Genomic DNA, 57,671 nt, shown 5'->3' with positions numbered 1-57,671 from the left:
ACCGGAAGTAAAGAAAGCACCGGTGTCCACTGAGGAGATGGATGGAAACGGCATCAATACCTGGGCTGGAAGAAAAAGCGAGTCTTACCAGATCTAAGCTAAAAAGAATTTAAGGATTTTGAGCCAAAAGGAGTGCCAGAATCGGTAGAGTGTACCGGGTTGGCACTCCTTTTTATGCTACTATGCATTCAAAAATCATATATCCGGAAAACATTTCAAAGCCAACTTATACTGCTTCTAAAAATTAAGAAAATCTTACAATTTCACGCAAAGACCCCAAATTTTGCGAAGTTTTTTCGGTAAGGTTGACACATATGGTCTTTTTTCATTATAATAGATACGATTGTAAAAACGTGAAAAAGATGGAAAACAGTCGAGCGGCTGTCTGGAAATGCGGCGGCAGACAGAATAAGAATTCCGTTGCGGGGGATGAATTGCAGAAAACGCAGCAGAATGAGGAGATAGACGGATGAAAAAATGGAAGTTATTGGGGAAACGGGCGGCGGCGTTTCTGCTGGGCGCTGTGATGGCGGTCAACCCAGGGCTGGCAGGTACTGCAGCAGAGTCTTTGCTGGGGATCGTCAGCTATGCGGAAGAGAGAACCGCGTCAGTCAATGCGACAAACCTGAATGTCCGGAGTGGTCCGGGCACTTCGTATCAGGCACTAGCGAAGCTGTCCAAGGGCGCACCAGTTACAGTACTTGGTGAGCAGACGGGAACGGATGGCGTCGTATGGTATCAGATACGATATAGCGGAAGCGGCGGTGAGCAGACGGGGTATGTTTCGAGCAAATACATAAAGTTTCCGACTGCGATCAAATCGGATTCGGATTTTGAAAGCTATCTGACAAAGCAGGGATTTCCGGAGAGCTATAAACAGGGGCTCCGGGAATTGCATGCACAATATCCGAATTGGACGTTCACGGCGTTCCAGACAAATCTGGATTGGAACACAGCGTTGAAAAATGAAAGCGTGATCGGGCGGAACCTGGTTGCGAGCAGCAGCATTTCGTCCTGGAAATCGACCGAGACAGGTGCGTATGACTGGGGAACCGGAACCTGGCCGGGCTTTGACGGAAGCTCCTGGGTACAGGCGTCTTCGGATATTATCGCCTATTATATGGATCCGCGGAATTTCTTAAATGATAAATATATTTACCAGTTCATGAAACAGTCGTTTGACAGTTCGCTTCACACGAAGACGGGGCTGCAGAACATGGTGAGCGGAACATTCCTTTCCGGCACGGTGTCGGGCGGATCGTCGGTATCGGCCGGTACGGGAAGTGGTTCAGGAAGCTCTTCTTCCGGTTCAGCGACGGGACCGGGAAGTTCGTCAGGTTCGAGCGGAAGCAGCGCCGGTCTGTCGTCTCCGATTGCTTCGATCAGCGATCATAAGACGGAGCGGGTGGCAGCGACCAATGGACCGGGCATGGCGGGAGATGGATTTTCTTCCAACAATGCAGACGGAGAGACGGCGCCGGTCAGCAGCGGCACATCGAATAAGTCATCGGGGACAACCAGCAGCACGGCTGGAACCACCAGTGGCAGTACAAGCGCACCGGGAAGCAGCACAACTGGAACAACTTCTGGTTCAACCAGCAGCGGAAGAACAAGTGCACCGGGAAGTGGCACTTCCAGCAGTTCGGGAACTTCCACGGGAGTGGCGCAGCAGTCTGCAATCGGTACTTCCTATGTAGATATCATCATGAATGCGGCATCCGAATCGGGAGTCAATCCATATATTCTGGCGTCGATGATTCTGCAGGAACAGGGCAGCCAGGGAACCGGACGCAGTATTTCCGGAACTGTGTCCGGCTATCAGGGATATTATAACTTCTTTAATATAGAGGCATATCAGTCCGGCTCGATGAGTGCGGTAGAACGCGGACTCTGGTGGGCATCCCAGTCGGGAAGCTATCTGCGCCCGTGGAACAGCATCGAGAAATCGATCCGCGGCGGTTCGGTTTATTATGGCGAGAATTATGTGAAAAAAGGGCAGGATACGCTGTACTTAAAGAAATTTAATGTGCAGGGCAGCAACCTTTATAAACACCAGTACATGACGAACGTGCAGGCGGCAGCTGCCGAAGGACTGACGCTTTCGAAGATCACGGCATTGGCAAATACAACACTTGAGTTCTCGATTCCGGTGTATAAAAACATGCCGGCGGGCGCCTGCGTCAAACCGACGCTGGACGGCAGCCCGAACAACAAGCTGTCGGCGCTGGGTGTCGATGGATTTGCACTGACACCGACCTTTAACCGAGATACAGAGTCCTACGATCTGATCGTGGATCCATCGGTGGCAAGCGTGACGGTAGCAGCGAGCGCGATTGATTCCAAGGCAACGATTGCCGGAACGGGAACGGTCGATCTGCAGAGCGGTGTCAATGAGATCACCGTGACGGTCAAAGCGGCAAATGGAAATCTGCGAAATTACGTCCTTCACGTAGTGCGCCAGTCGGGCGGTCCGACCTACTCAAGCTCGATTGGAAGCGGCGTTTCCTCTGGAAGCAGCTCTAGCGGTCCGGCGACGGGACCGGGCATGTCTTCAGGAAGCAGTTCAGGAAATTCTTCCTCCGGCGGTTCGGATGTGCAGATTGTCGGTCCGACCTCTTCGGGAAGCAGTTCAGGAAGCTCTCCTTCCGGGCAGTCCGCACCGGGATCGAATGTGAATGGATTTGGGAGCGGCAGTTCCGGAACCCTGATTGCGCCAAATGGGGAGTCTGTCGGGAGCGCCGGCAGTCCGCAGGGGAGTCAGTCGCCGACCAGCGCGGCGGCACCATCCCAGTCCACATCGGGAACGCATGCGGCATCGTCGGTGCGCGGGGATGTCAACGGCGACGGTAAGCTGAACATCATGGATATCCTGCTGGCACAGCGGTCGATACTGGGACTTGGAAAGTTAAGAGCGGAAGAAATCGCGCGCGCCGACCTCAATGGAAATGGAAAAGTAGATATTTTGGATGTTCTTTTGATGCAGAAGAAGATTTTGGGACTGTAGGGATATTTCACGTACCTGCGGCTGGTCTTGAGAGATGGCAGCGGGTACGTGAAAATTTGTAAAGAAAGGGAACGGTGCAGATATGGGACCGTTACCAATAAAGAATATAGGACAGGGCAGTTGAATGAAAAGGTTTAAAAATATCATATTAGGTATACTTGCGGCAGGTATGCTGACGGTGGCGGCGCCGGTTGGCGGGATCAGCGCCTATGCATCCAGCGCAAAAATTTCATTTTCCGATCCGAGTGCGACGGTGGGGCAGGAGTTCAGCGTCAATGTGAAGATCTCCTCTCAGGATGGAAATCTAGGGGCATCCGACGTGGTACTTTCCTATGATCCGTCGGTCATTGAGTTTGTGAGCGGAAATAACGCAAGCGGCGGTGCAGGTTCCGTCCGCCTGGTTGGAACGATGGATTCCAATTCGACGAAGGCATTTTCCTATACGCTGAAATTCAAGGCAGTGCAGGCGGGAAATACTTCGATCTCTGTGGGAAGTTATGAAGTCTATGACTCAGATGCACAGGCAGTCACAGTTTCTAAAACGGGGACGGCGAGCGTCAAAGTAAAAGCACCGGCAACCTCCTCGGCGGAAGCGGCGCTTTCGTCCTTGAAGATTTCTCCAGGAACACTTTCTCCTGCATTTTCGCCAAATGTGACTTCCTATACAGCGCAGGTAGGAGCCAGCGTCGATAAGCTGGCGGTCAGCGCGAGTGCGAAGGACAGCAAGGCGAAAGTCCTTGTCAGCGGTGATTCCAGCTTAAAGGTAGGTGCTAATACCGTTGTCTGCAAGGTGACGGCGGAGGATGGACAGACAACTAAGAGCTACACGATCACAGTCAATAAGCTGGATACGGTCGATGTGCCGTCAGAGGCGGAGACAGGGGCTGAAACAGAGGCAGTTGGGACAAGGCCGGTTGTGACAAACGGGCTGGATGTGGAAATAGACGGCGTTTCCTATACGGTGGCGACGGAATTTGATGCCTCCCTGCTTCCGGAAGGATATACGCAGTCTACCTGTACTTATGGCGGTTCAGAGGTCCAGTGTGGAAATGGCAATGACCTGACGCTTCTGTATTTGCAGGGTGCCGATGGAAATGGTGCGTTTTATATTTATATACCGGAATCCGGTGTGTTATCGCCGTATGTGACGATCGATGTGACAGCAAAGTCGATTCTGGTGCTTCCACCGGATGAGTCGGTTCAGATTCCGGATGGATTTATGGAGACGACCATTCAGTTAAACGGCACGTATAAAGTGCAGGGCTGGGTGTGGAAGAGCGATGAACAGCAGAAGTATTGTGTCGTATATGGTATGAATGAGAGCGGCGAGAAGTCGCTGTACCGGTATGATATTGCAGAAAAGACCTTCCAACGGTATTTTGAAGACCCGTCTCTGGCAACTAAATACGATGATGCACAAGTGGAAGAGATTGTAGATAAGTACAACGCACTTTGCAGGGATTATAATATCCGCTTTATCATGCTTGCGGTTCTGGGCGTGGCATGTGTAATCTTGTTCTTTATCGTGATCAATCTTCTGCTCAAGCGAAAAGAGTGGAGAGGGGAAGCGCAGGCAGCCGGAGGCAGACAGAGGTCCAAGCGCCGTCCGCCATCGCCGAATGCACGACCGGCGGCAGACGCACGGGTGAAACGAGGCACTGGGCGCGACAAGAGAGAAGATGGGGAAATGATGCCGGCAAGACCGGTAGCGCGGAGTGAGAAGGAGCGCATGGCAGCGGATGACAGACGCCGCCCGTCCGCAGAGCGGATGGAGGAAGGGCGTCGGAGTGCGCGCCGAACCCAGGAGACGCTGGAGACAAGACCGGTTCGCCGGGAGCGGGAAGAGGAGCGCGAGATGCAGCCGGTCCGCCGGACAAGGGAAGATGAGCGCGCGTCCCAGCCGGTTCGCCGAGAGCGGAGTATGGAGGCAGCATCGGCAGACCGCGCAAAACGGATGCCGGAGGAAAGACGTCGCCGGGAAGCAGGAAGCGAAAATCGTTCCGAACGCGTTCGTAGAGAAATGCCAGAAGAAAGCAGTCCGGCTTGTGTCCGCAGAGAGGCATCAGAAGAAGAACGTCTGCAGCGCACCCGCAGAGATGCGGCAGAGGAAAGCCATTCAGAGCGTCCGCGCAGAACTTCGGCAGACGGAAGCCGCGCAGAGCGGGAACGCCAGGCAGTGGCAGAAAGCCGACGCACAGAACGGGAACGTGCCGTTTCAGCAAAAGAAAGCCGCCTGCAGCGCGATTGCACGCCTGCATCGGCGCATCGTGCGGCGAAAGAGTCTGCAGCATCGGGAGAACGCCGGAATGCGCGCCCGGCGATTTATGTGCGCCCGGCATCCCGCTCGGAGCTTTACTACACGCTGGAACGGGAGGAATACGGTGATCGCCCAACGAGATATGAGTCGGAATCAGAGCGATCCAGACGCGCCCGCGAGGCAAAAGCCCGGTTAGAGCGGGATCGGCGTGATGAGGATGGATTTGAGTATATCGACGATCCGCAGTAAATAAAAGAGGAAAAGATGGATATCTGTCCAGAAGATTTCTGGCGGGTATCTGTCTTTTCTTTTATATCGATTTTTTTGTAACAAGTTCACGTTACTGTTCACGCATACGTGCCCAGTAACGGAATTTGCCGTGGCTTCGCATTTAAATACGGCAAATTCCTGCTGCTACCACGTTTTCTTACGGCACTTTCAGTTCCAAAAGTGCCTATCCGTGATCAGTAACAAGTTCACACAATTAACACAGTTTTACAGTTGACGAAAACATCTGTTTGTTATACAATCTATATAACAAATGATAAAACAGGCGGCTGACTGTATTTAGAAACGGGGTCTGTCGTCAGAATGAAAGATGGTGGAGTATGATTGTAGAGATTGATTTTAACAGTGAGGAAGCGCTTTATATTCAGCTCATAAACCAGATCATCATCGGGATTGCGACCGACCAGATCCGGGAGGGCGATACGCTGCCATCCGTGCGCCAGTTAGCGGATAACATCGGAATTAACATGCACACGGTCAATAAGGCATATTCTGTACTGAAACAGGAAGGCTTTCTGCGTGTGGACCGCCGCCGCGGGGCAGTGATTGCACTTGACACGGATAAGATGCGGACGATCTCGGAGATGCGCCGGGATCTCAGTGTGATTCTGGCAAGAGGTGTCTGTAAAAATGTGAGCCGCGAGGAGGTTCACAATCTGGTGGATTCCATTTATGACGCATTTACAGCGGAATAGCAGGTTCCGGCTGCGGGCGATGGTTTTTGTGTATTGGAACCGTTGCGGGATGTGTATGTTGGGAGGATAAATTATGCTGTGTGAGAAATGTGGGATTCGCGAAGCGAATATTAAATATACAGAAGTGTTTAACGGCGTCAAGACAGAGCATAATCTCTGCGCCCAGTGCGCGAAAGAGATGGATCTGGGACCGTACTCGGCACTGATTGAGGGAGAATTTCCGCTTGGAAAACTGCTTTCGAGCCTTTTGGGACTGACGGATGCGTCTGCCAGCCAGACACCGAAAGAGGATGTGGTATGCCCGACCTGCGGCACGACGTATGAAGAATTTGTCAAGAACAGCCGTTTCGGATGCGCGGACTGTTATCATGTGTTTGATCCGTTGCTTGGAGAGAAAATTAAGAAATTGCAGGAAAATTCGAGCCATACCGGCAAACATCCGAAGATCCAGCCGCGCAGTCAGGCGGCTGCAGAGGTGACGAAGAAAGGAGAACTGGAATTCAGCCCGGAAGAGCAGATTAAGCAGCTGAAACGCAGGCTGGAAGCGGCGTTGCAGGAAGAAGACTATGAGACGGCTGCTGCCTGCCGGGATAAGATACACAGTCTGGAAGGAGAGATGAGACATGACGAAATGGTTTGAGGAAGTGGCGAATGATGCGTCCAATATCGTTTCCAGCCGGGTGCGTCTGTCTCGGAACTGGGAAGAATATAAATTTCCGAGCCGTCTGGAGCCGGATGAGGCGCGGACGATGATTGCCCGTTTAAAACAGAATTTCCGCGATCTGGGTGACCGGGACGGTCAGTTTTATGAATATGAAGATCTGGAATTGATGGAGAAGCTTGACCGCACCGCATTGCGGGAACGGCGGCTTTTAAATCGCACGCTGGCGGAGAAGACGACGCCGGGCGGGATCCTCTGTTCGGAGGATGAGCGGGTCAGCATGGTATTAAATGCGGACGATCATATCCGTTTACAGGTGCTGGCATCGGGACTCGATCTGCAAGAATGTTATGCAAAAGCGGATGCGCTGGATGATTATATCAACGAGAAGATTCCGTATGCATTTAATGAGAAATATGGATATCTGACGTCCTATCCGACGAATGTCGGAACAGCAATGAAGGCGTCTGTGGTCGTGCATCTGCCGTCTCTGACGATGAATAAGAAATTTCAGGAACTTCTGGGCGATATGGGACGTTTCGGCACGACCGTGCGCGGCGTTTATGGCAGAGGCAATGAAAACTATGGCGATCTGTACGAGGTAGTCAATCAGAAGACACTCGGCATCACCGAACAAGAGATTCTGGAGCTGGTAGCCAACGTGGCGGGGCAGCTTTCGGCGCAGGAAAATCAGTTCCGCGAGGTTTCTCTGTCGAGGCACCGCCTGGAGCGGGAGGATGAGGCGTACAAGTCCTACGGCGTTCTGAAATATGCGCGCCGGATGACGCTCAAGGAAGCGATGACATTTCTATCTCATGTCTGGGCGGGCATCGCGGACGGGCTGTTAAAACCGGCAGAATTTGTGAGCATTTACCGCCTGATGATCGGCATCCAGCCGGCAAACTTACAGAAACGTTCGAGCAAGCCGTTGGGACGTGAGGAATTGGAGGCAGAGCGGGCGCGGTATCTGCGGGAGGAACTGCCGAAGCTGGTGTAAAGTAAAAAGAAACAGGAGGAACAGTAAAATGATCGATCGTTTTACTCAGAAAGCCAGAGAAGCGATCCGTCTGGCAGTCGAGACAGCGCAGGAGCTGGAACACGGCTATGTGGGGACGGAGCATCTGCTTTTAGGACTGATAAAAGAGGAAACTGGCGTGGCGGCAGCGGTTCTGGCAGAACATGATGTGACAGAAGAGCGTGTCATGGAACTGATGGAACGTCTGATAAGCCCGGCAGTGGCGACTCAGGTAGAGGGACAGATTGAGTATACGCCGGGGGCGCGCGCCGTGCTGCAGGCGAGTTATGATGAGGCGGTTTTTTTCAAAGCGCCTCTGATTGGAACGGAGCACATCCTGATTGCTATCATCAAGGATGGAAAATCAACTGCGTGCCGTTTACTCAATACAATGAATGTTAATATTCAGAAATTATATGTGGATCTGATGGGGGCTATGGGCGATGATGCGCCGTCCGAGGCAGCGGAAGATGCGGCAGCAGGACGGGTGCGCCCGGAGAAAGGCAATACACCGAATCTGGACAATTTCAGCCGGGATCTGACCCAGATGGCGCGGGACGGAAAGCTCGATCCAGTCATCGGCAGGGAACGGGAAATGAAACGTGTTATTCAGATTTTAAGCCGCCGGACGAAAAATAATCCGTGCCTGATCGGGGAACCAGGCGTCGGAAAGACGGCGGTTGTGGAAGGTCTGGCACAGTTCATTGTTTCCGGCAATGTACCGGAGACGATCGCGAAAAAGCGGGTTGTCAGCCTCGATTTGTCCGGCATGGTCGCAGGATCCAAGTACCGCGGTGAGTTCGAAGAGCGGATTAAGAAGGTACTTGCCGAGGTGCGGGAGAGTGGAAATGTGCTCTTGTTTATTGACGAGATTCACACGATCATCGGCGCAGGCGGCGCGGAGGGCGCGATCGATGCCTCCAATATCCTGAAACCGTCGCTGGCGAGGGGCGAGATTCAGCTCATTGGTGCGACGACGCTGGAAGAATACCGCAAATACATCGAAAAAGATGCGGCCTTGGAACGCCGGTTTCAGCCGGTTATGGTGGATGAGCCGACGGAGGCGGAATCCATCGAGATTTTGAAGGGGCTTCGCAGCCGCTATGAGGAACATCACAAGGTGACGATCCAGGATGAGGCACTGGTGGCAGCGGTGCGCCTGTCTGCCCGCTATATCAATGACCGTTTTCTGCCGGACAAGGCGATCGATCTGATCGATGAAGCATCCTCGAAGCTGCGTCTGACTGTATATACGGAGCCGGAGGAAATCAAAAAGCTCGAAGCGGAGATCAAAAAACTCGAAGGTCAGAAGGAAGAGGCGATCAAGGCTGAAGCCTATGAGAAAGCCGGTGAAATCAAGAAGAAGCAGCAGAAAAAGCAGGAAAAGATTGAAAAGATTCGTGAAAAATGGGAAAAAGAGAAAAATTCACGCAAGTTAGTGGTCGGTGAAAATGAGATTGCGGACATTGTTTCTGACTGGACGAAGATCCCGGTTCGCAAGCTGGCAGAAGAAGAGTCAGAGCGGCTGTTGAAACTGGAGTCCATTCTGCATGAGCGTGTGGTCGGACAGGAGGAAGCTGTATCCGCCGTGGCGCGTGCGATCCGCCGTGGTCGTGTGGGACTCAAGGATCCGAAGCGGCCGATCGGTTCGTTTCTGTTCCTGGGGCCGACGGGTGTCGGAAAAACAGAGCTTTCCAAGGCACTCTCGGAGGCGATGTTTGGCACGGAAAATGCGATGATCCGCGTTGATATGTCGGAGTACATGGAGAAACACAGCGTTTCCAAGATGATCGGTTCGCCGCCAGGATATGTTGGCTACGAGGAGGGCGGACAGCTCAGCGAGAAGGTGCGTCGCAATCCATATTCGGTTATTCTCTTTGATGAGATTGAAAAAGCGCATCCGGATGTATTTAACATTCTGCTGCAGATCCTCGATGACGGGCACATTACGGACGCACAGGGACGGAAGGTGGATTTCAAGAACACGATTCTGATTATGACCTCCAATGCGGGCGCTGAAAATATTATTTCCCCGAAGCGGCTTGGATTCTCGTCGGAGAGCGGTGAGAAAGCGGATTATGCGTTTATGAAAGAACGCGTGATGGAGGAAGTGCGCCGGATGTTTAAGCCAGAGTTTTTAAACCGAATCGATGAGATTTTAGTATTCCATCCTCTGACGAAGGAGAATATCAAGACGATCGCGGGCATTCTGCTGCGCGGCATCAAGAAAAGGACGGAGGATCAGCTTGGAATGACGCTCACGATCACAGATGATGCGATCGATTTCCTGGCAGACAAGGGATATGATTCCAAATATGGTGCAAGACCGTTGCGCCGGACGATCCAGACGCAGATCGAGGATCAGCTTTCTGAGAAGATCCTGGAAGGCACGATCCGGAAAAAAACAGAGGTTCGGATTGAAAAAGATGGCGACCAGCTGAAATTTGAGACGGTCTAAAGGGCTGGAAGCGAAAAGACTGGTAAACCCGGTCGAAGTGTGTTAAAATGATACTATTGAGTAACTGTGTAAGTGCGGAGCAGTTGCGATATTGATTAAAAGGATACTAGGAGGATAAAGCATTATGCCAGTAGTTAGCGAGTTAATCCGCATCGAGGATGACGGAACCATCAGTTTTGGCAATTATATGTTAGCAGCAAAGTCCAAGCTGCAGGATTTTGAATTTCAGGGCGATCTTTATAAGGTAAAAACATTCGGCGAGATTACCAAGCTGGAGCGCAACGGAATGTTCGTATATGAGTCGGTACCGGGCACGGCAGTCAATCATTTCCAGGCGGGAGATACTTCCGTACAGTTTTCGGTTGAGGGCGAGAAGGATGCTCAGATTACCATTCAGTTAGAGGATGAGCGTGAGTATGAGGTATATGTAGACGGCGTATCGGTCGGCGGCATGAAGACCAACGTCAGTGGCAAACTGGTACTGAGCGTGGAGCTGAACCCGGGCAAGGCAACCGCAATCCGGATTGAAGCCAGATAAAGAAAAGAAAAACAAAACGTTACGTACAAGTTACAATGCATGAGATGAAAGCTGCTGCATGGCAGGAATGGCGGGCGTGTGCGCCGGAAGCCGGTTTCCGCCATGCAGCGGCTTTTTGTGTAATAAGAAATATGAGAAGAAGTGTTTGGAAAGGAATCAGCATGGCAAAGGCAAAATCAACGGGATTTTTCTGCAGGGAATGCGGTTATGAATCTTCCAAATGGATGGGGCAGTGCCCGGCGTGCAAGGCGTGGAATACGATGGTGGAGGCGCCGTCCGCACCGGCATCATCCGGTACGGCAGCAGGGCGGTATGCGGCAGCGGCTTCTCTGACAGCGGCACCGGGGAAACGGGTTGGCGCGCAGGCAAAGCCGGTTAGCTTAGATGAAATTGAGCTTTCCGATACGGATCGGACGAGAACCGGATTTGCAGAACTTGACCGGGTGCTTGGAAGCGGCGTGGTGCGTGGCTCCCTGGTGCTGGTCGGCGGAGATCCGGGAATCGGAAAATCAACCCTGCTTCTGCAGGTCTGCCGGAACCTGGCGGGACAGGAACAGAAGGTTTTATACGTTTCCGGTGAGGAGTCATTAAAACAGATCAAACTGCGGGCAAGCCGGATCGGGACAGTGCGCGGACCACTTTCCTTCTTGAGTGAGACGAACCTGGATACGATCGCGGAGGTGATCCGGGAGGTACGTCCGGATGTGGTCGTGATCGATTCGATCCAGACCATGTTTATCGAAGCGGCGGGTTCCGCACCGGGCAGTGTCAGCCAGGTAAGAGAGTGCACCGGCGTCCTGATGCAGCTCGCAAAAGGATTGGGCGTGACAGTCTTTATCGTCGGTCATGTGACGAAAGAGGGCGTTGTGGCGGGACCGCGTATGCTGGAACATATGGTCGATACAGTGCTATATTTTGAGGGCGATCGCCATGCGTCCTACCGGATTCTGCGGGGAGTGAAGAACCGCTTCGGTTCGACCAATGAGATCGGCGTGTTTGAGATGCGGGAGGAAGGACTGGCGGAGGTGCCGAATCCATCCGAATTTATGCTGGAAGGGCGCCCGGCGGAGGCATCCGGTGCGGTGACTGCCTGCTCGATGGAGGGAACCCGCCCGATTCTTCTGGAAGTGCAGGCGCTGGTGTCAAAGACGAATTTCGGACTGCCGCGGCGGACGGCAGCGGGCGTCGATTACAACCGTGTGAACCTGCTCATGGCAGTGTTGGAAAAACGATGCCGTTATGCCCTGTCCGGGTACGATGCGTATGTCAACATTGCGGGCGGCATGAAGATGAACGAGCCGGCGCTTGACCTTGCGATCGTGATGGCGCTGATTTCCAGCTATAAAGACCGTCCGCTGGATGAGAAAACGATCGTATTTGGCGAGGTCGGACTCTCCGGAGAGGTGCGCGCCGTCTCGATGGCAGAGCAGAGAGTCCATGAGGCAGTCAAGATGGGATTTACAAGATGTATTCTTCCGATGGTCAATGTCAGTAAATTGAAACCAAGGTCGGATATCCGGCTGGAAGGGGTGGCAAATGTGCGGGAGGCGATTGGGCTGCTGTAGGTTGCTTGGATTTTGGGAAAATTTAAGAAAAATAATATTAGCGTAATGTGAGTAACAGCAAATTTGTCTCAGTGGGAGTTAGGTCTCCGACTGAGATAAACGCTCCGCGAGGATGCGCAGTGATTCTGATAGGAATATGTCAGCTTCTCTGACCAGAATCACGCGTCAAGTCTCGCGGACGTTTGACTTAAATGTTTAAAAAAACAAAAAACGCCAATGACTCATCTCTGAATCACTGACGCCTTTAGAAGCAGGGGAAGAGGGATTCGAACCCCCATTAACGGTTTTGGAGACCGTTGCTCTGCCATTGAACTATTCCCCTTCGCTGCTGACTCAGTTATGATATCATAGCCATAACGAAAAGTCAACAATTTTTTTATAATTTTTCATTTTTTTTGATTTAATATATTTTTTTCCATTTATTAAGTATCATTCATCATTTTATATGGAAACTAGAGATCAGGATAAATTGGTAAAAGAGAATTTGTGTGCTCATGCTGGGTGGAAAATCACAATGAATATTTAGTTCAACTGCCCAAAAACAATCCGTTAAACCATTTGATGTATATAAATAATGACAATATATCATGAAATGAATACGACGATAGTTCTAGACGTCGGAATATTTTACTAAGAAACACTCTGCTTTTTTGGTAAAAATCATGTATTAAAAATATGCGGTATAAAAGAAATCAAATTGACATTCGACAAAAATCATGCTATAAACACTGAATAAATCTTTATGGTTTTAAATGTGCCTAAAAAACGGAGGGAAAAATTCTGTTGGTACATTCAGGAAAAAGGAGTTGTTTATTATGAAACAGAGAAAAATTATGCTGAAAACGATAGAAGATGCAAAGAAATTTGTCAATGCTTCTATGAAATGCGATTTTGATATTGATGTTTTTTATAACCGTGTTGTCATTGACGCCAAGTCGATTCTGGGAGTTATGAGTTTGGATCTGACACAGATTCTGACCGTTGAGTACACGGGCGAGGATGCAGAGTATGAGGCGTTCCTTGACACGATGGAAGCGGACAATGTGACAGCGGCATAAAAGGGCTGGAAGGCTGGTTCAAGTGGAACATAGATATCATAGATATTTTGGAAGGATATGTATGGCTCGAATCGGCATGATGAAAGAAAAGTTGATAGTACGAAAATAAAGAAAGACTGCGGGTGCCGGAGAGAAGATGGTGTCTGCAGTCTTTTTGATAGACATATATATGTACTCTCGGAGTCTTTCTGCACGTGCTTTTGTGGCTGATTTTCCGCCAGCCGCACCCGAATTTCATCAACGTACGCACCGCGTACGCCTCAGAAATTTGGGCACAACTGACAAAAAATCATTTCACAAAATCAAGCACAGAAAGATTCCGAGAGTACATGTACGGGGAAGGGAGGAACTACACATGGAGCTGACCGGCAGGCAGATACGGATCTCCGTCCGCAATCTGGTTGAGTTCGTTCTGCGTTCGGGGGATATTGATAACCGGTGCACGGAGGGTGCACAGAAAGAGGCGATGTTAGCTGGAGGACGGATGCACCGGAAGATACAGCGGCGGATGGGATCAGGGTATCAGGCGGAGGTGTCGCTGCGCCATTCGGTGGAGGAGGACGGATTCCAGATCGTGGTCGAGGGGCGTGCGGATGGAATCATCCGGGATGGAAAAGATGTCACGATCGATGAGATCAAGTGTGTTTACCAGGATGTAAACTGTCTGGAAGAAGCGGTTGGCGTGCATATGGCGCAGGCGCGCTGTTATGGCTATATCTATGGATTACAGGAAGCGCTGGACGAAGTGACACTGCAGCTCACCTACTGTAATCTGGAGACGGAGGAGATCCGCCGCTTTCAGGAGATCCAGACGATGAACGAACTTTCTGAATGGTTTGCTGGTCTGATCCATGAATATGTCAAATGGGCGCGTTACCTCTATCACAACGGGCTGCGACGTGATGAATCAATCAAAGCGCTCGAATTTCCCTATCCGTACCGGGCGGGACAGCGGGATCTGGCGGTGGCGGTTTACCGGACGCTGGAGCGCGGGCGCAGGCTGTTTGTCCAGGCCCCGACCGGGATTGGAAAGACACTTTCGACGGTATTTCCGGCGCTTAAAGCGATCGGGGAAGGGCATGGGCAGAAACTCTTTTACCTGACGGCGAAGACGATCACGCGGACGGTGGCGGAAGAGGCGCTGGCGATTTTGCGGGAACGCGGGCTGTATTTTCGTTCGGTCACGATCACGGCAAAGGAAAAGTTGTGTATTTTGGAAAAACCGGTGTGTAATCCGGAAATGTGCCCGCGTGCGAAAGGGCATTTTGACCGTGTCAACGATGCGGTGTATGAAATTTTGCATCAGGAATTTGGAATCACGCGTTCGGTAATTTTAGAGTATGCGGAAAAGTTTCAGGTCTGCCCGTTTGAGTTCTGCCTCGATATTTCTTCGTTTGTGGATGGGATCATCTGCGATTATAATTATGTCTTTGACCCGGATGTGCGCTTGAAGCGTTATTTTGCGGATGGGGCGGAGGGAGACTATTTCTTCCTGATGGATGAAGCTCACAATCTGGTATCGCGCGCGCGGGAAATGTATAGTGCTTCTATTATAAAGGAAGAAGTGCTTTTGACGAAAAAGGTACTGGGACATCGTGCGCCGGCGCTGGGGCGGCAGCTTACAAGGTTAAATAAGGCGCTTCTGGAGATGAAGCGGGAGTGCAGCGGCTACCAGGTGCTCAAGGATGCCGGACATCTGGTTTCAGTGTTAAACGGTGTTTTTGGAGAAATGGAAAAGTATCTGGAAAAGCCGGGCGGGGAAGATGGGCGGGACACGATTCTGGATTTTTATTTTTCGGTGCGACATTTTTTAAATATGTATGAGCGGGTCGATGAGCATTACAGGATTTATACGGAACTTCTGCCGTCCGGCGAATTTGTCATCCGGCTTTATTGTGTCAATCCGATTGAAAATCTGGCGCAGTGCCTGTCGCAGGGGAAAGCGGCGGTCTTTTTCTCGGCAACGCTTCTGCCGCTCCGGTATTACCGGATGCTTCTGTCGGATCAGGAGGAGGACTATACGGTCTATGTGCCGTCCCCGTTTCCGCAGGAGCGGCGTCTTCTGCTGGCGGCGACGGATGTGACGAGCCGGTATACGCGGCGCAATGAGACGGAATATCGGCGGGTGCTGCACTACATCCAGACGATGGCAAGTGTGAAAAAGGGCAATTATATTGTGTTTTTTCCGTCGTATCAGTATATGAACCGGGTACGTGAGGTGTGTGAAGAAGAATATGCGTATCAGAATGTTGAATTGGAAGATAATGAAAAAATGAAAAATCATTCCGGGAAAAACGGAAAAAGCATGGAAATCCTGATCCAGGATTCTCACATGACCGAGGAGGAACGAGAAGCATTTTTACAGAAATTTTCTCCCGAACAAACAGCTGAACGTGATACCTCCTTGGTGGCGTTCTGCGTGATGGGCGGTCTGTTTTCGGAGGGAATCGACTTGACAGGCGACCGGCTGATCGGCGTGATCGTGGTCGGAACCGGGCTCCCGATGGTATGCACGGAGCAGAAAATTTTGCAGGGATATTTTGAAGAAGCGGGAAATGATGGATTTGCATATGCCTACCAGTATCCGGGCATGAATAAGGTACTCCAGGCGGCAGGGCGGGTCATCCGGACCGCGTCCGATCAGGGCGTCATCCTTTTACTGGATGACCGGTTCTGGCGTCGGGAGTACCGGGAATTATTTCCAAGGGAATGGAGCGATGTCAAACGGGTCAGTCTTTCGTCTCTGGAGCAGGAGCTTCAGGCGTTTTGGAGCCGTTTTCCAGAAGTTCAATAAATTCACGCGATGCCTGTGAGATCGGCATTGTCTCATTGTGGACGACGACGAGCTGGCGCGGCGGCAGGGCTTCAGTCAGGGTCAGGGCATAAAGTTCTTTTTCGCCAGCCGGGAGACAGAAATCCGGGACAAATGCGATGCCGAGACCGATGCGCGCCAGATCGATGAGCAGATCGTTGCTGCTTAATTCAATCTCCGGTACGAGGTCGAGCTGGTGCTTCTGGAACATGTTGTGCAGAAATTCGCTGGTGGTACTCTTGCGATCCAGCATGAGGATTGGGAGCGCCTGCAGCTCGTGCAGTGTAACCGGGCGGTCTTTCATCGGAAAATAGGTCTCATTGGCGACGAATATATCGTTGAATTCGCGCAGCACATGGATATTCTGCGTTCCACCGAGCCCGGAGTTTGGATAGTTCGTCAGAATAAAATCGACCTGACCGTTGTCCAGAAGCCGCGCACATTCGATGGAGGTACGGTTGGTAACCTTGATGTGGATATTCGGGTAGCGCTTGTGAAATTCGCTTAAAAATGGCACCAGATAATAGCGGCAGATCGTATCGCTTGCGCCAATGCGGAGCTGACCGCCGTTTAAGCTGTTAGAGTCGAGCAGCTGGTTTTCGCCCTGACGGATCAGGTTCATCGCCGGTTCCACGTGCTTGAGTAGGATCTCGCCTTCCGGGGTAAGCTGTACTTTTTTTGTGCTGCGGATGAAAAGAGTCTGGTTCAGTTTCTTCTCCAGTACCTTGATCGACTGGCTGACCGCCGACTGGGAGATGAAAAGCTGCTTAGATGCCTCGGAGAAACTTAACGTCGAGGCTACGTGGTAAAATACTTTATATAATTCATAGTTGATATCCATTTATTAGTCCTCCTTATAGAACTGTATTCAGTGTAACATGATTGAAGGACGGAGTCAATAATGATTGTATCTGTGTCTTGTTTGTGATAAAATGACGGAATCATCTTAGAAGTATGTATTTTTTAGGAGGGAATATCACATGGAATCTAATACATTTTATGATATTTACTTAGAGGAACTGAAAAATCTCCCGCAGGGCACGCCGGAGGAGGAAGCGGCGCTTCTGAAAAAACTGACGGAGGGGGACAAGACAGCGGCTTCCCGTCTGACGGAGTTAAAACTGGCGAAGGCGGTTCAGATCGCGGAGGAGTACCACGATCGGGGACTTCCGGCGGGCGATCTGGTGCAGGAGGCAAATATGGCGCTGTTTCTGTTCGCAAGCGAGTACGAAAACGGTGATTTCGACGCGCAGATGGAGAAAAAGGTGCGCGCGGCGATCGAGGATGCGCTGCAGATTCAGAACCGCGAGACGAAGATCGAGGAGGAGATGGCGGTGCGCGTTAATGTCCTCAAGGATATTTCTGCGAGCATGGCGCGGGAGCTGGGACGTGAGGCGACCCTTGCGGAATTGGCGGAGCGCATGAAGATGAGCGAGGATGAGATCCGTGACATCATGAAGCTGACGATGGACGCGATGAAGGTCAGCGGTCAGGCCGCAGAGATGGCTCAGAAAGAGATAGATGAACAGGAGTAATAGAAAATGCTGTTTTATTTGGTACGCCACGGTCAGACCGACTGGAACCGGGCGGGAAAGATACAGGGAACGACGGATATTCCGCTGAACGAAACAGGACGGCAGCAGGCGGAGCAGCTTGCCACTGTCCTGAAAGAAAGGAGCGGCTATCCGGCAAAAACGCGGATCGATGCGGTCTATGCCAGCCCGCTTGCGCGTGCATTCCAGACGGCGGAGATCCTGGCAAAGGAAGGAAAATTACCGCTCCGCCGCCTGACGGGGCTGCGGGAGCGCGATTTTGGATGCTGGGAAGGCAAAAGCTGGCAGCAGGTGGAAGCAGAGTACCCGGATGAATTTCATCTGTGGAGGGAACAGCCGATGGTCGGCATCCCGTCCGGCGGAGAATCAAGAAAATCCTGCGAGGCGCGGAGTGAACGGGCAATCCGACAGATTTTGGAGGAGACAGCCGGGGATGCGGTGATCGTGGCGCACGGTGGGATCCTCGTCTTTTTGATGAATTATCTGCTCCGTTTCCATCGGGAGCCGCAGGAGATCATTGTGGCGAATGCCAGTCTGTCGGTTGTTTCGTATGACCGTTCGACGGGGATGGGAAAGCTGCTTGCACTGAATGAGACAGGGGCGTTGGAACAGAAAAAATCGTTTTAAAGAATGATTTCAAAATAAAGAAAGCAGGAATGAAATAAGGCAAGAGATACAATAAGAGTTACTGTTCACGGGTAGGCACTTTTGGAACCGAAAGTGCCGTAAGAAAACGTGGTGGTAGCAGGAATTTGCCGTATTTAAATGCGAAGCCACGGCAAATTCCGTTACTGGGCACGTATGCGTGAACAGTAACCAATAAGATGTGTTAATAAAAAATATTAAATATATTAATTTTACTAATCTATAAAAATTGTGTATGATAAAGGCAGATGCTAGAAGAAGGCATTTGCCTTTTATGCTAAAAAATGAATGTATTTTACAGAACATGAAACATTAAAATACGAAAAAACAGGAGGAAAACATGAGCGTAAGACGTATTTTCGTTGAGAAAAAACCGGAATTTGCCGTATTGGCTCACGATCTGAAAGAGGAGATCGCAAGCTATCTGGGGATCGACACGATCACCGATGTCCGCGTACTGATCCGCTATGATATTGAGGATGTATCGGAGGATGCATATCAGAAAGCGCTGATTACTATCTTCTCTGAGCCGCCGGTTGATTTTGTCTATGAGGAGGCATTCCCGTCCAAGGAAGGCGATACGATCTTTTCCGTTGAGTTCCTGCCGGGACAGTTCGATCAGAGAGCCGATTCCGCAGAACAGTGTGTGAAACTTCTGAATGAAGAGGAAAATCCGGTGATCCGTTCCGCGACAACTTATGTTATTTCCGGAACACTGACCGCGGAGCAGATCGAGGGCATCAAGTCCCTGTGCATTAACCCGGTGGATTCCCGTGAGAATAACAACGCAAAGCCGGAAACGCTGGTAACGGTATTTGAGCAGCCGGAGGATGTCAAGATTTTCGATGGTTTCTGCGGTTATGGCGAGGCAGAGTTAAAAGAACTCTACGATTCCCTGAACCTTGCGATGACGTTCAAGGATTTCGAGCATATCCACAACTACTTTAAGAACGAAGAGAAGAGAGATCCGTCTGTGACCGAGATCCGCGTGCTGGATACCTATTGGTCCGATCACTGCCGTCATACGACCTTCCAGACTGAGTTAAAGGACGTTACCTTTACAAAGGGCGATTACAATGAGCCGATGGAAGCTTCCTACAAACAGTATCTGGCAGATCGCGAGGTTCTCTACAAAGATCGCGATGACAAGTTTGTCTGCCTGATGGATCTGGCTGTTCTCGCTATGAAGAAGCTTCGCCGTGAAGGCAAGCTGGAGGATCTGGAGGAGTCTGAGGAGATTAATGCGTGCAGTATCGTAGTTCCGGTTACCATCGACGGCAAGGAAGAAGAGTGGCTGGTAAACTTTAAGAATGAGACCCACAACCATCCGACCGAGATTGAGCCGTTTGGCGGCGCTGCCACCTGCTTAGGCGGTGCTATCCGTGACCCGCTTTCCGGACGTACCTATGTATATCAGGCTATGCGTGTGACCGGTGCGGCTGATCCGACCCGTCCGATGTCGGAGACACTGCACGGCAAACTTCCGCAGAAGCGCATCGTAAAGGATGCAGCACATGGCTACAGCTCCTACGGTAACCAGATCGGTCTTGCTACCGGCTATGTAAAAGAGATTTATCATCCAAATTATGTGGCAAAGCGTATGGAGATCGGTGCTGTTATGGCAGCAGCTCCGCGCAAAAACGTCATCCGTGAGACTTCCGATCCGGGCGATGTAATCATCCTGATGGGTGGACGTACCGGCCGTGATGGTATCGGCGGCGCAACCGGTTCTTCCAAGGTACATACAGAGGAGTCCATCGAGGTCTGCGGCGCAGAGGTTCAGAAGGGCAATGCACCGACCGAGCGTAAATTACAGAGACTGTTCCGCCGCCCAGAGGTCAGCCGTCTGATCAAGAAGTGTAACGACTTTGGCGCCGGTGGCGTGTCGGTAGCGATCGGTGAGTTAGCTGACGGACTTCAGATTGACCTTGACAAGGTTCCGAAGAAATATGCAGGTCTGGACGGAACGGAGATTGCGATTTCCGAGTCACAGGAGCGTATGGCTCTGGTGGTAGACCCGAAAGATGTTGATAAGATGCTTGCTTATGCAGCAGAAGAGAACCTGGAGGCAGTTCCGGTTGCCGTTGTTACCGAGTCCCCGCGCCTGGTTCTGAACTGGAGAGGCAAGACGATCGTAGATTTAAGCCGTGCATTCCTGGATACCAACGGTGCTCATCAGGAGACAACCGTTACCGTTGAGGTTCCGACCAGGGAAGGCAATGTATTTGATAAACAGGAGGTAAAGGATGTCAAAGAAAAATGGCTGTCCATGCTTTCTTCCTTAAATGTATGCTCCCAGAAGGGTCTGGTTGAGATGTTCGACAGCACCGTGGGCGCAAGCAGTGTATTCCTGCCATACGGCGGTGTCCACCAGATGACCGAGACACAGGCGATGGTGGCAAAACTGCCGATGAGCAAGGGCAAATGCGATACCGTTACCATGATGAGCTACGGCTATGATCCGTACCTGTCCAGCTGGAGCCCGTACCACGGCGCTACTTACGCAGTGCTGGATTCTGTTGCCAAGATCGTGGCAAACGGCGGTGATTTCCACAAGATCCGCTTTACCTTCCAGGAGTACTTCAAACGTATGACGGAAGATCCGAAGAGATGGGGCACACCGTTCTCCGCTCTGCTCGGTGCTTACAGTGCACAGCTCGGATTCGGACTTCCGTCCATCGGCGGCAAGGACAGTATGTCCGGCAGCTTCTATGATGAAGAGCACGGCGAAATCGATGTACCGCCGACACTGGTTTCCTTTGCAGTTGATATTTCCGATACCAAACACGTGGTATCTCCGGAATTTAAGAAAGCGGGCAGCAAGATTGTTCTCTTTACCATCGAGAAAGATGCACATGACCTGCCGGTTTACAGCCAGATCATGGATGGTTACGAGAAAATCTACCGCGATATGGAGTCTGGAAAGATTATTTCCGCATATGCGGTTGAGGGTGCTGGTGTGGCAGAGGCTGTCAGCAAGATGGCATTTGGTAACCGCCTGGGCGTAAAGATTGAGCACAATGTAGATCCGAGAGACTTCTTCGCCGCTGGCTGGGGCAATATCGTCTGCGAGGTTCCGGATGGCAAGGTAGGCGAGCTGTCCATCCCGTACACCGTGATCGGTGAGGTAACTGACAAGGGAACCTTCGAGTATGGCAGTACCGTGATCTCTATGGAAGAGGCTCTGAAAGCATGGACCGGAACCCTGGAGAAAGTGTTCCCGACCGCTTCCGGCGCACCGATGAAGGCAGCAGAAGAGACACTTTACAATACCGATAAGGTATATGTATGCAAACATAAAGTGGCAAAACCAACTGTATTTATTCCGGCAATGCCGGGTACCAACTGCGAGCTGGACAGCGCGAAAGCGTTTGAGGCAGCCGGAGCGGAGACGATTGTGCGTGTATTCCGCAACCAGAATGCATCCGATATCCGTTCTTCCATCGAGCAGTACAAAGAGGATATCAAGAAATCCCAGATCATCATGTTCCCGGGTGGGTTCTCCGCAGGTGATGAGCCGGATGGTTCGGCTAAATTCTTCGCTACGGTATTCCGCAACGAGGCGATGATGGAGGAGATCGACAAACTGCTTCATGACCGGGATGGTCTGGTACTGGGTATCTGCAATGGCTTCCAGACATTAATCAAACTGGGACTTTTAACCGGAGGCAAGATTGAGCCGCAGAAAGCAGATTCCCCGACTCTGACAACCAACAACATTGGACGCCACATTTCCCGCATGGCATACTTAAAGGTTGTATCTAACCTGTCCCCGTGGCTCAGAAAAGCAGAGCTGGGAGGCGTATACTGCAATCCGATGTCCCATGGTGAAGGACGTTTCGTAGCCAACGAGGAGTGGCTTGCAAAACTTCGCGCAAATGGTCAGATCGCGATCCAGTACAGCGATCCGAACGGAAACTTATCCGTCAGCGAGGAGTGGAACCCGAACGGTTCCTACCAGTGCATCGAGGGTATCACAAGCCCGGATGGACGTATTCTTGGTAAGATGGGTCACAACGAGCGCTGCTGGAGCGATACAGGCATGAATATCTATGGAAATCAGGATATGCAGCTGTTTGCTTCAGGTGTGGAGTATTTCAAATAAAATGAACACCTGCTTTTAAGCAAGGTAGAAATAGACCGGACCGCAGAAATCTGCCCCGGTCTATTTTTTGTGCGATAGAAAATTCCTTGGAATTCCCCATCACACAAAAAGGTACATTCTTTTTATGTCACAGAAAATAGCAATTATGATATAAATTTTATCATTGACGAAAATGTCAGAAAACCTTAAACAAAAAGTTATTCTCAGGTAATAAAAGTGTGCTATCCTGTCAATAACAGAAAACAGACATTTACTTCAAAAAACAAGGTAAAAATTTTGAAAATACCGACAGTTTATTTTGACGCAGGCAGATATGTTTGTTATAATGGAAACAAGAGTTTGTACGCGAGAGTACATTAAAAAAGGAGGATGGGATATGAGACATAACCTGAAGGCAGCGGCGGTTTCCGTTCTTGCTATCATGGCGGCACTGGCTATGAGTATTCCGGCATACGCGGCTGACAAAAAGATCTCGGAAGTTAAGTTCCGTGTCAATGCGAAACCGGAAGCGGGCGACAGCATCGGGGATCCGGATGTACAAGTTACGAAGGGTAATGTTGAGATTACCGAGCAGGAGTTTGACAATGACGACAGCGAGTGGGAGAGAGGTGATAAGCCGGTCATCTACCTGACGATCGAGGCAAAGGACGGTTATCAGTTATCCGGCACAAAGCTTTCTGCAACCAAGTCGGCTTACAAAGTTACGAAGCGATCTGGCGATAAGAGCGAGTGGAAAGTTAAGATTACGATGTCAGCTGTTGACGGCGATTTGGATACGGTCGAAGATCTTAGCTGGAGCAATCGTACCGCAACCTGGGACAGCGTATCGTATGCAAGCAAGTATGAAGTTAAACTGTACCGCAACAGTTCTACCGTAACGACTGTTACAACTACAGGCACAAGCTACAATTTCTACCCATACATGACGAAATCCGGCGATTATACCTTTAAGGTGCGCGCGGTTGACGGAAGCGATAAGGGTGAGTGGAGTGACGAGTCCGATGAATATTATATGAATTCTTCAGATGTGTATACAGGTACACCTCCGACCGATAATTCTTCTGGTGGTTCCACTCCGGCAAATGCGAATGGTCAGTGGGTAAACAGCATTTACGGCTGGTCTTACTACATCAATGGTGTACCGGTTAAGAACAACTGGGTATATGTTGATAATGAGTGGTATCATCTGAATGCAAACGGATTCATGGATACAGACTGGATCTATACTGATAATAACTGGTTCTATTTAAACCCGGTATCCGATGGTACGAGAGGCAAGATGTTGACCGGCTGGCAGCAGATTGGACCGTACAAGTATTATCTGAATCCGGTATCCGACGGTACCCGTGGTGCAAGAAAGACAGGCTATCAGTTCATCGATGGCGCATGGTATCTGTTTGACCTGAATAGCGGAGCACTCTGGACGAACATGGTAACTCCGAACGGTATGGTAGCGGATGCAAATGGTGTTCTTCACTAGGGAGCTATCTGGCAGCAGACCGGAAGAGGATCTGAAATGCGGAAACATACATAAATGAAACAAAAATCAGACAGCGGCAGACAGCGGACGAGCGAAAGCAAGTGGCTGATGCCGCTGTTTTTTTGTTTTTCTTGCACAGCAGGGGAGAAAAAGGATATAATAGAGAATCATATTGAGAAGCCGGAGAATTGATGAGGCGGGAATAAGAAACAGAGAGGAGAACCGATAAATTACGATGAAACCAACCGTATTATTGTATAATTTTACTGATTCCAAAAGAAAAATGAAGGTGCAGCAGGCGCTTATGCCACTGGGATTCCGTTTAAGGGCAGTGAAAAAGGAGGAGTACGGGCTGCCGGTGGGCGTGCTGGCTGGCGTGAAAGGACTGGATGAGGATGTCCTCAAGGAAGCCAGACAGGCAATAGAGACCGGGGAGGAAACGCAAAAAGAAGAGTCCGCTCAGAAACTGGCAGACGGGAGGCTGCAGCGAGAAGTGCCGGAGAACGATTCTTCCAGGAAAATGGATTTCTCAGATGAGATGGCGATCATGGCAGGCTTTTCTTCCGCCCAGATCGATGCATTTATCCACGCACTCCGAAAAAAGGGAGTCGGACGGATTGATTATAAAGCAGTCCTGACACCGTATAATATGAAGTGGGATTCGGTACAATTATACGAAGAGATCAAAAAAGAGCATGAGATGATGACGGGGAAGGGTAAAGACGAAGCGTTGTGATGCCATGGGATTGGTGAAAGGTCATTTTACTGCTTGATGTGGAGGTGGAAAGATGCTGGAAAAAGTAGATTTGAATAAATCAGTGGATAAGGAAAATTACAAGAAGCTTCGGGAAGAGATGGATGTGAAGCTGGGAGAATTGCAGCGCGCCTGTAAGGAGGAAAAGATCCCGGTTGTCATCGTATTTGACGGCTTCGGGGCAGGCGGTAAGGGAACGCAGATCAACCGCCTGATCCAGCCGCTGGATCCGCGCGGCTTTGATGTTTATGCGAGCCGGGAGACGGGGGAGGAGGAACGGATGCGTCCATTTCTCTGGCGGTATTGGACGAGGACACCGGAAGATGGACGTATGATGATCTTTGACAAGAGTTGGTACGATAAGGTTACCGTTGACCGGTTTGACAAAGAGACGAAGCGGCAGGAGCTAAACGGGGCGTTCCGGGATATCCTTTCATTTGAAAAGCAGCTGACAGATTCCGGCATGATTCTGATCAAATTGTTTCTGTATATTTCCAGGGACGAGCAGAAAAAGCGCTTTAAACGGCTGGAAGAAAGCAAAGAGACCGCGTGGCGTGTGACGGAGGCGGACTGGAAGCGCAACAAGGATTACGATACATTTCTGGAGATGAATGAGGAAATGCTGCAGCGGACGGATACCGGGTACGCGCCGTGGACGATCGTGGAAGCGACTGATAAAAATTATGCGGCAGTCAAGATTTTATCCACCGTCACAGACCGGCTGGAGTATGAGCTGAACCGCCGCCGAATGGAACGCGAGGAAGGGGCGGTGCATCCGCCGGTCAAACTTCCAGATGAGCGGTTTAAAAATGGTGTGCTTTCCGGCGTGGATCTGACGAAAACGCTGACACGCGAGGAATATAAGGAACGTCTGGATAAGCTGCAGAAAAAGCTGGAGGTGCTGCACGGCGAGCTGTACCGGCTGCGGATTCCGGTGGTGATCGGCTTTGAAGGCTGGGATGCGGCGGGAAAAGGCGGTGCGATCCGGCGCCTGACAAGCCACCTGGATCCACGCGGCTACAAGGTCAATCCGACGGCGGCACCGAATGATGTGGAGAAGGTACACCATTATCTGTGGCGTTTCTGGCGGGAGATGCCGAAAGCGGGGCATATTGCGATCTTCGACCGCACCTGGTACGGGCGCGTGATGGTGGAGCGGATCGAGGGCTTCTGCAGTGAGGCGGACTGGAAACGGGCATATCAGGAAATCAACGAGATGGAAGAGCACATGGCGAATTTTGGCGCGGTGATCGTGAAATTCTGGATTCATATTGATAAAGATGAGCAGGAACGCCGCTTTAAGGAGCGCATGGAGGCTCCGGCAAAACAGTGGAAAATCACGGACGAAGACTGGCGCAACCGTGAAAAATGGGACGCATACGAGCAGGCAGTCAATGAGATGCTGGTGCGGACCTCTACTACCTATGCCCCGTGGACGATCGTAGAAGGAAATTCCAAATATTACGCGCGCGTCAAGGTGCTGGAAACGGTTGTGGAGGCCATGGAGGAGAAGATCCGTGAGGTAAAAAAGCCGCGTAAGTGATAGAAAAAAGCGGGCTGTCGATTTGGCAATCATGTGTGGAAATATGCAGAAGCGCGGTTGCAATTCTTCGTAAGATACAGTAAAATCAATATTTAAAGAAAAAGACGGCAATTTTGAAAAACACAAACATTTGTGTAAACTTTGCGTTAAATGTAGCGATAGAAAGGAAACGGACAAAATGGAGCAGACAGCAAAAGAGCGCACACTAGCATTTATGGCAGAGCATGCGGGGGATCCAACCCCGATGGAATTATTTCATATGCACGTAAAACACGTGGGAATCAATACAAAATCGGAAGACGAGGCCTGGGAGGTTGCTGAGACACTGGCGCGCCTGATGGGGCTGATGCCGCGCGAGACGGAGAAAGCGGTGTTCAGCGGTGACATGACGGAAAATATGAAGGTGGAGAGCCACGGAACCTACGGCCATATTGGCTTTGGTGTAAATGATTGCGAGGCGGCGATCCGATACTTTGTGAACCGCGGTATGACGCTTCGGGAAGAGACGAAGCGCTTTGATGAGCAGGGTCGCTGTATTTTCGCCTATTTTAAAGAAGAAGTCGGCGGATTTGCGATCCACCTGGTACAGGATTGATAGCACCAGGCGATATAAAAACGAAAAGGATAGCAATATGAAAAAAATAATCGTGATCGGCGGCGGGGCAGCCGGCATGGCGGCGGCGATTGCGGCGGCGGAAAATGGCTGCGCGGCAACGATCTATGAAAAGAATGAGAAACTGGGAAAAAAGATCTATATTACAGGAAAAGGGCGCTGCAATGTGACGAATGACTGTGATATGGAAGGTCTGTTTGACAGTGTTGTGACAAACAGCCGCTTTTTATACAGTGCATTTTACGGTTTTAGTAACCAGGATATGAAGGATTTTCTGGAGGCGAACGGCTGTCATGTTAAGGTTGAGCGCGGCAACCGTGTCTTTCCGGTGTCTGACCGGGCATCGGATGTGACATCGGCGTTTGCAAGACGGCTGCGGGAACTGCGCGTGAAAGTAGAATTGAATCAGGGAGTCCGGGAACTGTGGCTGGAGGATGGTGTATTAAAAGGTGTGATTCTGGCGCAGGGCGGTAATGAGCGTGGGAAAAAGGGCTCCTACATAGCTGCGGATGCAGTGATCGTGGCGACGGGCGGTTTGTCCTACCCGACGACCGGCTCAACCGGCGATGGTTACCGGTTTGCGGAGGCTGCAGGGCACAAGGTGACGGAACTTTCGCCGGCGCTTGTTCCGTTTGAGACGAAGGAAGATGTGAAGGAGCTGCAGGGACTCTCCCTGCGGAACGTGGAAGCTGCTGTTTTAAATGGAAAGAAAGAGGTTTACCGTGAATTTGGTGAGATGCTGTTTACCCATTACGGCGTTTCGGGTCCGATACTCTTGAGTGCCAGCAGTTATGCGGCGAAAAAACTGAAAAAGGGTCCGCTGACTCTGATGCTCGATCTGAAACCGGCGCTTTCCATGGAACAGCTCGATGCGCGGATTCTGCGCGATTTTGAGGCGGAGAAGAATAAACAGTTTAAAAATGCGCTGAACCATCTGTACCCATCAAAACTGATACCAGTCATAATTCGCCGCAGCGGCATTGAGCCGGACAAGCAGGTCAACGCCGTGACGAAGGAAGAGCGGAGACGGCTGGCGGAGGTGACAAAGCATTTTACACTGACGCTGACCGGGCTGCGAGGTTTCAATGAGGCGATCATTACCCAGGGCGGTGTGACGGTAAAAGAAGTTAATCCATCCACGATGGAGTCGAAGAAGCTTCCAGGGCTTTATTTTGCCGGGGAAGTGCTGGATCTCGATGCAGTCACGGGCGGCTACAACTTACAAATTGCGTGGTCGACCGGTGTGCTGGCAGGACGGAGCGCAGCGGAAAATCATGAATTATAACGATATGAAAAAGGGGAAACGAAATGCCGATTAATATAGCGATTGATGGACCAGCCGGGGCTGGGAAGAGCACAGTGGCAAAGAAGCTGGCGGAAGATTATGGATATATTTATGTAGATACGGGGGCGATGTACCGGGCGATGGCATTGTATTTTCTGCGACAGGGCATCGACTGCCATGATGAGGCGGCGATCGGACGCGCCTGTGAGACGGTTTCCATTTCACTGGAATATGAAAATGGGGTCCAGCAGGTTTATTTAAATGGGGAGAATGTCAGCAGCGAGCTTCGGACGGAGGCGGTTGGCAATATGGCTTCGAATACCTCTGTCTATGCGCCGGTCCGCAAAAAACTGGTGGAGCTGCAGCGTGAATTAGCCGGACGCCGGGATGTCGTGATGGATGGCCGGGACATCGGAACGGCGGTTCTGCCGGATGCGACCCTGAAAGTATATCTGACCGCGAGCAGCCGTGTGAGAGCTGGACGCCGTTATAAAGAGCTGACCGAACGCGGGGAAAGCTGTTCCCTGGAGGCGATCGAGCAGGATATCATCGAGCGCGATTACCGCGATATGCACCGGGAATTGTCGCCTCTCAAGCAGGCGGAGGACGCCATTTTACTGGATACTTCTGCGTTGAATTTTGAAGAGGTAATGCGGGAGATGGAGAAGTTGGTTGAGGCGGCGAAGAAAAAGCAGAAAAATCCCATTGCCGTAGGCAATTTTTGATGGATTTTTGCGCGTGACTGTGAAGGTACTGAACAGTTACGAAAATGCCAGAAAAAAGGAGAAGTGGGAAAGGGGCGGCAGCAAACATGAGACGATTGAAACAAACATGGATCGCCGCAGCACTTGGGATGAGTGTATGGATGACCGCCTGTGCGGGCGCGGCATCGGAGACAGCCACACAGGAAGGGGCTGTCGATGAGGAGAGCCAGGGGGCGATCCGTGAGGCTGTGGCTGAAAATGATCAGGCGCAGGAGCAGCCCAAACGGGATAAAACGCAGGAAACTGAGCGGACGGAACCGCTCACGGTTGAACCAGTCCGGGAAACCCTCAATATGACGCATTTTGACAACTGTACCTTTGCAGCTGGGTTCAAACCGCAGCAGATCCATCAGGATGAAAGCAATGTTATCATCACATTGACGGTCTATGACTATGAGCATTTTCATAAGGCAGATATCGATGAACTGCAGGCGGGAGATACGCTGCTTATCGATGGGAAAGAATGTCTCATTACTTCGATTGACCGACAGGAGTCTGGGCGGATCGAGATCAATGGCGGTCCGGCACAGGGGGGAGAAGAGCTGAGAATGGTAGAGGAGGATTCCTTTTATGGCTTGGAGATGGCAGTCGGGAGAAGTTACCATAAGCTGGGAGAGGTTACGCTGCAGATGGATGAGAACTTTGTCCTGACAGATGATTCTGACCCGGATACACCGCCGCAGGTGTATACCGCGGAAGAATTATTCGCGATCCGTGATCGGCTGATCGGGGAGTTTAAGCCATACAACACGGCTGTGACGGTGAAGAATGAGAAAATTATTTCGATTTACCGGAAATTTATGCCATAAAAAATATAAAATCATTAAGAGGAGGAGAGCACCTTTTATCCGGATGAGAGAGTTCACGGGTAGGCACTTTTGGAACCGAAAGTGCCGTAGGAAAACGTGGTGGCAGCAGGAATTTGCCGTATTTAAATGCGAAGCCACGGCAAATTCCGTTACTGGGCACGTGCGTGAAGAGTAACCGGATGAGAGGTGCTTTTTTGATATAATTTCCAGGATAAATTGACTTTTAAGCATACCCCATCTATAATGAAACAAGCTGATATGGGCAGTGGGTGCCGCTGTTTGTGCCAGACCAGTCAGATTGCTCGGATTGGCAGGCGCGGACAGGGGGTAAAAGGGAAACAGGTGCAAAACCTGTGCGATCTCGTCACTGTGAACCGGAGAGTGGCGCCGCAGATGCCATTGCGAAAGTGAGAAGGCGCGGCGTGCATGATGACCCGAAAGCCAGGAAACCTGCCGGCTGTCGTGAACATATCGGTTAGAACTATTTTTGTGCGAGTCACACAAGGAGGAAAACATGAGAAAAAACAAAAAAGTAGTTGTAAGTGCAGCGGCAGTTACGATGTCCGTATTGCTTGGAGCCTGCGGTGGCAGTACATCCAGCCAGGCAACCTCGACGGAGGCGGCTTCTGAGGCAGAGACCGAGGCAGCTGAGAGCGCCGATTCCGATCAGGAAGCAGCAGATAAGGTGGCAAAGCTGATCGATGACATCTATGTACAGGAGCGCACCGATGACACGGATGAGCAGTGCAAGGCAGCCAAAGAGGCATGGGATGCCCTGACTGACGAGCAGAAGGAACTGGTAGAAGGCGAGAACGCAGATCCAGATTATTTTGGTCGTGATACCGGCGACGCGAGCCTGGACGATCCGCGCAATCAGGATGAGATTGGCGACAAGGAGATCCTGGTAGTCAGCTTTGGTACTTCCTTCAACGACAGCCGTGTGAAAGATATCAAGAGTATCGAGGATTCCATCCAGGATGCATTCCCGGATTGGGCAGTCCGCCGTGCATTTACCGCACAGATCATTATCAACCACGTTGAGGCTCGTGACGGCGAGTGCATCGACAATATGGATCAGGCACTGGAGCGCGCCGTGGAGAACGGAGTTAAAGAGCTGGTTGTCCAGCCGACCCACCTGATGCACGGTGCTGAGTATGACGAGATGGTTGAGGCGCTCGAGAAGTATCAGGATAAATTCGAGCAGATAGCTGTCGCAGAGCCGTTGTTGGGTGAGGTTGGCGACGATGCAACCGTTATCAATGCAGATAAAGAGGCAGTTGCAAAAGCAGTTGTAGCAGAGGCAGCTTCGGAAGCAGGTTTTAAAGATGCAGCTGACGCAGCCGATCAGGGAACTGCATTCGTTCTGATGGGGCATGGTACCGCACACGTTGCAAAGGTAACCTACAGCCAGATGCAGACCCAGATGCAGAATCTTGGATATAGCAATGTATTTATCGGTACCGTAGAGGGCGAGCCGGAAGAGACCTCCTGTGAGTCTGTTATCGAGGCAGTGAAGGCAGCAGGTTATAAGAATGTCGTTCTTCGTCCGCTGATGGTAGTTGCAGGTGATCACGCAAACAACGACATGGCAGGCGATGACGAGGATTCCTGGAAGAGCCAGTTTGAGGCATCAGGTGCATTTGACAAGGTAGATACTCAGATTTCCGGTCTGGGCAGAATTAAAGCGGTAGAATCATTCTATGTTGCTCATACACGGACAGCCATTGATTCTATTGCGAAATAATGTATATGAAAAAGAAATTGAATTTAGCGGCGCTTCTGCTTGCTGCCGCTTTTCTCGGAGCGTGCGGAGGACAGAAACAGGACGCAGCTGACACCGTGGCGCAGACAGAGAGCGCAGAAACCGAGAATGCCGATCAAAAGAGCAGCATTGACCTTGCAGACGGCGTCTACACCGTCGATTTTAAGACGGACAGCAGTATGTTCAAGGTCAATGAATCGAAAAATGGAAAAGGCGTCCTGACGGTCAAGGATGGCGAGGCGACACTCCATATCAGCCTGACCTCGAAAAATATCGTGAATTTGTATCTGGGTACTGCGGACGAAGCCAAGGAAGATGAAGCCGGTTGGCTGCAGCCAACCGTGGACACGGTTACTTACAGCGACGGTCTGAGCGAGGAGGTCAACGGCTTCGATGTGCCGGTTCCGGCGCTCGGAGAAGAATTTGACCTGGCTCTGATTGGTAAGAAGGGCACCTGGTACGACCACAAAGTAAGGGTAGAAAATCCGGTTTCCGGAGAGGTAGAGGACGCGGAAGCGGCATCATCCGAGACGGAGAATAGCGATGATGCGGCAGATGCCCAGAAACCGACAGGGCAGACTGCAGATGTGGCAGACGGCACTTATACCTGTGAGGTAACCCTGCAGGGAGGTTCCGGCAGAGCATCGGTGGACAGCCCGGCGACCATTATCGTCAAGGATGGAAAGGTGACTGCCGATATTGTCTGGAGCAGCCCGAACTATGAGTATATGCTGGTGGATGACGTGCAGTATGATCCGATCCAGACCGAGGGCAATTCCGAGTTCCAGATTCCGGTAACGCTGGATGAGGATGTAGCGGTCAGTGCCTTGACGGTGGCGATGAGCCAGCCGCATCTGATTGATTATACGTTGCATTTTGACAGCGTGACGTTATCAGAAGTTACGAAATAAAAGTAGATAAAAATACCTGTCCAGGAAGAACCTCCCGGTCCTTTTGTACATATTTTGATTACAGAAGGATCCGGGAGGTTTATGTCTATGCGTATCTGTGAACTCAAACAGCGGGAAGTTATAAATGTAAAAGATTGCAAGCGCCTTGGTTTTGTGGGCGACGTCGATTTTGACATCAGCACGGGAAAAATGCTTGCGATCATCGTGCCGGGACCGGGCTGTGTCTGGGGCTTTCTGGGGCGGGAAAAAGAGTACATAATTCCATTCTGCGACATCTGCCAGATAGGGGATGACATTATTCTGGTGAGGCTGAAAGAAGAGAGAGAAAAGAAGGAATAAAGAAGGAATAGCGGAAAACTTCTGCTTGCAGAAGCGCACTTCCTGCGATATTATAATAAGTATGATATGTTATGAAAACTTGGCGGGGGCATATCAATAAAACCAGAAAAGGGGAAGAGCGATTGAAGTGTCCATTTTGCAACGCGGCTGACACGAAAGTAATCGATTCACGGCCTGCGGATGACAACAGTTCTATCAGACGCCGGAGACAGTGCGAGACTTGTGGAAAGCGTTTTACCACATATGAAAAACTTGAGACAATCCCTCTGATGGTTGTCAAAAAGGATAATACCCGGGAGATGTACGACCGGGCGAAGATAGAGGCAGGAATCCTGCATTCCTGCCACAAGCGCCCAGTCTCTCCGGGACAGATTTCGGCGTTGATCGACGATGTGGAAAACAATTTATTTAACCGGGAAGAACGGGAGATCTCGACCGCGGTGATCGGGGAACTTGTGATGGAGCGGTTAAAGGATCTGGATGTGGTTACCTATGTGCGGTTTGCATCGGTATACCGGGAGTTTAAAGACGTCGATACATTTATGGAGGAACTGCAGAAGATACAGCAGCGGAATGTGCCGTCGTATGAGTCTGGAAAGAACGGGGAAGAGACCAGATGATGGGAAATGCGTTTTATCCGGATGAATGGCTGGATTCTGCGTATGATATCCCGTATGAGCAGTTTTACCAGAAGGGAATGCGGGGTATCATATTTGATATTGACAATACGCTGGTGCCGCACGGTGCCCCGGCGGACGAGCGGGCAGTACAGCTGTTTGAACGTTTGCGGGCGATCGGGTTCCACACCTGTCTGCTCTCGAATAATAAGGAGGCGCGGGTCGCCCCGTTTGCCGGACAGGTAGGTTCGGATTATATTTACAAGGGCAGAAAACCGAAGCGCAGCGGATACAGGCAGGCGATGCGCCGGATGGGAACGGGCGAGCGCTCGACGATGTTTGTCGGGGATCAGCTCTTTACGGATGTGTACGGGGCGAGGCGGACAGGCATCTATTCGATTCTTGTAAAGCCGATCAATCCGAAGGAAGAGATCCAGATCGTGTTAAAGCGGTATCTGGAGAAAATTGTCCTGTGGTTCTATGTGAGAAGACAGGAAAAAAATAGCGGAAGTTTGTAGCTGGGTGTTTTTGAACGGTTTGAAAGAGCTTGCCAAGTGGCAGAACTGGATGCTGACAGGAGTGCCGGAAACGGTGGAAAATCAGTTGTTTTCAGAAAAAATATCGGCAATTTTAGAAAAATAAGGGGCGGAATTGACATGATGTGCCCTGTGTTTTCAAAAAAGTAGTTGAAAAAGAGGATTTTATAGTATAAAATAAAAAAGATAAAGCGAGTATTTTCAAGGAGGAGCATCATTTATGATATCAGCGGGCGATTTTAGAAACGGCATCACACTGGAGATTGATGGCAACGTATACCAGATCATGGAATTTCAGCACGTAAAACCGGGAAAGGGAGCTGCGTTCGTTCGTACTAAAATTAAGAACGTAATGAATGGCGGCGTTGTAGAGAAAACCTTCCGTCCGACCGAGAAGTTCCCGTCTGCCAGAATCGACAGAGTTGATATGCAGTATCTGTATTCCGATGGCGACTTATACAACTTCATGGATGTAAACACATATGAGCAGGTAGCTTTAAACCAGGAGACAATCGGCGACGCACTCAAGTTCGTAAAAGAGAACGAGATGTGCAAGATCTGTTCTTACAACGGCAAGGTATTCTCCGTAGAACCGCCGCTGTTCGTAGAGCTTGAGATCACAGATACAGAGCCGGGCTTCAAGGGCGATACCGCTACAGGCGCTACCAAACCGGCAGTTGTAGAGACTGGCGCTACTGTATATGTACCGTTATTCGTAAACCAGGGCGATAAGATCAAGATCGATACACGTACTGGTGAATATCTGTCCAGAGTCTAAGTTATAACATATACGTCAGAAAGGTCTTCACGATACCGTTTGTACCCTTGTGGGGAGGCAGTCGTGTCACTGACAGGTTTCTGACTGGAAACAGAGATTACTGTTTGTGGCAGGCATTTTCCTTTGCTGGTTATGCAGCGCATGAACAGTAGCAAGCAGAGAAACTGTTGTAAGATCCGGAGGAAACGTCGAGATTTTACAACAGTTTTTTTGCTTAACATATCGGGGAGGCGTCTATGACGCGTCCGTTGGTTCATCTCAGAGAGCGGGTTCGGAGCGAACGGTGCTCATGGGGAGTGATAAATATGGAGAACGGAAGAGAAGACCGTCTGCGTCTGGGGGAAGAGGATGAGCCGGGGCGCAGATCTGGTGGCAGGAAGAGGCGTACATCCGGCAGGCAGACGGCAATCCGCCGGGAGCGGACGAGGCAGCAGAAGAAGCGCCGTGTGATGATGCGGCTGTTTTTGTGTCTGCTTATTTTCCTCCTGGGTGCGGGAACAGGCTGGACGCTGCGCGGGAAAATGATCCGCAAGCTGATCGATCCGTCCACGATCGAGATGCCAAACTGGGTTGATGAGCAGCTTCTCACGGTCAACCGATATTCCAGACCGGGGACGAATATCCCGGTCATCAACGGGATCGTGATTCACTATGTGGCAAATCCTGGGACGACGGCACAGCAGAACCATGATTATTTTGAGGGATTGAAAGATCAGAGCGGCAGTAACACTGTTTCCGTCAGCAGCAATTTCGTGATCGGTCTGGACGGCGAGATCATCGAGTGCGTTCCGGTCGGGGAGAAGGCATATGCCTCCAATGAGAGGAATGCGGACACCGTTTCGATTGAGTGCTGCCATCCGGCGGCAGACGGAAAGTTCACAGACGAGACGTATGACTCGCTGGTAAAACTGACTGCATGGCTGTGCAAGCAGCTCGATTTAAGTCCGAAAGACGTGATCCGTCATTATGATGTGACTGGAAAGGCGTGCCCGAAGTATTTCGTGGATCATGAGGATGCCTGGAAGCAGTTCCGCAAGGATGTGAAAAAGGCAATGCGGAAAGATATATAATATACGATATAAATTATGAAAGGGAATCTAGTATGAAAACGATTTTAGATTTGATCGTGGAAGAACTGAAACCGGCGTTTATCGGCTGCGGGTACGATGAGAAGTATATCCGCGTGACGGTATCAAACCGCCCGGATCTCTGCGAGTATCAGTGTAACGGCGCGATGGCAGCTGCCAAAGCGTATAAAAAGAAACCGATCGATATTGCCAATGAGGTGGTGGAAAAGACAGCCGGAAGCAAGATGTTTTCTGAGATCAACGCCGTGATGCCTGGATTTATCAATATCCGCCTGAATCCGTGCTACCTGGCATCCTATGTACAGCAGGTGGCAGAGGATGAAAAGCTGGGACTCAACGCAGCTAAGAAGCCGGAGACGATCATCATCGATTACGGCGGAGCCAATGTAGCAAAACCACTGCATGTCGGACACTTACGTTCCGCGGTCATCGGAGAGAGCATCAAGCGCATCAGCCGCTATATGGGACACCATGTCATCAGCGATGTGCATCTGGGTGACTGGGGATTGCAGATGGGACTGATCATCGAGGAGCTGCATGACCGTCAGCCGGATCTGGTATATTTTGACCCGGATTATACCGGCGAGTATCCGTCGGAGCCGCCGTTTACGATTTCCGAGCTGGAGGATATCTATCCGGCAGCGAGCGCGAAATCCAAGGTAGATGCGGCATTCCGTGAGCGGGCACAGCAAGCAACCTTCAAACTGCAGAGTGGCTATGCACCGTTCCATGCGATCTGGAAGCACATCATGAACGTGTCCTTGAAGGATCTGAAAAAAAACTATGGCAATTTAAATGTATCGTTCGACCTCTGGAAGGGCGAGAGCGATGCGCAGCCATATATTCCGGGACTGATCGAGGATTTACAGAAAAAAGGTCTTGCCTATGAGAGCGATGGCGCGCTGGTTGTCGATATCGCACAGGAAGGGGATGCGAAGGAATATCCGCCTTGTATCGTCCGCAAATCCGATGGTGCGGCGCTGTATGCGACTTCCGATCTGGCGACGATCATCGAACGTGAGCAGGATTTCCATCCGGACCGCTACATTTACGTCGTAGACAAGCGCCAGGAGCTTCATTTTATCCAGGTATTCCGTGTGGCGAAGAAGGCGGGCATCGTCAAAGAAGATACGCCGATGATCTTCTTGGGCTTCGGTACGATGAACGGCAAGGACGGTGGTCCGTTCAAGACACGTGAGGGCGGTGTTATGCGTCTGGAGCACCTGATCAAGAATATTGATGAGAAGGTATATGAGAAGATTCAGGAGAAGCAGAAGGTTCCGGCGGACGAGATGACACGCACGGCGGAGATTGTCGGTCTGGCGGCACTTAAATATGCCGATCTTTCGAATCAGGCGACCAAAGATTACATTTTCGATGTAGACCGCTTTATTTCCTTCGAGGGAAATACAGGTCCACATATCCAGTATATGATCGTCCGCATCAAGTCCATTCTGGAGAAATACAAGGAACTGCGCGGTGCGGATGCTAAAGTGGTTCCGATCCGTCCGGCTGAGAGCGAGACAGAGAAAGCACTTCAGATGGCGCTTTGCCGTTTCGGCGAGGTGACAGAATCTGCATTCTACGAGACGGCGCCGCATAAGCTCTGCCAATACATGGCGGCAGTGGCGGATGCGTTCAATGCATTCTATCTGGAAAATAAGATCCTCTCCGAGGAGGACGCAGCGAAGCAGGCAGCCTTTATCAGCCTGATCACGCTGACCAAGCGGGTGCTGGATACCTGTATGGATCTGCTCGGAATGGAATCGCCGGAACACATGTAATCTGTAATATGGAGGAATCCTCATGAAAATAATAAAAATGTCCGTAGATACCTTCTGGAAGGGCGAAGTACGGGTACAGGGACAGATTGAGGATGAGACAAAGGTATATCAGACAAGAATTTTTATCAAGGGTAGTCAGATCTATGACTACTCTTGTTCTTGTGCGGAGGGAAATTCATTCCGGGGTCCCTGCGTGCATGCAAAAGCGCTTCAGGAGGCGTTTGCCCGCCAGCAGAAAGCCGAGCATACACCGCCGGTTTCGACTTCGCCGGAGATCCGGATGATGATCCGGGAGTACACGAACCGGGAAGTAGCGCGGATTCTGGGCGAGGAAGAGCGGGAACCGGTCTATCTGCATCCCTATTTACAGATCCGGCGCGGCGAAGTGCTTTTGGAGGCACGGATCGGACGGGAAAAACGGTATATTGTGAAAAACCTGCTGGAATTTGCACAGGCGGTTCACAGCGGAAAACGGGTGGAATACGGAAAAGGCATGGCGTTTGAACACGTCCCGTCTGCCTTTGCGCCGGAAAGCCGCCCATTTTTAGATCTTCTGCTGGAGGAGGCGGACGCCTACATACGCCATTATGAGGAGATGCGCGGTCATGCGGGGCTGCCGCTTCCGGTGATGCGGGCGTTAACGCTGGGATCTGCAGCGAGGGATCGGCTGTTTGATCTTTTAGAGGGAAAAGAAGTCCAGACGGAGGACGAGAAAGGTGCTGAACGTGTGTGCCGGGTTGAGCGCAAGGATCCACGTTTCCCGGTGGAGGTGGAAGCAAGGGGCGATGGAATTGCGGTTACGGTTCCATCGGCTCTAACCTCGTTCCGGGGAGAACAGCGTCTGTATGTGGCAGATGGATTGCATCTGTTTGGATGCAGTGAACTGTATACAGAAACGATGGGCGTTTTTCTGGAGCAGATGGAACAGGGCGGAGGAGAGTGCAGAAGCCGGAAAGAGAAGCGGGAGCTGCTGGTTGGAAGCCGGGATATTCCGCTCTTTTATGCGCGGGTGCTGGAAGGCATGGAGGCACTTGGGATCTTGCAGAGCCCGGAGATCGATTGGGAGAAATACCGCCCAGAGGCGTTGAAAGCCCGGTTTGAGTTTGACAGTGATTCGCCGGACGAGCTGCGTCTGCGTCCGACGCTTTCCTACGGAGATTTTACGTTTTCGCCGCTGGCGGACGAGCATGTTCCGCGGGAGATCTGCCGGGATGTACCGGCGGAATTTTATATCAGCCGCCTGATCACGCGGTACTTCTCTTACTGGGAGGATGAGAGCGGCGAGCTGGTGATCCGCGGGGATGAAGAAGCGCTGTACCAGGTTCTGAGCGAGGGAATGCCGCAGTTTCAGGAGGTGGGCGAGGTATGGCTGTCAGAGTCTGTCCGCCATCTGCGCGTCCTGCCCCCGCCGGAAGTGTCGATGGGGGTTTCTCTTGGAGGCGGCTGGCTGGATCTGAAGATTGAGACGGCGGGAATCGACCCGGCGGAGCTTTTGCAGGTACTCAGTGAATACCGCCAAAAAAAGAAATATTACCGCATGAAAAATGGCGAATTTTTGCAGCTTTCGGGCGGCGGCCTGCAGGCGCTTGACAGCCTGACTGCGGATCTGGGACTGACAAAGAGTGAATTTCAGGCGGGGGAGGCGAAGATACCTGCCTACCGTGCTTTTTATCTGGACAGTCTCTCGGGCGACGGCAGGATGAAACTGTTTCAGCGGGATGAAGCCTACGGGATGATGGTGCGCGATCTAAAAACGGCGCAGAGTGTCAGCTATGCGGTTCCGGCGGTGCTGGAAAAGACGCTGAGGGAATACCAGAAGATCGGATATACGTGGATGCGGACGCTGGCGCGGTATCATTTCGGTGGGATCCTGGCAGATGATATGGGACTGGGAAAAACGCTGCAGGTGATTGCGCTTCTGACGGCATTTTATCAGGAAAAAACCGAGCAGAAAGCGGCTGGAAATGAAGGCAGTGGGTCAGAATTACCTCTTCCGTCTTTGATCGTCTGCCCGGCGTCGCTCGTCTACAACTGGGGACAGGAATTTGCCCGGTTTTCGCCGGGGATCCGCGTGCTTCTGATTGCCGGGACGGCGAAAGAACGGCAGGAACAGCTGGAGGAGCAGATGCGGATGGAGGCGTCTGAGGGGGCGCAGGTGATCATCACGTCCTATGATCTGTTGAAACGGGATCGGGCGGCGTATCTGGGACGCACGTTTGAATATGAGATTATTGACGAGGCGCAGGTCATTAAAAATGCAAAGACACAGGGCGCGAAGGCGGTAAAGGAGATTTCGGCGAATGCCCGTTTCGCTCTGACGGGAACGCCGGTGGAAAACCGGCTCAGCGAGCTTTGGAGCATTTTTGATTTCCTGATGCCGGGATTTTTATACAGTTACCGGAAGTTCCGTGAGCGGTATGAGCTGCCGATCGTGAAAAATCAGGATCCGGAAGCATTGACGGCACTGCGGCGGATGACGGGACCGTTTGTCCTGCGCCGCTTGAAAAAGGATGTGCTGCGGGAGCTTCCGGGCAAGGAAGAGAGGATCGTTTATTCGGCGGCGTCGGGGCGGCAGCAGAAGCTTTATACGGCGTCGGCGTTGAAACTGAAAGAGGCGCTGGCTGGCGGCGCGTGGTCGGGTAATGGAAAATTGGAAGTGCTTTCCCAGCTCATGCGGCTGCGCCAGATCTGCTGCGATCCGGCACTCTGTTTTGAAGATTATACGGGGGAATCGGCGAAGCTGGAGACCTGTGTTTCGCTGATCGCATCAGCGTCTGCGGCGGGACATAAGATCCTGCTCTTTTCCCAGTTTGCCTCGATGCTGGAGCGGATTCGGGAACGCCTTTTACAGGAGGGCATTTCGTCCCATCTTCTGGTCGGCGCGACCCCGAAGGAGGAACGCAGCCGGATGGTGCAGGCGTTTGCCTCGGATGAGGTTCCGGTGTTCCTTATTTCCCTGAAAGCCGGGGGAACGGGACTCAACCTGACGGCGGCGGATATCGTGATTCATTACGATCCGTGGTGGAATGTGGCAGCGCAGAACCAGGCGACCGACCGCGCGTACCGGATTGGGCAGGAAAAGCCGGTCACGGTATACAAACTGATCTTAAAGGATACGATAGAAGAAAATCTTTTGAAGCTGCAGAATGCGAAGCTTGCGCTGGCGGCGCAGGTGGTTTCAGAGGGAATGGTTTCACTGGGCGATTTGAGCCAGAATGAACTGATGGAGCTGTTTGAACAGAATCCATAAAAAAATTTGCAGAAATAACGGGCAGGAGGAAAAAGCGTGAAGCAATGGAAACGATACAAATCATATATACTGCCATATAAGAGCGCCTTTATTCTGGGACCGCTCATGATGGTAACGGAGGTGCTGGGTGAGATTCTGCTGCCCAAATTTATGTCGATGATTATTAACCATGGCGTGGCGCAGAAAGACGGCGGATACATTCTCAAAATGGGACTTGTGATGGCGATTACCTCCTTTTTGATGGCGGCAGGCGGCATTCTGGGGGCATATTTTGCAGCGAAGGCGTCGATTTCCTTTACCAGCGATCTGCGCCGCGACTTATTTGCCAGAGTGCAGCAGTTTTCATTTAAAAATATCGATACGTTCAGCACGGGATCGCTGGTAACCCGTCTGACGAACGATATCCAGCAGGTACAGAACCTGATTATGATGGGACTTCGGATGATGCTGCGCGCGCCGGGCATGTTCCTGGGGGCGCTTGTGATGGCGTTCTGGATGAATGCGGAACTGGCAGCTGTCATCCTGGTGGTGATTCCGCTTCTGACGGCGGCGATCGTCTGGATCCTACGGACTGCCTACCCGCGGTTTACAGCCATGCAGAAAGCGCTGGATACGCTCAATAGCGGCATCCAGGAGGTGCTGACGAACGTGCGGGTGGTAAAATCCTTTGTGCGGGAAGACTACGAGGAAAAGCGGTTTGCCGACACGAACCGGGAGCTCAAGGAGGCAGGGCTGCGGGCGCTGAAGATCGTAATTGCGACGATGCCGGTCATGATGTTCGCGATGAATGTGACGACACTGGCAGTTGTCTGGTTCGGCGGAAACCTGATTATCGGCGGACGGATGGCGGTCGGAGATCTGACGGCATTTACGACCTACATTGTACAGATTCTGATGTCACTTATGATGCTCTCAATGGTATTTTTGCAGAGTTCCCGCGCGATGGCGTCCATCCGGCGAATCGATGAGGTGCTGGATGAGCCGATTGATCTGAGCGATGAAAATGCATCACAGAAGGATCGGAAGGTTGAGAAAGGACGCGTGGAATTTAAGGATGTTTCCTTTTCCTACCGCGAAGGCGGTGAGCCGGTTCTATCCCACATCAGCCTGACGGCAGAGCCGGGAGAGACGATCGGCATCCTCGGTGCGACCGGAAGCGGAAAAACGTCGCTGGTACAGCTGATTCCCCGCCTCTATGATGTGACAGAGGGGAGTGTGCGGGTGGATGGTATCGATGTGCGGGAGTATTCCCTGAAAAATCTCCGGGACGGCGTTGGCATGGTTTTACAGAAAAACGTCCTGTTTTCCGGCACGATCGAGGAAAACCTGCGCTGGGGTGATGAGACGGCGACGGAGGAAGAAGTGCGGCGGGCAGCAGTGTATGCGCAGGCAGATTCCTTTGTGAATTCGTTTGCCGAAGGCTACAAAACGGAGATGGGACAGGGCGGCGTCAATGTATCCGGCGGTCAGAAACAACGGCTGTGCATCGCAAGGGCACTCTTAAAGAAGCCGAAGATCCTGATTCTCGACGACAGCACCAGTGCGGTCGATACGGCAACGGAGGCGGCGATCCGGACGGCATTCCGGGAAGATTTGAAAGATACGACGAAATTTATTATCGCACAGCGGCTGAGTTCGCTGGAATACGCGGATCGGATTCTCGTCCTTGAGGACGGCAGGATTATCGGAGAGGGAACGCAGGAGAAGCTGCTGGCATCCTGTGAGGCGTACCGGGAGATCTATGAGACGCAATATGGAAAACGGGCAGACGGGGAGGGGATGGCATGATGGATGAAAAACAGATTGAAAGCCTGAAACGCCGATATGGCAGCCGCATAGCCGACGCGCCGAAACGCCGCCGGGGACCGGAACGGATGGCGGTCATGAAGGGCGGAAAGCCCAAGGCGGGCGGTCAGACGATGCTACGCCTGCTTTCATACTTAAAACGCGACCGGATGGCGATGACAGTCGCCTTTTTCTGTGTGATCCTGGGGACGGTGACGAATCTGGCGGGCGCCTATATGCTGCGCCCGATCATCAACCGGTATATTGTGCCTTTAGATGGCAGCTGGGGCGATGTGGCGGGGCTGTTCCGTTCCCTGTGTGTGATGGGATCGGTTTATTTAGTCAGCGTTGCCGCTGCCTATATGCAGTCGCGCATCATGCTGCAGGTGGCGCAGAACGCGCTGCAGCGGCTGCGGGAAGAGCTGTTTAACCATATGCAGACGCTTCCGCTCCGGTTTTATGATACCGGCAGCAACGGCGATCTGATGAGCCGTTTTACAAACGATGTGGATACGATCGGCATGATGCTCAGCAGTACGCTGGTGCAGCTTTTATCCGGCGCACTCAGTATTGTGGGAACGCTGGTGCTGATGATTTACACGAACGTGTGGCTGACGGTGATTACGCTTGCCATGATGCCGGTGATGCTGCGTGCCGGTAAATTTGTTGCCGGACGGAGCCAGAAATATTTCTCTGCCCAGCAGGCGGCGCTTGGCGCGATGAACGGCTATATTGAGGAGACCGTGCAGGGGCAGAAGGTCGTCAAGGTATTCTGCCATGAGGAGATCGCAGAGGAAGAATTTGGATGGCTCAATGCGGATCTGAAAGAAAAACAGATCCGGGCGCAGTTTTTCGGCGGTGTGATGGGACCGGTCATGAACAATTTAAGCCAGTTAAATTATGGACTGACAGCCTGCATTGGCGGTCTGCTCTGTGTGTTCCGGAACTTTGATGTCGGTGGACTGACCGTATTTTTAGGTTTTTCGCGGCAATTTTCCAGACCGATCAACGAGCTTTCCATGCAGGTTGGAAACGTATTTTCGGCGCTGGCAGGCGCGGAGCGCGTGTTTGCAGTGCTGGATGCGGAACCGGAGGCGGCAGATGCGCCGGATGCGGTTTCGATCGCGCCGATCCGCGGTGAGGTGGTGCTTGACCATGTGACTTTCGGCTATGAGCCTGGGCAGGTGATTTTGAAGGATATTTCGCTCTATGCGAAGCCGGGACAGAAGATCGCCTTTGTCGGCTCGACGGGAGCCGGAAAAACGACGATCACGAATCTGATCAACCGTTTTTATGATATACAGGGCGGCTCGATCACGGTGGACGGCGTCGATGTCCGCCGGATGCACCGGAAGGAGCTGCGGGAAAATATCGCGATGGTTCTGCAGGATACGCATCTTTTTACCGGCACGGTACGGGAAAATATTCGATACGGGCGGCTGGATGCCACGGATGAAGAAGTTGTTGAGGCGGCAAAAACGGCATCGGCGCATTCCTTTATCATGCGTCTGCCGGATGGGTATGACACGATGCTGGAGGGCGACGGTGCAAACTTAAGCCAGGGACAGCGCCAGCTTTTAAACATTGCGCGGGCAGCAGTTTCTAAAGCGCCGATCCTGATTCTGGATGAGGCGACGAGTTCGGTCGATACGCGGACGGAGAAGCACATCGAGCACGGCATGGACCGGCTGATGGCGGACCGGACAACCTTTGTCATCGCCCACCGGCTTTCGACAGTCCGCAACGCCAATGCGATCATGGTGCTGGAGCACGGGCAGATCATTGAGCGCGGCGACCATGAAGATCTGCTGGCGCAGAAAGGGCGGTATTTTGAGCTGTATACCGGAATGAAGGAGCTGGAATAAGGCTTTCGTTGAGAATTAAATGAGAATTTGTTTCCTGTACGCGTGAACTCACCTATATTGAAAAACGGATGGATCTAGTGTATAATGGGAACACTTGAAATTTTGTAACTGTTCAGTGGGTCTGCACATTTACTGCGCGTGACTGTGAAGGTGCTGAACGGTTACGAAATTTTTAAGTAAAATCGAGTCACGGAACCTGGAAAGTCGAGATGGATCCGTGGCAAATTTCGTACCGTGAGGAGGAATATCTATGAGTATCCGAGTTGGAATTTTAGGATATGGAAATCTGGGACGCGGCGTGGAGTGTGCGATCCGCCAGAATCCGGATATGGAACTGAAAGCAGTATTTACACGGCGTGCGCCGGAAACGGTCAAGATCCTGACCGAGGGCGTACCGGTTTATCATGTAGATGAGGCAGAGGCGAAGAAAGACGAGATCGACGTTTTGATTCTCTGCGGCGGTTCGGCTACAGATCTGCCGGTCCAGACCCCGAAATATGCACAGTGGTTTAACGTAGTGGACAGCTTCGATACCCATGCAAAGATTCCAGAGCATTTCGCAGCAGTCGATGAGTCCGCACAGAAATCCGGAAAGGTTGGCATCATCTCCGTTGGCTGGGATCCGGGTATGTTCTCCCTGAACCGTCTCTATGCAGCTGCATGCCTGCCGGAGGGCGAAAATTATACATTCTGGGGCAAGGGCGTCAGCCAGGGACATTCCGATGCGATCCGTCGGATCGAGGGCGTCAAGGATGCCAGACAGTACACAATCCCAGTTGAGAGTGCACTGGAGGCAGTCAGAAGCGGCAGCAGCCCAGAGCTGACCATCCGCGAAAAACACACCAGAGAGTGCTTTGTTGTGGCAGAAGAGGGCGCGGATCAGGCAAAGATCGAGAATGAGATCAAGACCATGCCGAACTACTTTTCTGATTATGACACAACGGTTCATTTCATCACCGAAGAAGAACTGAAACGCGATCACAACCGTCTCCCGCACGGTGGTTTCGTACTCCGCAGCGGTAAGACCGGCTGGAACAAAGAGAACCACCATATCATCGAGTACAGCTTAAAGCTGGATTCCAACCCGGAATTTACTTCCTCCATCATCGTGGCATACGCACGCGCGGCATACAAGATGAACCAGGAAGGCCAGAAGGGTTGCAAGACCGTCTTTGATGTGGCACCGGCGTATCTGTCGGCAGAGAGTGGGGCAGATCTGCGGAAGAAGTATCTGTAATAATTTCAAATTTTCCTTTCAACTTGTATTGTCGCTTAAAATGAAGTAAAATGTAAGACAGATTTGCATGATTTGTACCTGCGCAGCACTGGCAAAATCCGTTAAAGTCCGCGCAATGAGTGAACGTAACTTTACGTTTGCGGGAGCTGGCGGGTAGGAGAAAAGCGAAAATACATACAGGAAGGACAATATACGATGAATATATGGAAAAAATCCGTGCGTTCCCTCTGCCTGGGAATGGCACTTATGATGTCTGTGTCATGGACGGCATTTGCTGCGACAGATGGGGCGACCGGTCCGGGACAGGCGGCAGGAGGCTCGGTCTCCGGCGCAGTTCCTTCGGGAGCAACGGTTACTTCACAGAATGCAGCTCAGCCGACGGTGGCAGCGCAGGGCGCAGTGCTCTATGATGCGACGCACAACCAGTTCCTGTTTTCCAAGAATGCGGATACGCAGTATTATCCAGCCAGCATCACGAAGCTGATGACGGCGCTTCTGGTAGCGGAAAACTGTAATCTGAGTGATACGGTAACCTTTTCCCAGACGGCAGTTTCGAATCTGGAATCGGGCGCGGTGACGCTGCAGGTCAAGGCGGGCGATACCTTTACGGTTAAGGACTGTCTCTATGGTCTGCTTTTAAAATCGGCAAATGAGGTGGCAAACGGACTGGCGGAGCATGTGTCCGGCAGTGTCAGCGCGTTTGCGGATAAGATGAATGAGAAGGCAGCGTCTTTAGGATGCACACATACGCATTTTGCAAACCCGAACGGTCTGAACAATGCGAACCATTTTACAACCGCACATGATATGGCGCTGATTGCAAATGCTGCATTCAATAATGCGACGGTGCGTCAGGTTGCATCGACCCTGCATTACGATTTCCCGGCGACTGCCAGCGTGCCGACGGTGCGGACGCTTACGATGGGACATAAGATGCTCAATCCGGCAAATTCCCAGTACTATGAGGGAATCATAGGCGGAAAGACCGGTTATACCTCCCTGGCAGGCAACACGCTGGTAACGTGTGCAGAGCGAAATGGCGTGCGCCTGATTGCAGTTATTTTAAAGAGTTCGCAGACCCATTATGACGATACGAAGAAGCTGCTGGACTATGGTTTTGCAGTGGCGGGAAGCGCATCCGGCACACCGGCTGGCACAAACACCTCGGTATCGGATGCGGCGAACAACAGTACGTCAAATTCCAGCAAGCCGTCCGGCAATACGACCAGCAAAAATACCTCTTCTTCCGGCAGCCAGGGTGGACCGGGTAGCTCTGGAGCTGGCAATGCAGCTGCTCAGGGCGACGGTGCGTGGCAGCAGTTTGGAAATGAATGGAAATACCTGAAAGCAAACGGAACCTACGCGGCAAATGAGAGTCTCCTGATCAAGGGGGAGACATACTATTTCCATGCAGATGCGTGGATGGCGCGTGACTGGCAGATGGTAAACGGCTCCTGGCATTATTATACCGAAAGCGGGGCTATGGCGAAGAGCCGCTGGATTCAGACGAATGGATACTGGTATTATGTGAGTGCTGACGGAGCATTGTTTGTCAATGGAACGACACCGGACGGATATAGAGTCGATGCGAATGGTGTCTGGATTCAGAAATAAAGAAGAGCATAAAACGGAGCCGACCGGCAGAAAAGACCGGGGCGGCTCCGTTTTTCACAGCTCTGCGGCCGCAAAAAGACCGGCGGAACAGCTGGCAGATGGGGGTGATGTTATTATAGTGTGATCAATTCATACTCCCGGCTTCCCAGACCGATCTTCTCCGCGTGTGCCAGGCAGCTTTTCCACTCAGATTCTGGTGTGGAATTTGTGAAATGGTCATGGTGATCGTGGAAATCCGGATCAGCAAGATGTTTTGCAAGCTGGCTGCCCGGCATCGGAGCAGCGGCCAGACAGGCGTCCACACAGGCCTGATCGAGTGCCAGCGGATCGAAAGAAGCAAACATACCAAGATTTGGAAGGATCGGTACGTCATTTTCACCGTGGCAGTCGCAGTTCGGGGAGACGTCAACGACCAGGGAAATATGGAAGTTTGGACGTCCATCCACAACGGCTTTTGTGTATTCCGCCATACGGCAGTTTAACAGCTCGTTGGCTGCGTTGTTGTCAAATTCGATCGCGTCAAAGTTGCAGGCGCCGAGACACCGTCCGCAGCCGACGCAGTGCTCAGCATCCACGTGCATTTTTCTGGAGGCTTCATCGAAAACGAGACCGCCGTTGGCACATTCCTTCTGACAGCGGCGGCAGCCCCGGCAGAGCTTTTCCTTGACGTGTGGTTTTCCACTGCTGTGCTGATCGGTCTTACCGGCGCGAGAACCGCAGCCCATGCCGATATTTTTGATCGTACCGCCGAAGCCGGTCATCTCATGTCCCTTGAAATGGGTCAGGCTGATAAAGACATCGGCGTCCATGACGGCGCGGCCGATCTTAGCTTCTTTGATGTATTCGCCTCCGGCCACCGGAACAGCGATGTCATCGGTGCCTTTTAATCCATCACCGATGATGATTGGACATCCAACAGTCAACGGGGTAAATCCGTTTTCCCAGGCGCATTCCAGGTGCTCGAGCGCATTCTTGCGGCTGCCTGGATACATCGTATTGCAGTCTGTTAAAAATGGTTTGCCGCCCAGCTCTTTGATGACATCAACAACGGCTTTGGCATAATTCGGACGCAGATAACTGATATTTCCAAGTTCACCAAAGTGCATCTTGATAGCGACAAATTTACCATCCATATCGATGGAACCGATCCCGGCTTTACGGATCAGTTTTTTTAATTTGGTAGGGAGACCGTCGCCAAATGCAATGGTGTGGAAATCTGTAAAATATACCTTTGCTTTTTCGGTTTTTGACATATGAATACCTCCTGATAGATGGCTTTTTTTGATTTTTTCTCAGTCGAGAAGACGCCCACCTCTTTAGGTGGCGAGTAATAGTAAAGTGATAAAAATATCAATTCTATTATACCGGAATCGGGTGGATGTGTCAAAAATTTACTTTTCTTTTTAATGTAGTTCCTATATAATAGGAAAATACGGAAAAAGCAGATTTCAGCTGCAGGAGGATTCTGGCAAGATACCTGTATCTGGAAACCTGCTTTTGAAAATACGAGGGGACTTGTCTGCATAGAAGGGACAGTGACCCGGGCAGGAGATGACAGTATGAGAAATGCACCGGTTATCTATATCGTGGTGCCTTGCTACAACGAAGAGGAAGTTCTGCCATTGACGGCAGAATTTTTAGGTAAAAAATTAGATGATTTAACCCGCAGCCGCCGGATTCATCCGGGAAGCCGGGTGCTGATGGTAGACGACGGTTCGAAGGATAGAACATGGAAGCTGATCGAGGAACTCCATGAGAAGGACGAGCGGTTTGCAGGTGTGAAGCTGAGCCGCAACCGCGGTCATCAGAACGCGCTTTTAGCCGGGCTTTTTGAGGCGGCGAGACGGCGGTGTGACGCGGCGATCTCGATGGATGCCGATCTGCAGGATGATGTGGACGCATGCGACGCGATGATCGAGCGGTATATGGCTGGCTGTGACATCGTGTACGGTGTGCGCCGCCACAGGGCGACGGATACATTTTTTAAGCGTACAACTGCGCTGGGATTTTATAAGATTATGAATGCGCTGGGAGCGAACACCGTGTATAATCATGCGGATTACCGCCTGATGAGCCGGAGGGCACTGGAAGGGCTGGCGGAATTTTCGGAGGTCAATCTGTTTCTGCGCGGGATTGTCCCGATGATCGGCTATCCGTCCGATGTGGTATATTATGACCGTAAAGAGCGGGCAGCAGGGGAGAGCAAATATCCGCTGAAAAAGATGCTGGCTTTTGCGATCGAGGGCATCACTTCGCTGAGCACAAAGCCGATCCGGATGATTACGTTCATGGGAATTGCGGCATTTTTTGTCAGTATTGGATTCCTTATCTGGGCGGTGGTTGATTTCTTCCGGGGCAATACGATCACCGGCTGGGCGAGCATGATGGTATCGCTCTGGTTTATCGGCGGACTGCTTCTTCTCTCGGTCGGAATCGTCGGAGAGTATGTCGGAAAGATTTATCTGGAGTCGAAGCACCGCCCGCGCTATATCATTGAGAGCCGCACGCCGGATCGCATCCGCGAGCGTGAGAAAGGGCGCAGCCGGAAACAGGAGATGCCAGGAGAAAATTTGCGCCGCAGCCGTGCAGAAGCACGGGAACTCCAGACATCAAAAAGAAGAGAAGCTGTGCAAAAACCGGAGCAGGAGTGAAATAGCTCTAAAAAATAGCTCTTAAAAATTCAGGAAACACTTGACAAACCCGGAAAATGGGTGTATCTTCATAAACAAATAATTCCTATCAGGAATAAGGGAATATAAGCTGAAAGGGGACAGGTCCGATGCGTCAGAGTAAAGCCATGCAGATGAATATGATGATGAACGGCATGTGTATGATGTGCTGTCATATTTGTGTGCATGAAAGACGGAACGGGCTGGTCGGATAGACCTGTAAGTATAGCATAGGAAGCCGCGATCCGTACTGGATTCGCGGCTTTTTTGTGTCATAGGAAATTCCTTGGAATTCCTTATGACACAAAAAGGCACTAACTGCTTCCTGTGACAGAAAAACAGTAGTGGCATCTTTTATGCGACAGGGTATCAATGCTGTATATTCGAAAAAGAGAGGGGAAAAGACAATGGAGCAGAGAAAGAAAGCGATCATCTGCCTGGAAGGACTGGGAAAGCAATTCCAGACAACGAACGGAACGGTGACCGCGTTAGATGATATTAACCTGGAAATCCTGCAAGGTGAGATTTTTGGAATTATCGGTCTGTCGGGTGCGGGAAAGAGTACGCTGGTCCGGTGTATCAATTATCTGGAGACACCGACGGCGGGACGGGTTATTTTTGAGGGACAGAACCTGTCGATGATGAAGGAGTCGGAGATTCGGAAAGCCAGACAGTCGATGGGGATGATTTTCCAGCAGTTCAATCTTCTGGCACAGAGAAATGTACTCCAGAATGTGTGCTTTCCGATGGAGATTGCCGGTGTCCCGAAAGCAGAGGCGAAGAAACGGGCGGCTGAGCTTTTAAAATTAGTCGGTCTGGAAGAACGGATGAAGGCATATCCGGCACAGCTCTCCGGCGGACAGAAGCAGCGTGTGGCGATTGCACGTGCGATGTCCACGAACCCGAAGGTGCTGCTTTGCGATGAGGCGACGAGTGCGCTCGACCCGAACACGACAAAATCGATTTTGGAGCTTCTCAAGAAGATTAATCGCGAACTCGGCATTACTGTGATCGTGATTACCCATGAGATGGCGGTGATTGAGTCTATCTGCGACCGTGTGGCGATCATCGACCACAGCCACATTGCAGAGTCTGGCAAGGTATCAGAGATTTTCTCCGGTCCGAAGTCGGAGATTGGGCGGCAGCTGATTCTCGGTGAGACGGTAGGGCAGAAGACAAGCTTTGCCAGAGCGCGCCAGATCCGCGTTATTTTCAATGGACAGGAATCCTCGGAGCCAATTATTTCTAATATGGTATTAGCCTGCAAGGTTCCGGTCAATATCCTTCTCGCGGATACCCACGATATCGGGGGCAAGGCGATGGGACAGATGCTTCTGCAGCTCCCGGAGGACGAGGTGGATGCAGGGCGTATCTGCAATTATTTAAAAACGGTCGGTGTGACCTATGAGGAGGTGCGCTAAGATGATATTTGATGCGAGGACAGTTAGTATGCTGGTAAAAGAGACCTGGAGAACCTTATATATGGTGGGTCTTTCTTCCCTGATTTCTTATTTGATCGGAATCCCGCTCGGCGTGGCGCTGGTTGTAACCGATAAAGACGGCATCCGTCCTGTGCCGCTGTTTAACAAAGTGGCGGGTGTGATTGTCAACCTGCTCCGTTCGGTGCCGTTTATCATCCTGTTAGCGATGGTAATGCCGCTGACCCGCGCGATCGTGGGAAAGACGATCGGAGCAAATGCGGCAGTTGTACCGCTGGTAATCGCGGCGTTCCCGTATATCAGCCGTATGGTAGAGGCATCGTTAAAGGAAATTGATGCAGGCGTGATAGAAGCAGCAAAATCAATGGGCGCTTCGACCTGGCAGATTATTTTCAAGGTGCTGCTTCCGGAGTCCAAGCCGTCCCTGTTAGTTGGCGCGGCGATTTCGATCACGACGATCCTCGGATATTCCGCGATGGCAGGCTGCGTCGGTGCCGGTGGTCTGGGCGATGTGGCGATCCGATATGGATACCACCGTTATCAGGCAGATATGATGCTGGTTACCGTTGTGATTCTGGTTATTATCGCACAGCTGATTCAGGAGATCTTTACGCGGAGTTCGAGAAGAAGTGATAAGAGAATCCGTTAATAAGATATTTACAGAAATGAAATGTAGCCTATCGTCTGTGGCAGATGCAGGACATTTCTGAAATATAAATTTAAAGGAACTGTTTAAACACACAAAGAGGAGGAAATCACTATGAAAAAATCATTCTTAGGAACCACATTCCTGGCACTGCTGGCAGCTGCATCCTTAGCAGGCTGCTCTTCCAGCTCGAATGAGACAACTGCTGAGACCGCTGCAGAGGCAGCAGAGGAGACTACCGCAGAGGCTAAAGAGGCAGACGGCGATCTGGAGAAGCTGGTAGTAGGCGCAAGCCCGGCACCGCATGCTGAGATCCTGGAAGCTGCAAGAGACCTTCTGGCAGACAAGGGCTACGATCTGGAGATCGTAGAGTATACTGATTATGTACAGCCGAACAACGCACTGGAGTCCGGCGATCTGGATGCAAACTACTTCCAGCACAAACCATATCTGGATACCTTCAATGAGGAGAATGGCACTCACCTGGTAAGTGCAGGTGCAATCCATTATGAGCCATTCGGCATCTACGCAGGCAAGAGCGATTCTTTAGATGAGCTGGCTGACGGCGCAGAGGTTCTGGTGCCAAACGATGTAACCAACGAGGCAAGAGCACTTCTGCTTCTTCAGGATCAGGGTCTTCTGACACTGAAAGAGGATGCAGGTCTGACCGCAACTATCAATGATATTACAGAGAACCCGAAGAACCTGGATATCGTAGAACTTGAGGCAGCACAGCTTCCGCGTTCCTTACAGGATGCTGATATTGCAGTTATCAACGGCAACTACGCAATCGAGGCTGGTTTAAAGGTAACCGATGCTCTGGCAGTAGAGGCTTCTGACTCTCTGGCAGCCCAGACATACGGAAATGTTGTAGCAGTCCGTGAGGGTGACGAGGAGAGCGACAAGACAAAAGCTCTGATGGAAGTCCTGACAAGCGATGATATCAAAGAATTTATCGAGACGAAGTACGATGGAGCGGTTGTTCCGCTGTTTTAATTGACGGCAGGGACCTGATTACAGCAACGAAATTGGGAAGAGGCGGATGCTTTGCGGTGAAAACCGCAGGCGGAGGTCTCTTCTTTCAATTTATGGGAATGTGCGTCAGATGAAAAATGTTTTGCGTGAATTTTTTTGAATCATGTGATAGAATAAGAAAAAGATAAAGGTGACAGGCGGGTGATAAGAATGGAAATTCATATGCAGAACAGGAAAAAGGGCTTTACGCTGGCGGAGCTTTTGGTAGTCGTTGCGATAGTTTCCATTTTAGCTGCAATTTCTATTCCCATTTTTACCAGGCAGCTGGAGACCAGCCGGGAGGCCACGGATCTTGCCAATGTCCGTTCTGCATATGCAGAGGTTATGGCAGCGGTCATGATTGAGGATACAGAGAATGAAGTGAAGGTTGTAAAGCTGAAGCAGAAAAAAGAAAAATGGCAGTCGCATGACCCGGTGACGATAGGTGGAGTGATGCATTATAATGATCAGGGTGATACGGCCAACTGGATTGGTTATCCGGTTCCGGGTGGGGAGTGTGAAGTTTCCTATCGGCCGGATTCGGGAGTGCTTTTTAACTGGAAAGGCGGAAAGGGTACAGGCGGTTCGGAACAGAAATACGCGTTTAATATCAATTGCGATGTACATGCGCCCTTGAATGACAGCGGCATATTGGAAATGCTGGGTAATAACAACAATTTTGAAATTGATTCCAACTGTACAAAATCCAATATGCTTCCCAAGATACAGGCGAAGATTGAGGAGGACAGCCTGTTAAAAAAGGGAACCTGGGCCTATCTGGGAGATGCAAAGGATAAGTCGAAGCGATATTTATTTTGGACATCTGTAGATATATCCTCAGATTCGGTTGGTGCAGGAAAGAAGATACCGGTTATTATCAGTACAGCAGATGGAAGGTTTTATATTTCAGAAACAACTACCGCTATGCGAGTGAATAAAGCTGGTAATTATGTAGCAATCGCTGGTCATCTGACTCCAACACAGTATAAGGAATATCTTTCGAAGGATAAAAAGTATGAGAATCTGCAGGAGGCATATGATGCATACGCAAAGCTGGTGACAGATGGGACGTATCCACAGTATAAGGATACGCTGCCGAAGTAGGGACTGTGCAGCTGTTACAGCGGGGCGTCTTTAAAGTGGGAGGAGCCAGGGCATATGTTACTGGTCACGCATACGTGCCCAGTAACGGGCATATATCATTTACCAACCTGTGCCGAAAACCTTGACATTTTCCTGAAAAACCTCTATGATAACAAGGAACTGAAAAATGAAAGGCAGTGAAGAAGAGGAGTACACATAGAAGCCCTGACAGAGAGAACCGCGCAGGTTGAGAGACGGTTCCGGGAAACGGATGTGGAAGGTAGCTTCGGAGCCGGATTTCTGAAAAACTGCGTTCTGCTATGACTTAGGAATGGTGTGAAAGAGAGTGGTGGATAAGAGATCCCGGGAGTTCCCGTTATAGAATCAAGAGGATTGGGATAAAATCTGGATGTGTGCAAAGAAAACACCGGCAGATGGAAATCCTGATTGAATTAAGGTGGTACCGCGTATATGACGCCCTTTGCAGATGATATGTCTGCAAGGGGCTTTTTCATTTCATAGGAAATTACGTCCTATGAAATGAAAAACGCTCCGCGAGGATGCGCGCTCGCGCGAAGCAGAAACATGTCGCAAGCGACCGCGCTCGGCGCGAGAATGTGCCAAGGCACATTCTTTTTCATAGGAAACGCGCTTCGGAAAGGACAAAACAGATGAAAAAACAGGGTCCGCTGACAAGCTGTGATACGTGCGGCAATTATGTCTATGACGATGATTATGGGTATTATCTGTGCGAGGCAGATCTGGATGAGGACGAGATGGCGGAATTTTTAAGCAACCAGCGTTTTGTCTGCCCGTACTACCAGACGGATGATGAGTACAAGATTGTCCGGAAACAGATGTAAGAAACTGCATCGGAAATTACACAAAATGAAGGTAAACAAGATGCGGTTCATGATAGAATGCGAGGATAAACAGCATTTGATGAGTTAAAACACAAAAGGAGAATCGATCAATGAAAGAACTGGAAAAGACATATAATCCGGCGGATATTGAAGATCGCCTGTATCAGAAATGGCTGGACAGCAAATATTTCCACGCCGATGCAGAGCGTGGACGCAGAAACGGCAAGAAGCCGTTCACGATTGTGATGCCGCCGCCAAATATTACCGGACAGCTTCATATGGGACATGCGCTGGATAACACCATGCAGGATATCCTGATCCGTTACAAGAGAATGCAGGGCTATGAGGCACTGTGGCAGCCGGGTACCGACCATGCGGCGATCGCAACGGAGGTTAAGGTTATCAATAAGCTGAAAGAGCAGGGCATTGACAAGCATGATCTGGGTCGTGAGGGCTTCCTGGAGAAAGCATGGGAGTGGAAAGAAGAGTACGGCAGCCGTATCGTAAAACAGCTTCACAAGCTGGGTTCCTCCGCTGACTGGGACCGCGAGCGTTTCACGATGGACGAGGGCTGTTCCGAGGCGGTTCTGGAAGTATTTACCAGACTGTATGAAAAAGGTTATATTTACAAGGGATCCCGTATCATCAACTGGTGCCCGGTCTGCCAGACTTCCATTTCGGATGCCGAGGTAGAGCATGAGGAGCAGGACGGCTTTTTCTGGCACATCAATTACCCGATCGTCGGCGAAGAGGGACGTTTCGTCGAGATCGCAACCACCCGTCCGGAGACACTGTTAGGTGATACTGCGGTAGCTGTCAACCCGGAGGATGAGCGCTACAAAGATATCGTAGGCAAGATGTTAAAACTGCCGCTGACCGACCGTGAAATTCCGGTCATCGCGGATGAGTATGTAGATAAAGAGTTCGGTACCGGCTGCGTAAAGATCACACCGGCACATGACCCGAACGACTTTGAGGTAGGAAAACGCCACAACCTGGAAGAGATCTGCATCATGAATGACGATGCAACTATCAGCGTACCGGGCAAATATCAGGGCATGGACCGCTACGAGGCGAGAAAAGCCATGGTAGAAGATCTGAAGGAAATGGGACTTTTAGTCAAAGTTGTTCCGCATTCCCACAACGTAGGTACCCACGACCGCTGCGGCACAACCGTAGAACCGATGGTAAAACCGCAGTGGTTTGTCAAGATGGAAGAGATGGCGAAACCGGCGGTAGAGGCACTTAAATCCGGCAGACTTAAATTCGTTCCGGAGAGCTTTGGAAAGACCTATCTGCACTGGCTTGAGGGCATCCGTGACTGGTGTATTTCCCGTCAGCTCTGGTGGGGACACCGGATTCCGGCATATTATTGTGATGACTGCGGCGAGATGACCGTTGCCAAGAACGCACCGGCGGTATGCCCGAAATGCGGCGGCACCCATCTGCATCAGGATGAGGACACGCTGGATACCTGGTTCTCTTCCGCCCTGTGGCCGTTCTCCACGCTCGGCTGGCCGAAGGACACACCGGAATATGAATATTTCTATCCGACCGACGTGCTGGTAACCGGATACGATATCATTTTCTTCTGGGTTATCCGTATGGTATTCTCCGGTCTGGAGCAGACTGGCAAAGAGCCGTTCCACACCGTCCTGATCCACGGTCTGGTACGTGATTCTCAGGGACGTAAGATGAGTAAATCCCTTGGAAATGGTATCGATCCGCTGGAGGTTATCGACAAGTACGGCGCCGATGCACTCCGTATGACCCTGATGACCGGTAACGCACCGGGCAACGATATGCGTTTCTACTGGGAGCGTGTAGAAGCAAGTCGCAACTTTGCAAACAAGGTGTGGAATGCATCCCGTTTCATCATGATGAACATTGAGAAAGCGCCGGTAACGGATGTAAAACTTTCTGACCTGCAGATGGCTGACCGCTGGATCCTCTCCAAGGTCAACACGCTGGCAAAAGATGTCACCGAGAACATGGATAAGTACGAGCTGGGAATCGCCCTCCAGAAGGTTTATGATTTCATCTGGGAGGAATTCTGTGACTGGTACATTGAGATGGTAAAACCGAGACTCTGGTCCGAGGAGGATACCACCAAGGCAGCTGCACTCTGGACCCTGAAAACGGTTCTGATCCAGTCCTTGAAACTGCTGCATCCATATATGCCGTTTATTACCGAGGAAATCTTCTGCAACCTGCAGGATGAGGAACCGTCCATCATGATTTCTTCCTGGCCGGTCTACAAGGATGAGTGGAACTTTGCAGAGGAAGAGAAGGCAGTTGAGACGATCAAGGATGCAGTCCGCGCGATCCGCGGTGTCCGCACATCCATGAACGTACCGCCGAGCAAGAAGGCAAAAGTATACGTTGTATCCGAGGATCCGGAAGTTCTGGCCATCTTCGAGCACAGCCGTGTATTCTTCGCAACTCTTGGCTATGCGAGCGAGGTTGTCCTTCAGAAGGACAAGAGCGGA

Annotated in this window: 44 protein-coding genes, 1 tRNA gene, 1 riboswitch and 1 other annotated feature (2 of these 47 cut by a window edge); of the genes, 42 read left to right on the top strand and 3 right to left on the bottom strand. The window is 51.2% G+C overall.

Features of this window, described 5'->3' with window-relative positions; genetic code table 11:
• The 9 genes from DWX68_RS02755 to radA all read left to right on the top strand — a co-directional run.
• Nucleotides 1–97: the 3' portion of an oxaloacetate decarboxylase subunit alpha gene (locus DWX68_RS02755; RefSeq protein WP_022358437.1), read on the top strand. Its footprint begins 1,397 nt before the window's first position; the window shows 97 of its 1,494 coding nt (coding positions 1,398–1,494); its start codon lies off the left edge, out of view; it ends in the stop codon at nt 95–97.
• Between the two features lie 372 nt (nt 98–469).
• On the top strand, nt 470–3,004 hold the full coding sequence (locus DWX68_RS02750) for an SH3 domain-containing protein (protein ID WP_118628551.1): 2,535 nt from the start codon (nt 470–472) through the stop codon (nt 3,002–3,004).
• Between the two features lie 124 nt (nt 3,005–3,128).
• Nucleotides 3,129–5,510 carry a cadherin-like beta sandwich domain-containing protein gene (locus tag DWX68_RS02745; RefSeq protein ID WP_118628550.1) on the top strand — a complete coding sequence of 794 codons (2,382 nt, stop codon included), beginning with the start codon at nt 3,129–3,131 and terminating at the stop codon, nt 5,508–5,510.
• A 359-nt stretch (nt 5,511–5,869) separates the two neighbouring features.
• Nucleotides 5,870–6,244, top strand: coding sequence for a GntR family transcriptional regulator (locus DWX68_RS02740; RefSeq protein WP_022359631.1), 375 nt, complete (start codon nt 5,870–5,872; stop codon nt 6,242–6,244).
• Nucleotides 6,245–6,317: 73 nt separating this feature from the next.
• Nucleotides 6,318–6,884, top strand: a complete 567-nt coding sequence (locus tag DWX68_RS02735) for a UvrB/UvrC motif-containing protein (protein ID WP_118628549.1) — start codon at nt 6,318–6,320, stop codon at nt 6,882–6,884.
• Nucleotides 6,868–7,902: an ATP--guanido phosphotransferase gene (locus tag DWX68_RS02730; protein WP_107000011.1), complete on the top strand. Its 1,035-nt coding sequence runs from the start codon at nt 6,868–6,870 to the stop codon at nt 7,900–7,902. The genes DWX68_RS02735 and DWX68_RS02730 overlap by 17 nt, the downstream gene beginning before the upstream one ends.
• Before the next feature lie 28 nt (nt 7,903–7,930).
• Nucleotides 7,931–10,378, top strand: coding sequence for an ATP-dependent Clp protease ATP-binding subunit (locus DWX68_RS02725; protein ID WP_118472749.1), 2,448 nt, complete (start codon nt 7,931–7,933; stop codon nt 10,376–10,378).
• A gap of 124 nt (nt 10,379–10,502) precedes the next feature.
• Complete coding sequence (locus tag DWX68_RS02720; RefSeq protein WP_022359635.1) at nt 10,503–10,916, top strand: hypothetical protein; 414 nt, start codon at nt 10,503–10,505, stop codon at nt 10,914–10,916.
• Nucleotides 10,917–11,077: 161 nt separating this feature from the next.
• Entirely contained in the window at nt 11,078–12,481 is a 1,404-nt protein-coding gene (gene radA / locus DWX68_RS02715; RefSeq protein ID WP_117795810.1) for a DNA repair protein RadA, read from the top strand.
• A gap of 251 nt (nt 12,482–12,732) precedes the next feature.
• On the opposite strand, the gene DWX68_RS02710 is transcribed toward radA, so the two are convergent.
• Nucleotides 12,733–12,803, bottom strand: a tRNA-Trp gene (locus DWX68_RS02710).
• Nucleotides 12,804–13,296: 493 nt separating this feature from the next.
• Here DWX68_RS02710 and DWX68_RS02705 point away from each other — a divergent pair.
• Entirely contained in the window at nt 13,297–13,539 is a 243-nt protein-coding gene (locus DWX68_RS02705) for an HPr family phosphocarrier protein (RefSeq protein ID WP_107000009.1), read from the top strand.
• Nucleotides 13,540–13,894: 355 nt separating this feature from the next.
• Nucleotides 13,895–16,333 carry an ATP-dependent DNA helicase gene (locus tag DWX68_RS02700; RefSeq protein ID WP_118628548.1) on the top strand — a complete coding sequence of 813 codons (2,439 nt, stop codon included), beginning with the start codon at nt 13,895–13,897 and terminating at the stop codon, nt 16,331–16,333.
• Here the strand turns inward: DWX68_RS02700 and DWX68_RS02695 are convergent.
• Nucleotides 16,269–17,192, bottom strand: a complete 924-nt coding sequence (locus tag DWX68_RS02695) for a LysR family transcriptional regulator (RefSeq protein ID WP_118628547.1) — start codon at nt 17,190–17,192, stop codon at nt 16,269–16,271. The genes DWX68_RS02700 and DWX68_RS02695 overlap by 65 nt on opposite strands.
• Nucleotides 17,193–17,331: 139 nt before the next feature.
• Here DWX68_RS02695 and DWX68_RS02690 point away from each other — a divergent pair, with 139 nt between their 5' ends.
• The 24 genes from DWX68_RS02690 to DWX68_RS02580 all read left to right on the top strand — a co-directional run bounded on the left by DWX68_RS02690 (nt 17,332) and on the right by DWX68_RS02580 (nt 47,468).
• Nucleotides 17,332–17,886 carry a sigma-70 domain-containing protein gene (locus DWX68_RS02690; RefSeq protein ID WP_118628546.1) on the top strand — a complete coding sequence of 185 codons (555 nt, stop codon included), beginning with the start codon at nt 17,332–17,334 and terminating at the stop codon, nt 17,884–17,886.
• 6 nt (nt 17,887–17,892) lie between these two features.
• Entirely contained in the window at nt 17,893–18,531 is a 639-nt protein-coding gene (locus DWX68_RS02685; protein WP_118628545.1) for a histidine phosphatase family protein, read from the top strand.
• A 358-nt stretch (nt 18,532–18,889) separates the two neighbouring features.
• Nucleotides 18,890–22,654 carry a phosphoribosylformylglycinamidine synthase gene (locus tag DWX68_RS02680; RefSeq protein ID WP_117795627.1) on the top strand — a complete coding sequence of 1,255 codons (3,765 nt, stop codon included), beginning with the start codon at nt 18,890–18,892 and terminating at the stop codon, nt 22,652–22,654.
• A 376-nt stretch (nt 22,655–23,030) separates the two neighbouring features.
• Nucleotides 23,031–24,134, top strand: a complete 1,104-nt coding sequence (locus DWX68_RS02675; protein ID WP_118628544.1) for a hypothetical protein — start codon at nt 23,031–23,033, stop codon at nt 24,132–24,134.
• Nucleotides 24,135–24,188: 54 nt separating this feature from the next.
• The gene (locus DWX68_RS14600) at nt 24,189–24,326 is read left to right on the top strand and encodes a hypothetical protein (RefSeq protein ID WP_182432118.1); all 138 of its coding nucleotides are present in this window, start codon (nt 24,189–24,191) and stop codon (nt 24,324–24,326) included.
• Between the two features lie 43 nt (nt 24,327–24,369).
• Nucleotides 24,370–24,870, top strand: a complete 501-nt coding sequence (locus tag DWX68_RS02670; RefSeq protein ID WP_118628543.1) for a DUF3783 domain-containing protein — start codon at nt 24,370–24,372, stop codon at nt 24,868–24,870.
• A gap of 52 nt (nt 24,871–24,922) precedes the next feature.
• Nucleotides 24,923–26,431 (top strand): polyphosphate:AMP phosphotransferase, encoded by a 1,509-nt coding sequence (gene pap / locus DWX68_RS02665; RefSeq protein WP_118628542.1) that lies wholly within the window; start codon nt 24,923–24,925, stop codon nt 26,429–26,431.
• A gap of 178 nt (nt 26,432–26,609) precedes the next feature.
• Nucleotides 26,610–27,026, top strand: a complete 417-nt coding sequence (locus DWX68_RS02660; RefSeq protein WP_243027499.1) for a VOC family protein — start codon at nt 26,610–26,612, stop codon at nt 27,024–27,026.
• Nucleotides 27,027–27,063: 37 nt separating this feature from the next.
• Nucleotides 27,064–28,329, top strand: a complete 1,266-nt coding sequence (locus DWX68_RS02655) for an NAD(P)/FAD-dependent oxidoreductase (protein ID WP_118628541.1) — start codon at nt 27,064–27,066, stop codon at nt 28,327–28,329.
• Nucleotides 28,330–28,352: 23 nt separating this feature from the next.
• Nucleotides 28,353–29,054: a (d)CMP kinase gene (gene cmk, locus DWX68_RS02650; RefSeq protein ID WP_118628540.1), complete on the top strand. Its 702-nt coding sequence runs from the start codon at nt 28,353–28,355 to the stop codon at nt 29,052–29,054.
• A gap of 86 nt (nt 29,055–29,140) precedes the next feature.
• The gene (locus DWX68_RS02645; RefSeq protein ID WP_147354936.1) at nt 29,141–29,902 is read left to right on the top strand and encodes a hypothetical protein; all 762 of its coding nucleotides are present in this window, start codon (nt 29,141–29,143) and stop codon (nt 29,900–29,902) included.
• Between the two features lie 295 nt (nt 29,903–30,197).
• Nucleotides 30,198–30,375, top strand: a riboswitch (cobalamin riboswitch).
• A gap of 41 nt (nt 30,376–30,416) precedes the next feature.
• Complete coding sequence (locus DWX68_RS02640; protein WP_118628538.1) at nt 30,417–31,646, top strand: sirohydrochlorin cobaltochelatase; 1,230 nt, start codon at nt 30,417–30,419, stop codon at nt 31,644–31,646.
• Between the two features lie 5 nt (nt 31,647–31,651).
• Nucleotides 31,652–32,575 carry a hypothetical protein gene (locus DWX68_RS02635; RefSeq protein ID WP_118628603.1) on the top strand — a complete coding sequence of 308 codons (924 nt, stop codon included), beginning with the start codon at nt 31,652–31,654 and terminating at the stop codon, nt 32,573–32,575.
• 87 nt (nt 32,576–32,662) lie between these two features.
• Nucleotides 32,663–32,914, top strand: a complete 252-nt coding sequence (locus DWX68_RS02630) for a YlmC/YmxH family sporulation protein (protein WP_106999996.1) — start codon at nt 32,663–32,665, stop codon at nt 32,912–32,914.
• Nucleotides 32,915–33,036: 122 nt separating this feature from the next.
• Nucleotides 33,037–33,534, top strand: coding sequence for a transcriptional regulator NrdR (gene nrdR / locus DWX68_RS02625; RefSeq protein WP_117795612.1), 498 nt, complete (start codon nt 33,037–33,039; stop codon nt 33,532–33,534).
• Entirely contained in the window at nt 33,534–34,049 is a 516-nt protein-coding gene (locus DWX68_RS02620) for a YqeG family HAD IIIA-type phosphatase (protein WP_107000417.1), read from the top strand. The genes nrdR and DWX68_RS02620 overlap by 1 nt, the downstream gene beginning before the upstream one ends.
• 238 nt (nt 34,050–34,287) lie before the next feature.
• Nucleotides 34,288–34,845, top strand: coding sequence for an elongation factor P (gene efp, locus DWX68_RS02615; protein ID WP_022358740.1), 558 nt, complete (start codon nt 34,288–34,290; stop codon nt 34,843–34,845).
• A gap of 305 nt (nt 34,846–35,150) precedes the next feature.
• The gene (locus tag DWX68_RS02610) at nt 35,151–35,915 is read left to right on the top strand and encodes a peptidoglycan recognition family protein (protein ID WP_118522660.1); all 765 of its coding nucleotides are present in this window, start codon (nt 35,151–35,153) and stop codon (nt 35,913–35,915) included.
• Between the two features lie 32 nt (nt 35,916–35,947).
• Nucleotides 35,948–37,717, top strand: a complete 1,770-nt coding sequence (gene argS, locus DWX68_RS02605; RefSeq protein ID WP_118628537.1) for an arginine--tRNA ligase — start codon at nt 35,948–35,950, stop codon at nt 37,715–37,717.
• 22 nt (nt 37,718–37,739) lie between these two features.
• Nucleotides 37,740–40,967: an SNF2 helicase associated domain-containing protein gene (locus DWX68_RS02600; RefSeq protein ID WP_118628536.1), complete on the top strand. Its 3,228-nt coding sequence runs from the start codon at nt 37,740–37,742 to the stop codon at nt 40,965–40,967.
• Nucleotides 40,968–41,072: 105 nt separating this feature from the next.
• On the top strand, nt 41,073–42,755 hold the full coding sequence (locus tag DWX68_RS02595) for an ABC transporter ATP-binding protein (RefSeq protein WP_107000415.1): 1,683 nt from the start codon (nt 41,073–41,075) through the stop codon (nt 42,753–42,755).
• The gene (locus tag DWX68_RS02590) at nt 42,752–44,617 is read left to right on the top strand and encodes an ABC transporter ATP-binding protein (protein WP_118628535.1); all 1,866 of its coding nucleotides are present in this window, start codon (nt 42,752–42,754) and stop codon (nt 44,615–44,617) included. The genes DWX68_RS02595 and DWX68_RS02590 overlap by 4 nt, the downstream gene beginning before the upstream one ends.
• 250 nt (nt 44,618–44,867) lie before the next feature.
• Nucleotides 44,868–45,854: a diaminopimelate dehydrogenase gene (locus DWX68_RS02585; protein ID WP_118628534.1), complete on the top strand. Its 987-nt coding sequence runs from the start codon at nt 44,868–44,870 to the stop codon at nt 45,852–45,854.
• Between the two features lie 195 nt (nt 45,855–46,049).
• Complete coding sequence (locus DWX68_RS02580) at nt 46,050–47,468, top strand: D-alanyl-D-alanine carboxypeptidase family protein (protein WP_118482124.1); 1,419 nt, start codon at nt 46,050–46,052, stop codon at nt 47,466–47,468.
• Between the two features lie 113 nt (nt 47,469–47,581).
• Here the strand turns inward: DWX68_RS02580 and DWX68_RS02575 are convergent, their stop codons facing one another.
• Nucleotides 47,582–48,721 carry a DUF362 domain-containing protein gene (locus DWX68_RS02575; protein ID WP_118482123.1) on the bottom strand — a complete coding sequence of 380 codons (1,140 nt, stop codon included), beginning with the start codon at nt 48,719–48,721 and terminating at the stop codon, nt 47,582–47,584.
• Nucleotides 48,722–49,027: 306 nt separating this feature from the next.
• Between DWX68_RS02575 and DWX68_RS02570 the strand changes: the two genes are divergently transcribed.
• The 7 genes from DWX68_RS02570 to DWX68_RS02535 form a co-directional block, all read left to right on the top strand.
• Nucleotides 49,028–50,119, top strand: coding sequence for a glycosyltransferase family 2 protein (locus DWX68_RS02570; RefSeq protein WP_106999988.1), 1,092 nt, complete (start codon nt 49,028–49,030; stop codon nt 50,117–50,119).
• Nucleotides 50,120–50,544: 425 nt separating this feature from the next.
• Complete coding sequence (locus tag DWX68_RS02565; protein WP_118628533.1) at nt 50,545–51,558, top strand: ATP-binding cassette domain-containing protein; 1,014 nt, start codon at nt 50,545–50,547, stop codon at nt 51,556–51,558.
• A gap of 1 nt (nt 51,559) precedes the next feature.
• Nucleotides 51,560–52,225: a methionine ABC transporter permease gene (locus DWX68_RS02560; RefSeq protein ID WP_118472773.1), complete on the top strand. Its 666-nt coding sequence runs from the start codon at nt 51,560–51,562 to the stop codon at nt 52,223–52,225.
• Nucleotides 52,226–52,336: 111 nt separating this feature from the next.
• Nucleotides 52,337–53,218, top strand: coding sequence for a MetQ/NlpA family ABC transporter substrate-binding protein (locus DWX68_RS02550; RefSeq protein WP_117795596.1), 882 nt, complete (start codon nt 52,337–52,339; stop codon nt 53,216–53,218).
• A gap of 189 nt (nt 53,219–53,407) precedes the next feature.
• Nucleotides 53,408–54,340 carry a type II secretion system protein gene (locus DWX68_RS02545; RefSeq protein WP_207663952.1) on the top strand — a complete coding sequence of 311 codons (933 nt, stop codon included), beginning with the start codon at nt 53,408–53,410 and terminating at the stop codon, nt 54,338–54,340.
• Between the two features lie 167 nt (nt 54,341–54,507).
• Nucleotides 54,508–54,804: a binding site (T-box leader), on the top strand.
• Nucleotides 54,805–54,990: 186 nt separating this feature from the next.
• Nucleotides 54,991–55,182, top strand: coding sequence for a DUF6472 family protein (locus tag DWX68_RS02540; RefSeq protein ID WP_118628600.1), 192 nt, complete (start codon nt 54,991–54,993; stop codon nt 55,180–55,182).
• Between the two features lie 110 nt (nt 55,183–55,292).
• A protein-coding gene (locus DWX68_RS02535) for a valine--tRNA ligase (RefSeq protein ID WP_118628532.1) crosses the window boundary here: on the top strand, nt 55,293–57,671 show its 5' portion. The gene runs 273 nt beyond the window's last position; the window shows 2,379 of its 2,652 coding nt (coding positions 1–2,379); it begins with the start codon at nt 55,293–55,295; its stop codon lies off the right edge, out of view.

This window comes from Clostridium sp. AF20-7, assembly GCF_003479275.1.
Lineage (GTDB): Bacteria > Bacillota > Clostridia > Lachnospirales > Lachnospiraceae > Otoolea > Otoolea fessa.
Note: the sequence above shows the minus strand (reverse complement) of the source record. Positions and strands in the feature narration are given on the sequence as shown.

Bases quoted from the DNA above. Each gene is read 5' to 3' on its own strand.
- DWX68_RS02750 (WP_118628551.1), top strand. From the start codon at position 470: ATGAAAAAATGGAAGTTATTGGGGAAACGGGCGGCGGCGTTTCTGCTG.
- DWX68_RS02600 (WP_118628536.1), top strand. From the start codon at position 37,740: ATGAAAATAATAAAAATGTCCGTAGATACCTTCTGGAAGGGCGAAGTA.
- DWX68_RS02540 (WP_118628600.1), top strand. From the start codon at position 54,991: ATGAAAAAACAGGGTCCGCTGACAAGCTGTGATACGTGCGGCAATTAT.
- DWX68_RS02670 (WP_118628543.1), top strand. From the start codon at position 24,370: ATGAAACCAACCGTATTATTGTATAATTTTACTGATTCCAAAAGAAAA.
- DWX68_RS02610 (WP_118522660.1), top strand. From the start codon at position 35,151: ATGGAGAACGGAAGAGAAGACCGTCTGCGTCTGGGGGAAGAGGATGAG.
- DWX68_RS02725 (WP_118472749.1), top strand. From the start codon at position 7,931: ATGATCGATCGTTTTACTCAGAAAGCCAGAGAAGCGATCCGTCTGGCA.
- DWX68_RS02720 (WP_022359635.1), top strand. From the start codon at position 10,503: ATGCCAGTAGTTAGCGAGTTAATCCGCATCGAGGATGACGGAACCATC.
- DWX68_RS02740 (WP_022359631.1), top strand. From the start codon at position 5,870: ATGATTGTAGAGATTGATTTTAACAGTGAGGAAGCGCTTTATATTCAG.
- DWX68_RS02580 (WP_118482124.1), top strand. From the start codon at position 46,050: ATGAATATATGGAAAAAATCCGTGCGTTCCCTCTGCCTGGGAATGGCA.
- DWX68_RS02565 (WP_118628533.1), top strand. From the start codon at position 50,545: ATGGAGCAGAGAAAGAAAGCGATCATCTGCCTGGAAGGACTGGGAAAG.
- efp (WP_022358740.1), top strand. From the start codon at position 34,288: ATGATATCAGCGGGCGATTTTAGAAACGGCATCACACTGGAGATTGAT.
- DWX68_RS02560 (WP_118472773.1), top strand. From the start codon at position 51,560: ATGATATTTGATGCGAGGACAGTTAGTATGCTGGTAAAAGAGACCTGG.
- DWX68_RS02680 (WP_117795627.1), top strand. From the start codon at position 18,890: ATGAGCGTAAGACGTATTTTCGTTGAGAAAAAACCGGAATTTGCCGTA.
- radA (WP_117795810.1), top strand. From the start codon at position 11,078: ATGGCAAAGGCAAAATCAACGGGATTTTTCTGCAGGGAATGCGGTTAT.
- DWX68_RS02735 (WP_118628549.1), top strand. From the start codon at position 6,318: ATGCTGTGTGAGAAATGTGGGATTCGCGAAGCGAATATTAAATATACA.
- DWX68_RS14600 (WP_182432118.1), top strand. From the start codon at position 24,189: ATGAAACAAAAATCAGACAGCGGCAGACAGCGGACGAGCGAAAGCAAG.
- DWX68_RS02590 (WP_118628535.1), top strand. From the start codon at position 42,752: ATGATGGATGAAAAACAGATTGAAAGCCTGAAACGCCGATATGGCAGC.
- cmk (WP_118628540.1), top strand. From the start codon at position 28,353: ATGCCGATTAATATAGCGATTGATGGACCAGCCGGGGCTGGGAAGAGC.
- DWX68_RS02685 (WP_118628545.1), top strand. From the start codon at position 17,893: ATGCTGTTTTATTTGGTACGCCACGGTCAGACCGACTGGAACCGGGCG.
- DWX68_RS02585 (WP_118628534.1), top strand. From the start codon at position 44,868: ATGAGTATCCGAGTTGGAATTTTAGGATATGGAAATCTGGGACGCGGC.
- DWX68_RS02675 (WP_118628544.1), top strand. From the start codon at position 23,031: ATGAGACATAACCTGAAGGCAGCGGCGGTTTCCGTTCTTGCTATCATG.
- pap (WP_118628542.1), top strand. From the start codon at position 24,923: ATGCTGGAAAAAGTAGATTTGAATAAATCAGTGGATAAGGAAAATTAC.
- DWX68_RS02640 (WP_118628538.1), top strand. From the start codon at position 30,417: ATGAGAAAAAACAAAAAAGTAGTTGTAAGTGCAGCGGCAGTTACGATG.
- DWX68_RS02545 (WP_207663952.1), top strand. From the start codon at position 53,408: ATGGAAATTCATATGCAGAACAGGAAAAAGGGCTTTACGCTGGCGGAG.
- DWX68_RS02595 (WP_107000415.1), top strand. From the start codon at position 41,073: ATGATGGTAACGGAGGTGCTGGGTGAGATTCTGCTGCCCAAATTTATG.
- DWX68_RS02660 (WP_243027499.1), top strand. From the start codon at position 26,610: ATGGAGCAGACAGCAAAAGAGCGCACACTAGCATTTATGGCAGAGCAT.
- DWX68_RS02635 (WP_118628603.1), top strand. From the start codon at position 31,652: ATGAAAAAGAAATTGAATTTAGCGGCGCTTCTGCTTGCTGCCGCTTTT.
- DWX68_RS02730 (WP_107000011.1), top strand. From the start codon at position 6,868: ATGACGAAATGGTTTGAGGAAGTGGCGAATGATGCGTCCAATATCGTT.
- DWX68_RS02655 (WP_118628541.1), top strand. From the start codon at position 27,064: ATGAAAAAAATAATCGTGATCGGCGGCGGGGCAGCCGGCATGGCGGCG.
- DWX68_RS02630 (WP_106999996.1), top strand. From the start codon at position 32,663: ATGCGTATCTGTGAACTCAAACAGCGGGAAGTTATAAATGTAAAAGAT.
- DWX68_RS02690 (WP_118628546.1), top strand. From the start codon at position 17,332: ATGGAATCTAATACATTTTATGATATTTACTTAGAGGAACTGAAAAAT.
- DWX68_RS02695 (WP_118628547.1), bottom strand. From the start codon at position 17,192: ATGGATATCAACTATGAATTATATAAAGTATTTTACCACGTAGCCTCG.
- DWX68_RS02705 (WP_107000009.1), top strand. From the start codon at position 13,297: ATGAAACAGAGAAAAATTATGCTGAAAACGATAGAAGATGCAAAGAAA.
- DWX68_RS02645 (WP_147354936.1), top strand. From the start codon at position 29,141: ATGAGACGATTGAAACAAACATGGATCGCCGCAGCACTTGGGATGAGT.
- DWX68_RS02700 (WP_118628548.1), top strand. From the start codon at position 13,895: ATGGAGCTGACCGGCAGGCAGATACGGATCTCCGTCCGCAATCTGGTT.
- DWX68_RS02570 (WP_106999988.1), top strand. From the start codon at position 49,028: ATGAGAAATGCACCGGTTATCTATATCGTGGTGCCTTGCTACAACGAA.
- DWX68_RS02575 (WP_118482123.1), bottom strand. From the start codon at position 48,721: ATGTCAAAAACCGAAAAAGCAAAGGTATATTTTACAGATTTCCACACC.
- DWX68_RS02550 (WP_117795596.1), top strand. From the start codon at position 52,337: ATGAAAAAATCATTCTTAGGAACCACATTCCTGGCACTGCTGGCAGCT.
- DWX68_RS02745 (WP_118628550.1), top strand. From the start codon at position 3,129: ATGAAAAGGTTTAAAAATATCATATTAGGTATACTTGCGGCAGGTATG.
- DWX68_RS02620 (WP_107000417.1), top strand. From the start codon at position 33,534: ATGGGAAATGCGTTTTATCCGGATGAATGGCTGGATTCTGCGTATGAT.
- argS (WP_118628537.1), top strand. From the start codon at position 35,948: ATGAAAACGATTTTAGATTTGATCGTGGAAGAACTGAAACCGGCGTTT.